This is a genomic window from Burkholderiaceae bacterium DAT-1 (genome assembly GCA_019084025.1).
Taxonomy (GTDB): domain Bacteria; phylum Pseudomonadota; class Gammaproteobacteria; order Burkholderiales; family Chitinimonadaceae; genus DAT-1.
Genome location: JAHRBI010000006.1, coordinates 1 through 57,671, shown reverse-complemented (window position 1 = coordinate 57,671; position 57,671 = coordinate 1). Strand labels below are relative to the sequence as shown.

57 protein-coding genes, 1 tRNA gene and 1 pseudogene (1 of these 59 running past the window's edge) are annotated in these 57,671 nt (G+C 53.8%); 41 read left to right on the top strand and 18 right to left on the bottom strand.

Features of this window, described 5'->3' with window-relative positions; all coding sequences use genetic code 11:
• On the bottom strand, window positions 1–615 hold the 5' end (the start) of the coding sequence (locus KSF73_13480; GenBank protein MBV1776721.1) for an alkaline phosphatase. It extends 834 nt beyond the left edge of the window; only the first 615 of its 1,449 coding nucleotides appear in the window; its start codon is at window positions 613–615; the stop codon falls past the left edge of the window.
• 449 nt (window positions 616–1,064) lie between these two features.
• Between KSF73_13480 and KSF73_13475 the strand changes: the two genes are divergently transcribed.
• The 10 genes and pseudogenes from KSF73_13475 to KSF73_13430 all read left to right on the top strand — a co-directional run bounded on the left by KSF73_13475 (window position 1,065) and on the right by KSF73_13430 (window position 14,928).
• A complete protein-coding gene (locus KSF73_13475; protein MBV1776720.1) occupies window positions 1,065–3,377 on the top strand; it encodes an RNA-binding transcriptional accessory protein in 2,313 nt (770 codons plus the stop codon).
• A 110-nt stretch (window positions 3,378–3,487) separates the two neighbouring features.
• Window positions 3,488–4,024: a DUF4337 domain-containing protein gene (locus tag KSF73_13470; GenBank protein MBV1776719.1), complete on the top strand. Its 537-nt coding sequence runs from the start codon at window positions 3,488–3,490 to the stop codon at window positions 4,022–4,024.
• Window positions 4,025–4,176: 152 nt separating this feature from the next.
• A complete protein-coding gene (locus KSF73_13465) occupies window positions 4,177–6,591 on the top strand; it encodes a DUF1631 domain-containing protein (protein ID MBV1776718.1) in 2,415 nt (804 codons plus the stop codon).
• A gap of 710 nt (window positions 6,592–7,301) precedes the next feature.
• Window positions 7,302–7,430 (top strand): annotated as a pseudogene (locus KSF73_13460) (chemotaxis protein).
• A gap of 549 nt (window positions 7,431–7,979) precedes the next feature.
• Window positions 7,980–10,187 carry a chemotaxis protein CheW gene (locus KSF73_13455; GenBank protein ID MBV1776717.1) on the top strand — a complete coding sequence of 736 codons (2,208 nt, stop codon included), beginning with the start codon at window positions 7,980–7,982 and terminating at the stop codon, window positions 10,185–10,187.
• A 42-nt stretch (window positions 10,188–10,229) separates the two neighbouring features.
• Complete coding sequence (locus KSF73_13450) at window positions 10,230–11,057, top strand: chemotaxis protein CheR (GenBank protein ID MBV1776716.1); 828 nt, start codon at window positions 10,230–10,232, stop codon at window positions 11,055–11,057.
• Window positions 11,050–11,667 carry a chemoreceptor glutamine deamidase CheD gene (cheD, locus tag KSF73_13445; GenBank protein ID MBV1776715.1) on the top strand — a complete coding sequence of 206 codons (618 nt, stop codon included), beginning with the start codon at window positions 11,050–11,052 and terminating at the stop codon, window positions 11,665–11,667. Before KSF73_13450 ends, cheD begins: the two co-directional genes overlap by 8 nt.
• On the top strand, window positions 11,664–12,749 hold the full coding sequence (locus KSF73_13440; protein MBV1776714.1) for a chemotaxis response regulator protein-glutamate methylesterase: 1,086 nt from the start codon (window positions 11,664–11,666) through the stop codon (window positions 12,747–12,749). Before cheD ends, KSF73_13440 begins: the two co-directional genes overlap by 4 nt.
• A 165-nt stretch (window positions 12,750–12,914) precedes the next feature.
• Window positions 12,915–13,223 (top strand): STAS domain-containing protein, encoded by a 309-nt coding sequence (locus KSF73_13435; protein ID MBV1776713.1) that lies wholly within the window; start codon window positions 12,915–12,917, stop codon window positions 13,221–13,223.
• Window positions 13,224–13,233: 10 nt separating this feature from the next.
• Window positions 13,234–14,928, top strand: a complete 1,695-nt coding sequence (locus KSF73_13430) for a SpoIIE family protein phosphatase (protein ID MBV1776712.1) — start codon at window positions 13,234–13,236, stop codon at window positions 14,926–14,928.
• Between the two features lie 124 nt (window positions 14,929–15,052).
• Here the strand turns inward: KSF73_13430 and KSF73_13425 are convergent, their stop codons facing one another.
• Both KSF73_13425 and KSF73_13420 read right to left on the bottom strand, forming a co-directional pair.
• Window positions 15,053–16,186: a response regulator gene (locus KSF73_13425; GenBank protein MBV1776711.1), complete on the bottom strand. Its 1,134-nt coding sequence runs from the start codon at window positions 16,184–16,186 to the stop codon at window positions 15,053–15,055.
• Between the two features lie 119 nt (window positions 16,187–16,305).
• On the bottom strand, window positions 16,306–16,530 hold the full coding sequence (locus KSF73_13420; protein MBV1776710.1) for a hypothetical protein: 225 nt from the start codon (window positions 16,528–16,530) through the stop codon (window positions 16,306–16,308).
• 104 nt (window positions 16,531–16,634) lie between these two features.
• Here KSF73_13420 and KSF73_13415 point away from each other — a divergent pair, with 104 nt between their 5' ends.
• The 4 genes from KSF73_13415 (at window position 16,635) to KSF73_13400 (ending at window position 20,816) form a co-directional block, all read left to right on the top strand.
• Entirely contained in the window at window positions 16,635–18,425 is a 1,791-nt protein-coding gene (locus tag KSF73_13415) for an ABC transporter ATP-binding protein/permease (protein ID MBV1776709.1), read from the top strand.
• Window positions 18,426–18,427: 2 nt separating this feature from the next.
• Window positions 18,428–18,712 carry a hypothetical protein gene (locus KSF73_13410; protein MBV1776708.1) on the top strand — a complete coding sequence of 95 codons (285 nt, stop codon included), beginning with the start codon at window positions 18,428–18,430 and terminating at the stop codon, window positions 18,710–18,712.
• Window positions 18,713–18,783: 71 nt separating this feature from the next.
• Complete coding sequence (gene alkA, locus KSF73_13405) at window positions 18,784–20,295, top strand: DNA-3-methyladenine glycosylase 2 (protein ID MBV1776707.1); 1,512 nt, start codon at window positions 18,784–18,786, stop codon at window positions 20,293–20,295.
• Entirely contained in the window at window positions 20,292–20,816 is a 525-nt protein-coding gene (locus tag KSF73_13400; protein ID MBV1776706.1) for a methylated-DNA--[protein]-cysteine S-methyltransferase, read from the top strand. Before alkA ends, KSF73_13400 begins: the two co-directional genes overlap by 4 nt.
• 8 nt (window positions 20,817–20,824) lie before the next feature.
• On the opposite strand, the gene KSF73_13395 is transcribed toward KSF73_13400, so the two are convergent.
• Entirely contained in the window at window positions 20,825–21,298 is a 474-nt protein-coding gene (locus tag KSF73_13395; protein MBV1776705.1) for an Lrp/AsnC family transcriptional regulator, read from the bottom strand.
• Between the two features lie 189 nt (window positions 21,299–21,487).
• Between KSF73_13395 and KSF73_13390 the strand changes: the two genes are divergently transcribed.
• From KSF73_13390 to KSF73_13375, 4 genes are all read left to right on the top strand, one after another.
• Entirely contained in the window at window positions 21,488–22,105 is a 618-nt protein-coding gene (locus tag KSF73_13390) for a LysE family translocator (protein MBV1776704.1), read from the top strand.
• A gap of 93 nt (window positions 22,106–22,198) precedes the next feature.
• Window positions 22,199–23,272: a prephenate dehydratase gene (pheA, locus tag KSF73_13385; GenBank protein ID MBV1776703.1), complete on the top strand. Its 1,074-nt coding sequence runs from the start codon at window positions 22,199–22,201 to the stop codon at window positions 23,270–23,272.
• Window positions 23,273–23,297: 25 nt separating this feature from the next.
• The gene (locus tag KSF73_13380; GenBank protein MBV1776702.1) at window positions 23,298–23,873 is read left to right on the top strand and encodes a TIGR00730 family Rossman fold protein; all 576 of its coding nucleotides are present in this window, start codon (window positions 23,298–23,300) and stop codon (window positions 23,871–23,873) included.
• Between the two features lie 35 nt (window positions 23,874–23,908).
• Window positions 23,909–24,442, top strand: a complete 534-nt coding sequence (locus KSF73_13375) for a hypothetical protein (protein ID MBV1776701.1) — start codon at window positions 23,909–23,911, stop codon at window positions 24,440–24,442.
• Between the two features lie 13 nt (window positions 24,443–24,455).
• Here the strand turns inward: KSF73_13375 and KSF73_13370 are convergent, their stop codons facing one another.
• On the bottom strand, window positions 24,456–25,634 hold the full coding sequence (locus KSF73_13370) for an HD domain-containing protein (protein ID MBV1776700.1): 1,179 nt from the start codon (window positions 25,632–25,634) through the stop codon (window positions 24,456–24,458).
• Between the two features lie 392 nt (window positions 25,635–26,026).
• On the opposite strand from KSF73_13370, the gene aroF reads away from it, so the two are divergent.
• Entirely contained in the window at window positions 26,027–27,043 is a 1,017-nt protein-coding gene (gene aroF / locus KSF73_13365; protein MBV1776699.1) for a 3-deoxy-7-phosphoheptulonate synthase, read from the top strand.
• 57 nt (window positions 27,044–27,100) lie between these two features.
• Window positions 27,101–27,967 carry a prephenate dehydrogenase/arogenate dehydrogenase family protein gene (locus KSF73_13360; GenBank protein MBV1776698.1) on the top strand — a complete coding sequence of 289 codons (867 nt, stop codon included), beginning with the start codon at window positions 27,101–27,103 and terminating at the stop codon, window positions 27,965–27,967.
• 217 nt (window positions 27,968–28,184) lie between these two features.
• Here KSF73_13360 and KSF73_13355 read toward each other — a convergent pair.
• Window positions 28,185–28,275: transfer RNA gene (locus KSF73_13355), tRNA-Ser, on the bottom strand.
• 79 nt (window positions 28,276–28,354) lie between these two features.
• Entirely contained in the window at window positions 28,355–29,038 is a 684-nt protein-coding gene (locus tag KSF73_13350) for a phosphoadenylyl-sulfate reductase (GenBank protein ID MBV1776697.1), read from the bottom strand.
• 141 nt (window positions 29,039–29,179) lie between these two features.
• Here KSF73_13350 and cysB point away from each other — a divergent pair, with 141 nt between their 5' ends.
• The 4 genes from cysB to uvrB all read left to right on the top strand — a co-directional run bounded on the left by cysB (window position 29,180) and on the right by uvrB (window position 33,588).
• A complete protein-coding gene (cysB, locus tag KSF73_13345) occupies window positions 29,180–30,112 on the top strand; it encodes an HTH-type transcriptional regulator CysB (GenBank protein MBV1776696.1) in 933 nt (310 codons plus the stop codon).
• 99 nt (window positions 30,113–30,211) lie between these two features.
• Window positions 30,212–31,117: a DUF2807 domain-containing protein gene (locus KSF73_13340; GenBank protein ID MBV1776695.1), complete on the top strand. Its 906-nt coding sequence runs from the start codon at window positions 30,212–30,214 to the stop codon at window positions 31,115–31,117.
• A 2-nt stretch (window positions 31,118–31,119) separates the two neighbouring features.
• Entirely contained in the window at window positions 31,120–31,503 is a 384-nt protein-coding gene (locus KSF73_13335; GenBank protein ID MBV1776694.1) for a diguanylate cyclase, read from the top strand.
• 72 nt (window positions 31,504–31,575) lie between these two features.
• A complete protein-coding gene (gene uvrB, locus KSF73_13330) occupies window positions 31,576–33,588 on the top strand; it encodes an excinuclease ABC subunit UvrB (GenBank protein ID MBV1776693.1) in 2,013 nt (670 codons plus the stop codon).
• Between the two features lie 12 nt (window positions 33,589–33,600).
• Here the strand turns inward: uvrB and KSF73_13325 are convergent, their stop codons facing one another.
• Window positions 33,601–35,139, bottom strand: coding sequence for a hypothetical protein (locus KSF73_13325; protein ID MBV1776692.1), 1,539 nt, complete (start codon window positions 35,137–35,139; stop codon window positions 33,601–33,603).
• Window positions 35,140–35,278: 139 nt separating this feature from the next.
• Between KSF73_13325 and KSF73_13320 the strand changes: the two genes are divergently transcribed.
• The 3 genes from KSF73_13320 to KSF73_13310 all read left to right on the top strand — a co-directional run bounded on the left by KSF73_13320 (window position 35,279) and on the right by KSF73_13310 (window position 38,730).
• Entirely contained in the window at window positions 35,279–36,889 is a 1,611-nt protein-coding gene (locus KSF73_13320; protein ID MBV1776691.1) for an ABC-F family ATPase, read from the top strand.
• Between the two features lie 358 nt (window positions 36,890–37,247).
• Window positions 37,248–37,988: a beta-ketoacyl-ACP reductase gene (locus KSF73_13315; protein MBV1776690.1), complete on the top strand. Its 741-nt coding sequence runs from the start codon at window positions 37,248–37,250 to the stop codon at window positions 37,986–37,988.
• A gap of 181 nt (window positions 37,989–38,169) precedes the next feature.
• Window positions 38,170–38,730, top strand: a complete 561-nt coding sequence (locus KSF73_13310; protein MBV1776689.1) for a porin family protein — start codon at window positions 38,170–38,172, stop codon at window positions 38,728–38,730.
• Between the two features lie 208 nt (window positions 38,731–38,938).
• Here the strand turns inward: KSF73_13310 and KSF73_13305 are convergent, their stop codons facing one another.
• Complete coding sequence (locus KSF73_13305; protein ID MBV1776688.1) at window positions 38,939–40,261, bottom strand: type II toxin-antitoxin system HipA family toxin; 1,323 nt, start codon at window positions 40,259–40,261, stop codon at window positions 38,939–38,941.
• Complete coding sequence (locus KSF73_13300) at window positions 40,255–40,596, bottom strand: helix-turn-helix transcriptional regulator (GenBank protein MBV1776687.1); 342 nt, start codon at window positions 40,594–40,596, stop codon at window positions 40,255–40,257. Before KSF73_13300 ends, KSF73_13305 begins: the two co-directional genes overlap by 7 nt.
• Before the next feature lie 320 nt (window positions 40,597–40,916).
• Between KSF73_13300 and modA the strand changes: the two genes are divergently transcribed.
• From modA to KSF73_13230, 14 genes are all read left to right on the top strand, one after another.
• Complete coding sequence (modA, locus tag KSF73_13295; GenBank protein ID MBV1776686.1) at window positions 40,917–41,672, top strand: molybdate ABC transporter substrate-binding protein; 756 nt, start codon at window positions 40,917–40,919, stop codon at window positions 41,670–41,672.
• Window positions 41,673–41,698: 26 nt separating this feature from the next.
• Window positions 41,699–42,358 (top strand): molybdate ABC transporter permease subunit, encoded by a 660-nt coding sequence (gene modB / locus KSF73_13290; protein ID MBV1776685.1) that lies wholly within the window; start codon window positions 41,699–41,701, stop codon window positions 42,356–42,358.
• Between the two features lie 14 nt (window positions 42,359–42,372).
• Window positions 42,373–43,047, top strand: coding sequence for an ATP-binding cassette domain-containing protein (locus KSF73_13285; protein MBV1776684.1), 675 nt, complete (start codon window positions 42,373–42,375; stop codon window positions 43,045–43,047).
• 218 nt (window positions 43,048–43,265) lie between these two features.
• Entirely contained in the window at window positions 43,266–43,619 is a 354-nt protein-coding gene (locus KSF73_13280) for a hypothetical protein (protein MBV1776683.1), read from the top strand.
• Between the two features lie 54 nt (window positions 43,620–43,673).
• Complete coding sequence (locus KSF73_13275) at window positions 43,674–44,684, top strand: sigma-54 dependent transcriptional regulator (protein ID MBV1776682.1); 1,011 nt, start codon at window positions 43,674–43,676, stop codon at window positions 44,682–44,684.
• Between the two features lie 55 nt (window positions 44,685–44,739).
• Complete coding sequence (locus KSF73_13270; GenBank protein ID MBV1776681.1) at window positions 44,740–44,988, top strand: heme-binding protein; 249 nt, start codon at window positions 44,740–44,742, stop codon at window positions 44,986–44,988.
• Window positions 44,989–45,411: 423 nt separating this feature from the next.
• Window positions 45,412–47,382 carry a type VI secretion system contractile sheath large subunit gene (gene tssC / locus KSF73_13265; protein MBV1776680.1) on the top strand — a complete coding sequence of 657 codons (1,971 nt, stop codon included), beginning with the start codon at window positions 45,412–45,414 and terminating at the stop codon, window positions 47,380–47,382.
• A 167-nt stretch (window positions 47,383–47,549) separates the two neighbouring features.
• Window positions 47,550–47,867 carry a type VI secretion system tube protein Hcp gene (locus KSF73_13260; protein MBV1776679.1) on the top strand — a complete coding sequence of 106 codons (318 nt, stop codon included), beginning with the start codon at window positions 47,550–47,552 and terminating at the stop codon, window positions 47,865–47,867.
• Window positions 47,867–48,472 (top strand): hypothetical protein, encoded by a 606-nt coding sequence (locus KSF73_13255; GenBank protein ID MBV1776678.1) that lies wholly within the window; start codon window positions 47,867–47,869, stop codon window positions 48,470–48,472. The genes KSF73_13260 and KSF73_13255 overlap by 1 nt, the downstream gene beginning before the upstream one ends.
• Before the next feature lie 359 nt (window positions 48,473–48,831).
• Entirely contained in the window at window positions 48,832–49,839 is a 1,008-nt protein-coding gene (gene moaA, locus KSF73_13250; GenBank protein MBV1776677.1) for a GTP 3',8-cyclase MoaA, read from the top strand.
• A 5-nt stretch (window positions 49,840–49,844) separates the two neighbouring features.
• A complete protein-coding gene (gene moaD, locus KSF73_13245; GenBank protein ID MBV1776676.1) occupies window positions 49,845–50,102 on the top strand; it encodes a molybdopterin converting factor subunit 1 in 258 nt (85 codons plus the stop codon).
• Window position 50,103: 1 nt separating this feature from the next.
• Window positions 50,104–51,288 carry an NnrS family protein gene (locus KSF73_13240; GenBank protein ID MBV1776675.1) on the top strand — a complete coding sequence of 395 codons (1,185 nt, stop codon included), beginning with the start codon at window positions 50,104–50,106 and terminating at the stop codon, window positions 51,286–51,288.
• Window positions 51,289–51,299: 11 nt separating this feature from the next.
• On the top strand, window positions 51,300–51,983 hold the full coding sequence (locus KSF73_13235) for a Crp/Fnr family transcriptional regulator (GenBank protein ID MBV1776674.1): 684 nt from the start codon (window positions 51,300–51,302) through the stop codon (window positions 51,981–51,983).
• A 93-nt stretch (window positions 51,984–52,076) separates the two neighbouring features.
• A complete protein-coding gene (locus tag KSF73_13230) occupies window positions 52,077–52,475 on the top strand; it encodes a SirB2 family protein (GenBank protein ID MBV1776673.1) in 399 nt (132 codons plus the stop codon).
• A 119-nt stretch (window positions 52,476–52,594) separates the two neighbouring features.
• Here KSF73_13230 and KSF73_13225 read toward each other — a convergent pair whose 3' ends face one another.
• From KSF73_13225 to moaC, 8 genes are all read right to left on the bottom strand, one after another.
• Window positions 52,595–53,281: a hypothetical protein gene (locus KSF73_13225; protein MBV1776672.1), complete on the bottom strand. Its 687-nt coding sequence runs from the start codon at window positions 53,279–53,281 to the stop codon at window positions 52,595–52,597.
• Between the two features lies 1 nt (window position 53,282).
• Complete coding sequence (locus tag KSF73_13220) at window positions 53,283–53,717, bottom strand: GFA family protein (GenBank protein ID MBV1776671.1); 435 nt, start codon at window positions 53,715–53,717, stop codon at window positions 53,283–53,285.
• Window positions 53,718–53,803: 86 nt separating this feature from the next.
• Window positions 53,804–54,211: a DMP19 family protein gene (locus tag KSF73_13215; GenBank protein ID MBV1776670.1), complete on the bottom strand. Its 408-nt coding sequence runs from the start codon at window positions 54,209–54,211 to the stop codon at window positions 53,804–53,806.
• 145 nt (window positions 54,212–54,356) lie between these two features.
• On the bottom strand, window positions 54,357–55,208 hold the full coding sequence (gene bla / locus KSF73_13210) for a subclass B3 metallo-beta-lactamase (protein ID MBV1776669.1): 852 nt from the start codon (window positions 55,206–55,208) through the stop codon (window positions 54,357–54,359).
• A gap of 329 nt (window positions 55,209–55,537) precedes the next feature.
• The gene (locus tag KSF73_13205) at window positions 55,538–55,918 is read right to left on the bottom strand and encodes a hypothetical protein (protein MBV1776668.1); all 381 of its coding nucleotides are present in this window, start codon (window positions 55,916–55,918) and stop codon (window positions 55,538–55,540) included.
• A gap of 379 nt (window positions 55,919–56,297) precedes the next feature.
• Window positions 56,298–56,750: a hypothetical protein gene (locus tag KSF73_13200; protein ID MBV1776667.1), complete on the bottom strand. Its 453-nt coding sequence runs from the start codon at window positions 56,748–56,750 to the stop codon at window positions 56,298–56,300.
• 36 nt (window positions 56,751–56,786) lie between these two features.
• Entirely contained in the window at window positions 56,787–57,215 is a 429-nt protein-coding gene (locus tag KSF73_13195; GenBank protein ID MBV1776666.1) for an ankyrin repeat domain-containing protein, read from the bottom strand.
• Between the two features lie 196 nt (window positions 57,216–57,411).
• Window positions 57,412–57,671 (bottom strand): cyclic pyranopterin monophosphate synthase MoaC (gene moaC, locus KSF73_13190; protein MBV1776665.1); only part of this gene is annotated, 260 nt, incomplete at its 5' end.

Genomic DNA, 57,671 nt, shown 5'->3' with positions numbered 1-57,671 from the left:
CAGTACATCCAGACCATCACCCAGCGCAGTGTTGTAGCCCGCACCACCCGGAACGGCCATTGCGGCGATATCGTTTTCCAGATCGCGATGGCAGATATGCGAGTAAGTTGCTGCCGGGGTCGCATGAGTCACGCGGGTGGTTGTCACGACACCTGTTGACAGACCTTGAGCCTTTGCGATTTCCAGAAGGGTTTGCACCGATTTGCCATTGCCGGTGCCACAGTTATTGCCCAGCTTGTTCTTGTTCGCATCTTCGACCGGATCGATTGCCTTGGTGTCCGCCGACATGGAGATGACTTCGTTGTTCATCTTGATGCCGGTCATGTACGCAGACATGGAGGGTGCGCTATCGGTGACCTGTGCATCGTTGGAGTATGTTTTGATGAATGCGGTTTCAGGCAATGTGTCGATGGTAAGTTCGCCATCTTCGCCACCAGCATAAATGCGCGCTGCTGTCAGCGTGTTAATACCCATGCCATCGCCCAGGAAAAACAGGACGTTGCGGGGAGTAGGCTGAACTGGGGTTTCGGAAGCAGAGTCCGAATTCCCGCAGCCGCCCAGTTGTGTGGCGGCAGCAAGGCAGACAAGTGCGGTATGCCAGGATTTGATGCGCATGATGTTTGTCAGTGCATGAGTGAGAAAGTCGCGAATGTAATGAAGTCATATGGCGGATTTGTTACACATACGCTTGTGCAAAAATAAGCAATCAAAGATAAGCCGATGAATATTATTGGTAAAATGAAAGTTGAAATGTTCCGGTCACAATAAATTCATGAAAATGTATAGAAAATGGGCGGAAGAAGAGACGCTGTTGCGCATTGCCGCGCGACATCGGAAATGATAGGTTTCCTCATAACAGGAAGGATCTGACCTGCTTTACTCGTTCGATCCGAAGTGTGCAGCGCAGTTTACATGTGGGGCATTTCATTCATGCCAATATCATGGCGCTCGACATCTACCTCTGTTGCAGTTCAAAATGCGCGTCTCGTCCTGTTGATCATTTAGCCGTTGTTCGCGCACACCGTGCGCCGTCATTCAGCGCTCAGAATGTTAGAAATCTTGCCATGTTGCCGTCTATTGAAGCCCGTATTGCCGCCGAACTAAACTGCCGACCAGCTCAAGTCGTGTCTACGATTGGTTTGCTTGATGAGGGAGCAACTGTCCCGTTTATTGCGCGCTATCGCAAGGAAGTAACTGGTGGACTGGATGATACGCAGTTGCGCCATCTGGATGAACGTCTGCGGTATCTGCGCGAACTGGAAGAGCGCCGCGTGGCGGTCATTGCGTCGATTGCAGAGCAAGGAAAGCTTGAGCCTGCACTGGAAGCCGAATTGCGCATGGCTGATAACAAGCAGCGACTGGAAGACTTGTACCTGCCATTCAAACCCAAGCGCCGTACTAAAGCACAGATTGCTCGCGAAGCCGGGTTGGCACCGCTTGCTGACTTGCTGCTGGCTGATTCTTCGCGTCATCCGGAGGTGGAAGCAGCGGCTTACGTGGATTCGGAGAAAGGTATTGCAGACACCAAGGCAGCATTGGATGGTGCACGCCATATTCTGATCGAGCAATTTGCCGAAGATGCCAAGCTGATTGGTGATCTGCGCGAGGTGCTATGGAACAAGGCCGAAATTCGCGCAGTGCTTTCTGATGAGACTAAACGCGAGTCTGGTGAAAAGTTTGCAGATTATTTTGATCATTTCGAGTTATTAGCCAAAGCACCGTCGCATCGCGTGTTGGCTATGTTACGCGGCCGGAGCGAAGAAGTATTGAATCTGGCCTTGCGTCTGCCGGAGGATGTTGATTTGCCTGCTGGTCAGCAATCCGCCTGCGAGCGCAGGATTGCGTCACATTTTGGCATCAGGGATGCAGGCCGTCCGGCAGATAAGTGGCTGACTGATACAGTTCGCCTGACCTGGCGTGCCAAGCTGTCATTGAGCCTCGAGAGCGAGCTCATTGGAAAGATTCGTGACGAGGCTGAAGCTGAAGCCATTAAGGTATTTGCCGCGAATTTGAAAGATCTGTTACTGGCCGCTCCTGCCGGGCCGCGTGCAACCTTAGGGCTTGATCCGGGCTTGCGCACCGGCGTGAAAGTCGCAGTGGTTGACGCTACCGGCAAATTACTGGGTACGGACACGATTTATCCTCACGCGCCCCGCAACGACTGGGATGGCAGCATTGATCGTCTGGCCAAAATTTGCGCGACCTGTAAAGTAGAGCTGATCGCAATTGGTAACGGTACCGCCAGCCGTGAAACGGACAAGCTCGCTGCGGAGGTAATGAAGCGCCATCCGGAATTGAAATTGCAGAAGATTGTAGTATCGGAAGCCGGTGCGTCGGTGTACTCGGCCTCTGAGTTAGCGGCAAAGGAATTCCCGGATCTGGATGTGAGTCTGCGAGGTGCGGTGTCGATTGCCCGCCGCCTGCAAGATCCGCTCGCCGAGCTGGTAAAGATTGATCCTAAGGCGATTGGAGTGGGTCAGTATCAGCATGATGTGAATCAGACCGAATTGGCACGTTCGCTGGATGCCGTTGTGGAGGACTGCGTGAATGCAGTGGGGGTTGATGTAAATATGGCGTCTGCCGCGTTGCTCGCGCGTGTTTCCGGCCTGACACCGACGCTTGCCTCCAATATCGTGGCGCATCGCGATGCACATGGCGCCTTCCCCAACCGGGCTGCGCTAAAAAAAGTGCCGCGATTAGGCGATAAGACATTTGAGCAGGCTGCGGGCTTTTTGCGTATCCCGCATGGAGATAATCCGCTTGATGCATCGTCTGTTCACCCAGAAGCGTATCCGGTGGTCGAGAAGATCATCGCAAAGGTAAAGCGTGATGTGAAGTCGCTCATCGGCGATAGCGCATCGATTAAGCAGCTTAATCCCGCCGAGTTTGTGGATGATCAGTTTGGCTTGCCAACTGTGCGCGATATTCTGGCGGAGCTCGACAAGCCGGGACGTGATCCGCGTCCGGAATTCAAGACTGCGACTTTCCAGGATGGTGTCGAGGATGTCAAAGATTTGCTACCGGGAATGGTGCTGGAAGGCGTCGTGACCAATGTGGCTAATTTTGGGGCCTTTGTAGATATTGGGGTTCACCAGGATGGATTGGTACACGTGTCTGCGCTGGCCGATAAATTCGTGAAAGACCCGCGTGATGTCGTGAAGGCCGGGCAGGTGGTCAAGGTGAAAGTGCTGGAAGTCGATGTGAAGCGCAAGCGCATTGCACTGACCATGCGCATGAGCGACCAGCCCGGAGCTGCAACGAGTGCGCCTTCCCGTAATGATACGGGCGGTAATCGCAAGGCATTAAACCGTCAGGAGGCACCTCCTGCAAATAATGCAATGGCGTCGGCGCTTGCAGGGCTCAAGCTTAAGCGCTGATAAAATCAAAGGCTGCGGGCTGCCGTCCAAGTTGGCGCAGCTGGCGGGTAAGTGAAACCCTACCGGCGCGGTGCGCGCCGGTGTGACGCAAGCAGTGGAGATGTGTGGAAATGGCAGAAGATAAAAAAGAACCCTGGGTAAATTACATGGCACTCACCACAGTGATACTGGCTGTGTGTGCGACGTTGTCCACCTTTAAGGGCGGTGGTTTTTCGACTAAAAGCGTGATTAGTCAGGCCAAGGCGTCCGATCAATGGGCTTATTATCAAGCCAAGGCGATTAAGGGTAATCTCTATCAGGTGCAGAAGGAACAGATCGAACTGCAGCTGTCGACCCTGCCGAGTAACACATCAGAAGATACGCGAGAAAAGCTGCAGCACAAGGCGGATGACTACGCCAAGAAAGTAGAGAAGTACGACGGCGAGAAAAAAGAGATCGAGAAAACAGCTCGTGATTTCGAAGATCAGCGTGATGATGCACAAAAGCATGGTGCACCTTTTGGCAAGGCTGTGATTTTCCTGCAAGTGGCGATCCTGATTTCTTCGATTGCAGGTTTGCTGAAGAAGAAGCAATTGTGGTTCGCTGCACTGCCAGTTGGGGGTGTCGGAATGCTGTTCTTTGTGGATGGCTTTTATCTGTTTATGTAAGGCGCGAGTGTCCGTGTAACGGTTCAAAGATTGACAATGGCATAATCGACCATTACGATCGGCTTATATGCTCGACGCGGTGCCAGTCGGGCGCCATAATAGTTAGATCAGTCAGTTGATACTGTCAGCGGTGTCATCAGCGGGTGAAGAGTGTGTCGAATCTTGGGAGCGTGGTGAAATTGGCGAAGCCGACGGCTGAGACCGATCGGAAGAGCAGCTTAAACGCGCTGCCGCTTCCGCACGCCTTTCAGGCGCAAGCTGTTGAGCAGATTTCGGCAGCTTTAAGCGAAGCAATTGCGGCGATTGATGCTGGGTTGCTAGCCTACGCCGACAGCGGTTGTACCCGCGACGAGCAAAATCTTGCGCTGCAGGCACGAGGTGAGCTGCTCGATCATCAGCAGGCCGTTTTGGCTGAAGTGCGGCTCCAGTTGCATGAGGGCTTCAAACAGTTATCGACAGGCTGCTTGAGCCCTGCGCAATCCGGCCCGCTGACCTTTTCCGGCGAGTGGTCGCTGGTGGATGAGGCGGATTACGAACTTGACCTGCTGATCGCTGATATCGGCCGCAGTATCCGATCTGCTGCAGCTGATGCACTGTCACCGCTCACGCCTACCGTTCTAGCGCAATATCTGCATCAGGGATGTCGTGTATTCGATCGCGAATCCGGTGTGCAGTCCTATATTTTGCGGCAGATGGAGCAGCATTTCGCGGATGCAATCCAGTCCCGCTACATCGAGCTGAACGACTTTCTGGTGGAGCGCGGCGTGATGCCAGCGCTGCCTAAAGTGGTTGCCAAGCCGAAAAAGCAGGAAAACTTCGATGGCCGCAATATGCGCAGCGGCACGAGTCAAGCGCATGGCGATGTGCCGATGGTGCCACTGACGGATGCATTAGCCAGCGCATTGGCAGCAATGCCGGGCAACGGCGCAGGCAGCGCGATCGGTGGTCAGTACAATCTGCATAGCTTTATTGCTGGTCATGAACAAGAGTTGCTGAATGCGCTGCAACGCTTGCTGGTGATCAATTCGACCGCTCCGCTGACGGGTGGAGCATCTTTAGCTGCAGGAATCGACCCCCTAACGCCGGTTCGTACCGCTGACGCGTCCCCGCTGGTCACCGCAGGCAATCTGGGTCAGCAATTTCTTGACTCACTGAATGTACTGCAGTCTGGTGAAACTGAGGGTGCGATCGAGACACTGGGCGAGCTCGATGTCGAGTCGCTTCGCAGTGGCCGTGCCAATATTCTGCACCAGATCAAAACCACTGATCTAGGCGCCGCGATGGGGCACTACGATGTCATGACAGTCGACATCGTGGCCATGCTGTTTGATCATGTTTTTGATGATCCGGCTATCCCGTCCGCCATGAAGGCGCTCATTGGCCGTTTGCAGATTCCGGTACTGAAAGTGGCCATGCTCGATACGCGCTTTTTTGCGCGTAAGCAGCATCCCGCCCGCAGGTTGCTGCACGTGCTGTCGCAGGCGGCGCTCGATTGGCGGGTAGAGGATGGCGAAGACAAGCTCTTTAAACAGATCGCTGGCGCGGTAGATCGAATTGTTCACGATTTCGATGAAAACGTTGCCCTGTTTGAATCCGAGCTTGTTGCGCTTGAGGCCTATATGGCCTCCTCGGCTGAATGCGCGGCTGAGGAAAGTGCAGAAAAGGCTCATGATCTAGCCAAGGCCGAGCGGCATGAACTGGCTCAGGCCATGGCGTCGCAACTGATTGAGGAGCGATGCTGCTCTCCTGACCTTAATCCCCTATTGATCGAATTCCTGCGTGAGCAGTGGCACCCGGTACTGGTAAGCGCAGCTGCAAATGATCAGGATGCCGATTCTGAGTGGCGTGCCGTAGTCGGCATCATGGACGACTTGCTGTGGAGTGTTGCGCCCAAGTCGGGCGCAGACTCTCGTGCCAAGCTCGTGAACATGTTGCCCGGATTGCTTCGTTCGTTGGGTGAGCACGTTGATGCAGTTGGAATTGCCCCGGCAAAGCGTGATGCCTTTATTGCGTCACTCGTAAAAATCCATACTGCGGCCATTCGCAATGGCATCAAGCCAAGTGCGCCAGCAGTAGAGGTTGTTGCAGCGCCTGAGCTGACCAGTGCAGCTGAAACGTTGCCCTCCGTGGTCATGGCACCGTTGCCTGAGGTCGAGGTGACAGAGGCAGAAGCTGGCCCATTGGCGGATCTTCCTCCCATTCCCGAGCGTTTACCCGGCTCCAGCCTGACCGAGGCTGCGTTTGACCTCTCTAGTGTGCGCTGGGATGAAGGCATCAGCAAATACCAACGCTACGAAGACGTTGTGGCAAGTCAGCTTCGCAGAGGCGTTTGGGTGATGTTTACGGATGAATCCGGCGAGCAAATGAATGCTCGCCTGACGTGGGTGAGTCCGCGCCGTAGCCGTTTTCTCTTTACCAATCGGCAAGGTAAGAACTCGATCGAATTTACGCTTCAAGCCTTGCTGGAACGCTTCCGCAACGAAACAGCCGCATTTGTTGATGCGGCACCTTCTGTCGAGCGCGCGGTCAACGACATGCTTGAGCGTGTCCAGCTGATGACTGCTTAAAACCCGCACACCTTTCCGCTTTGCCCACCAGCAAAATCACCGCCAGTAGTCTAGTCTGACAGGGGGGGTGTTGCGGCTTTTTGCCGATTACCCATTCCTTTGGTGTATTGATCAAGCATGTGCGGGGATTGCTTGTGCTTAATTTTGCGGATCGCTCACTTAGACGCTGGCTGATTGCTGGGGGGGTAGCCCTCTTTCAGTTTATCATCGTCCTGCTCGGGATGCAGACGATTGGAATGGCTATTGTCCAGGCCACCTTGATCTTTGTACTGGTGCTCCTGATCACCGTCATCACGGCTCAACCCGAAGTCAAAGCGGATTTTGTACGAAGTGTAGAGCCGGTCGATTTCACTGATTTAATTGAAAAAGCCAGTGCCGAGAATAATGCGCAATGCAGAACGCTCCACACGGAAGCAAAAAATGTCATTAACATCGTGGGCGATGCTGGCCGGGATCTGACCAGTGCATTTTGCGATATTACGCGACATGCTCAGGCACAGCAGGATATTGCAAAGTCTATTATGGCTAGTCAGACCTTCCAGATTGACGGGGAAGATATTAGCTTTAGCGAATTCATGCATAAAATTGGCGAGACACTGGATGTGTTTGTCGACAATATTGTGCAAACCAGTTTAATCAGCATTGAATTGGTTAATCAGATTCATGAAGTCAGCGAACATATTAAAGGCGTGTTGCAGTTTCTGGGTGATATTGATGCCATTTCAAAGCAGACTAATTTGCTAGCTTTGAATGCAGCCATTGAAGCTGCACGCGCAGGTGAAACTGGTAGAGGATTTGCTGTGGTTGCGGATGAAGTTCGCAATCTGTCACTTCGCACCAATGACTTCAGTGACAAGATCCGAGATATTATCAGCAAGATTCATGTTCCGATTGAGGCTGCCGAGGAACGAATTTCACGCCTTGCCTCACAGGATATGAGCTATGTCCTCGAGTCAAAGAGCTGGGTGCTGAACTCGATTGCCAATGTGCAAACAATGAATATACAAGTTGATCAGGCGGTGAGTAGATTGAATCAGATTGCATTAAATGTTGAAAACAGTACTAACACCGCCGTGATATCGCTGCAATTCCAGGATATGGTCATTCAACAAATGACGCATGCAGTGAAGCGCTTGGCGGTCTTGGAAAATCTCAATCAATGTATGCGGGATTCAATTGATGCGACACGCGGTAGCATTCGCAGTGGCAACCCCGATACGGTACGTGAACGCTTTGAAAGCGCACTCAATGATGTCATTGAGGTATTGAAAGCGCATGATGAACGCGCACCCGTTAAACAGGAAGATATGAGCACTGGCGGCGTAGAACTGTTTTAAACAGCACGCTGGTTACCACGCTTAAGTGCAAGCTTGATGGAGGAAACATCGATGCAGATTGACATGTCTGAATTCATCCAGACGTTTTTCGAAGAAGCCAGTGAGCATTTGGCCTCGATGGAATCTTTGTTACTGGCGCTGAATCTTGAGTCACCCGAGGCGGAAGATCTAAATGCCATTTTTCGGGCTGCGCACTCAATTAAGGGCGGTGCAGCCACATTTGGGTTTGATGATCTGAAGGATGTGACACACATCCTGGAAAACCAGCTTGATCGGGTGCGCAAAGGCACGCTCGCGCTACGCTCGGATATGGTCGATACCTTTCTGGAGGCGGGGGATGCACTAAAAGCGATGCTTCAAGCCCACCAGCAAGGCGAGGAGGCAGATGCGTCCGTTTCCGGGGATGTCTGCCGGAAACTCCATGCGCTGGAGGCGGATGGCCACGATGCGCCACCTTCTGCTCCACAGTCTGCACGCTGGTGTCTGGCGGTCATTGAAAAGATGGCTGACCAGACAAGGCAGGATATGGTCGTAAATGGGCTGGGTGTGCTCGGCTGGGTCAGGGATGAAACATCACCAGATAGCGACGCCTACCTATTACTTACGCCGGACAGTCGAGAACAAATTATCGAATCGCTCGCTTTCCTGATGGAGAGTGACGCTTTCTCGCTCGAGCGTTTACCGGATGATATCGAGTCTTTTGGCCTATTCGATCCAATTAAACCCGCACTTTCCGTCGATGATGGTTTTGGCATGTTTGATGCTGCTCCCGCAGATGACGGATTTGGATTGTTTGTCGATGAGCCACAAAAGGACGAGGGCTTCGGGCTCTTTGTCGAACTCGCCAAACCGGCAGCGGACGAGGGCTTCGGATTATTCGACACATCTTCCGGAAATGGCGGCACTGATTTAGCTCCCGCAAAAGACGACGGCTTTGGATTGTTCGAACCTTCGCATGGACAGGTGCAGAAGCCACCTGCCGCATCTGCATCGACTCCGGCTCCTGCGCCAATGGTGGAAAGAAGGGCGACCCCCCGTCCTGCAACAGAAGCTGGAAATGCACCTGAATCTAGCTCGATTCGGGTAGCCGTAGAAAAGGTGGATCAGATTATCAATCTGGTGGGCGAGTTGGTGATCACCCAGGCCATGCTGGCTCAGGTGGCCAGCGAGCTGGACCCTGCTCAATTTGAACGTCTCAATAACGGCGTCGCTCTGCTTGAGCGCAATACACGCGAATTGCAGGAATCCGCCATGTCGATTCGGATGATGCCGATTTCCTTTGTATTCAGCCGCTTTCCGCGCGTGGTACGGGATACGGCAGCCAAATTGGGAAAGAAGGTGAGGTTGCTGACCCAGGGTGAGTCCACAGAGCTGGATCGTGGCCTGATCGAGCGTCTTTCGGATCCGCTGACTCATCTGGTTCGTAACAGTCTGGATCACGGCATTGAAGCGGGTGATGTCAGGTTAGCCAAAGGTAAAGACGAGCAGGGAACATTGAGCTTACGCGCCTTCCATCAGGGCGGAAACATTATCATTCAGGTTCAGGATGATGGTGCCGGGCTCAATCGGGACCGTATCCTGGCCAAGGCACGCAGTCAGGGGATGAATGTCAGTGATGATATGGCGGATGGTGAGGTATGGGGGCTCATTTTCGAGCCTGGCTTCTCCACGGCAGAGGTGGTGACCGACGTGTCGGGACGCGGTGTCGGGATGGATGTGGTTAGACGGAACATTCAGGGGATGGGTGGCCGGATTGATATCGAGTCGATCAAAGATATCGGCACCACGATGACGATTCGCTTACCACTGACGCTGGCGATTCTGGATGGCATGGCGGTCAACGTGGATGGTGAGGTCTATGTCATCCCATTAGCGTTTATTGTGGAATCACTGCAACCCCGTACTGAAGACATTAAAACAATTGCGGGTAAGGGTAGGGTGGTGAATGTTCGGGGTGAATATCTGCCCATCATATCCTTGCGAAATAGCTTTAATAGCGAGTCGGAAGAGTTAAACGATTGCAATGCATTGTTTGTCATCGTCGAGTCCGAAATGGGTAAAACAGCGCTTGTTGTAGATGATCTGATGGGTCAGCACCAGATTGTTATCAAGAGTCTGGAGACCAATTTCCGCAAGGTGGCGGGTATTTCCGGTGCAACGGTGATGGGTGATGGCAGGGTTGCGCTGATTGTCGATGTCGAGTCACTGGTGCGGCTGAGATTGCAGTCTGGTCGTGAAAAAGCGGTCAGTCATGTGTAATGCGGGCTGACTAGCCGGATTCATTCGGGATATGTGTCAATTATGATGCAAAGCGAGTTTGATCTGACCGATCGGGCGTTCTCGGAAATACGTCAAAAAATCTATGCGCGAGCCGGCATCAATCTCGACGCTCGAAAAAAGCCTATGGTGTACAGTCGGCTGGCGCGCCGGTTGCGGCAACTGGGATTGGACACCTTTGAAGCCTATCTGGGCTTGCTGGAAGATCCCAACGATGAGGAATGGCAATCCTTTATCAACGCACTGACCACTAATCTCACCTCCTTTTTCCGTGAATCACATCATTTTGAAGCCTTGCATGAATTGGCTGGGCAATGGATGAAGACGCGAAAGAGCGTGCGTGTCTGGTGTAGTGCGGCATCTTCCGGGGAGGAACCGTATTCGATTGCCATGACGCTGGTGGAAGCGCTTGGATATCATCCTGGCATCCATATCCTTGCAAGTGATCTGGACACTCAAATGCTGGCTTTCGGGCAGGCAGGCGTCTATCCCGTGGATCGGCTGGAACGCATGGCGCCGGAGCGAAAACGCAGATTCTTTCTGCGGGGGCGAGGTGCTCAGGAGGGAATGGCGTGCGTACGTCCGGAATTGCGTCAACTGATTGAGTTTCAACAGATTAACTTATTGGATCGGCAATGGGCTTTATCAGGGAAATTTGACGCAATTTTTTGCCGCAATGTCATGATTTATTTTGATAAACAGACTCAGGCAAATTTATTGAAGCGCTTTGCTCCCTATATGCATGGTGATGGGCGTTTGTTTGTCGGGCATTCCGAAAATCTGGCGCATGTATCGGATGTATGGCATCCATGTGGCAGGACGATTTACCGACTGGACGCGCCGTATGCATGAAAGTGCCCTCGCCGGGCCGGTTCGTTATTTTGACTCGCAGGTGCGACAAGAAGCGATCAAAATTATGCCTGGCGATTATCACGTGTCCGATCAGGATATTGTGATCGTGACCATACTGGGATCATGTGTTGCAGCGTGCATTCGTGATCGCCAGTCCGGTGTAGGAGGAATGAATCATTTTATGTTGCCGGGCATGCAGCGTGACCAGCAATCCAATTCAACGACGGCACGGTATGGTTTTCAAGCCATGGACTTTCTGATTTCGGATATCTTAAGACGAGGCGGTCACCTGTCCAGGCTGGAGGCGAAAGTGTTTGGTGGCGGTAAAGTGATTCGAGATCTGTCGAGTGCAAATGTTGGCGAAAAAAATGTTGCCTTTGTACGTGAGTTTTTGGACCGCACCAATATTCCAATCGTTGCGAGCGATGTGCTGGATACCTGCCCCCGAAAAGTATACTTTTTCCCTTTCTCCGGAAAAGTACTGGTTCAACGATTGACAGGGAATGCTCAGGCCATTGAACGACGCGAAAGTGAGTACAGTTCACAGCTACGCGCTGGAAAAACAGTTGGGCTGGTCGACAAGTTATCCCAACGTGGGGAGACGCAATGAATAAGATCAAAGTCGCCATCGTAGATGATTCGGCATTGATCCGGCATCTGTTAAGCGAAATCGTCAATCGGACCGAGGATATGGAGGTGGTGGGCACCGCTGCCGATCCCCATATCGCCCGGGAACTGATTCGAAACACCAATCCCGATGTCGTGACGCTGGACATTGAAATGCCCCACATGGATGGTTTGGCATTTCTAGAGAAGATCATGCGGCTGAGACCGATGCCTGTGATCATGATTTCCACGTTGACAGAGGCCGGATCAGAGGCAGCCATTCGCGCGTTTGAGCTAGGTGCTTTTGATGTCATCGCCAAGCCGAAGGCCGATGTCGTTCGGGGTATTGAGGCTTACGCAGACGATTTGGTCGACAAAATTCGCGCCGCCGCTAAGGTTAAACCAAAGAAACTGATCGCCCCCATTCCTGCGAAGCAGCTATCGGAGGATAGCGCGCAGCAAAAGCGTGCCCGACCCAGACTGGCCTCATCGGATACCATTATTGCAATTGGTTCCTCTACTGGTGGGACGGAAGCCTTACGTACGGTCATGGAGGGAATGCCTGCAGACTCGCCCGCCATTCTGATGACCCAGCACATGCCCGAGGCCTTCACCAAGTCATTTGCCCGGCGGCTGGACGGCATTTCCAGACTCTCTGTCAAGGAAGCGGAGCATGGCGATGTGGTTATTCCCGGACATGGTTACCTGGCGCCCGGCCACTCGCACATGCTGATTGTGCGTAAAAATGGTCAGTATGTCATTCAGCTCAGTGATGCAGAACCTGTCAATCGTCACCGGCCGAGTGTCGATGTCTTGTTCGATTCTGTCGCCAAGTGTGCGGGTAAGCATGCCCTGGGGGTGATCCTGACTGGCATGGGCAAGGATGGTGCGCGAGGCATGCTGGAGATGCATAAGGCAGGTGCATGGACTGTAGCGCAGGATGAGGCATCCTGTGTCGTGTTCGGCATGCCCAGGGAAGCGATTCAGCTGGGAGGCGTAACGGAAGTGGAGCCGCTGACTAAAATTGCGGGTGTGCTGATTAGCCATTTGAAGCAAATCGGCTACGGCGGAAAAGCAATTGCTTGATTGCTACACGGCCAAGATCGGACGCGCGGCAGGTAGATCGGTCGGGACAAACATCTGTATTTGCCTATACTGCGAATGGGTATGATGCAATCGATATCGTACACTGTGTGAGATCAAGGCATGATGTCTTGATTGACGACATCGGCGGTGGGAGGGATTAAGATCATGGCTGTAAATGGAAAATTGATAGACCACTGCGCGGTCATCTCCATACAGGGGCAGTTTAATTTTTCCCTGCATCAGTCGTTTAGGGAAACAACCCAGAAGTTACTGACGACTGCTGGTGTCAATGCCGTGGATGTAAATTTAAATGAAGCCAACTACATCGATAGTTCGGCGCTGGGTATGTTGTTAGTATTGCGGGAAACGGCCAACCGGGCAGGAATCAGCCGTTTGAAAATTTCAGGCGCGAAGGGCTCTGTGCAGAAGGTACTAGCCATCGCCAAATTTGATAAGTTCTTTACGCTGGAATAGTGCGTTTGCCATGACAAAAACATTAACCATTCTTGCGGCAGATGACGTCGATATGAATCGACGCCTGCTGACAAGAATCGTTGAACGGCTCGGTCACACGATCATGCTCGTGGAGAACGGCCAGGAGGCGGTTGATTTTTGCCGGACACAGATCCCGGATCTCATCCTGATGGATGTGATGATGCCGGTGATGGATGGCTTTGAAGCAACCCGGCAGATCAGAACCTTGCTGGGCGAGCGATGGATTCCCATTATTTTCCTAACCGCCAAGGCCGAGCAGGATGACCTGCTCGAAGGGCTGAAAGCGGGCGGTGATGATTATCTAACCAAGCCCATCGACGTCAGCATCCTGACCGCCAAAATCAATGTGATGGCGCGTATTGCTGACCTGCAACAACGCGTTGCGAGTGATGCGGTTAAGTTGGCCGAATACTACCGTAACAACGAGGCTGAGCAGGATCTGGCCAAGCATGTACTGCATAGCCTAACGGATCACTCCGAAACTGAGGGGATGGGCATTACCCAGTGGCTACAGCCTGCAGTCAATTTCAGCGGCGATGTGATTGCCGTCGCTCGGGCGCCTACCGGTGTCGTGCATGTCATGCTGGCAGATAGCACCGGGCATGGATTATCAGCAGCAATCAGTTGTCTGCCCGCCGTGACCTCTTTTTACTCGATGACCGAGAAGGGCTTTGCCATCAGCGCAATCGCCCGGGAAATCAATCAGCATCTGCATCGAAGCCTGCCATTAGGACGGTTTGTGGCTGCGATTATTGCTTCCATTGATCATGCAGAGCGGATTGTATCGGTCTGGAATGGCGGGATTCCTTCGGTGCTGATGGTGAACCGCCAGGGTAAGTTGTTACGCCGCTTTGATTCCAAATCACCTCCGCTTGGCGTGATGGCGAATGACGATTTCGACCCGTCATTGACGCTATATCGCTGGCATGACGATGCCTCGCTGATTATGTGCTCGGACGGACTAACCGAGGCGCGGGCGGCAAATGGTGACGAATTCGGCGAGATGGGTATTCTGAACGCCATTGCAGCGGATCCGGAGGGCGAGCCCTTGGAGACAGTTCGTCGTGCAGTGCTCAGGCATCTTGACGGCGAAGAGTGTCATGATGATCTCTCCATATTGGTCGTGCCCTGCATCGAGCAATCTGCGAGTATCGAGCGTTCTACTAGCGCGCGTGCTGCGCATACCGAACTGGCTAACTGGGAAATTAAGCTTACTTTTGGCCCACGGCAATTGCGTGAAGACAATTGTATGCCGGCCCTTCTTGGCTGGCTCAATCAGATCGGACTGGATGCCAATCAGTTTGGCGAAGTGCTGCTTGTACTCACTGAGCTGTTCAACAATGCCTTGGATCATGGCATATTGAGGCTGCCATCCGAATTGAAGTCTGCAGGCGAGGGCTTTCAGGAATACATGTCGCAACGTCAGGAGCGTTTACAAGCCTTGGAAAGCGGGCTCGTCGAAATTGGAATGGTTTATCAGGTCGATAGCGAGCAAGCGATTTTACGCCTCTGGGTGCGTGATAGTGGTCCCGGGTTTGATCTGGCAAAAGTCGAGCGGAATAATCATGTCGATGATGCCCGGCAGACGCATGGACGTGGCATCCCGCTGGTGCAGCGTTTGTGTAAGTCAGTGCGCTGGATGGAGCATGGCAATTTGGTCGAAGCTGAATATCAGCTGCACTGACCTGCATGCCAATGAACGGCGATGGCAATAGGATGCGATTGCACGTTCGAAAAGTAAAACAGGCGATCTCATGGGTCGCCTGTTTCTTTGAATGATGCTTGATCGGTGTGTGCGATGGTATCGCTTAGTGGATCTGCCGTTGTGAGCCGGCGAGGGTTAATTCATCGGCAAGTAACTGCAATGCATCGGTAATACGCTGATCATCGCCCAGTGAACCTACGGCCTCGCCCATGGCAATCTCGATATTCTTTTGCAGGCGAAGCTCCTGCTCGTCAGTGAGCCCCGCAAGCCCCACGCTATGCTCGATATTGCGTCCCAGATCAAACATGACAGAGCGCAGGTCTGCACGAATTTGCCGGTGTTGATCCTGCAGCTGTCTGACCAAGGTATGGGCACGATGCGCGGCAATATCAATGGCCACCGTGCGTTTTTCCAGCCGGGCTTGCGCAAGCAAGGCCGATGCACGATTTGAAGCTGATTCAACCAAAATCGCAAGGTGATCGCGCAGGCGGCCGCACTTGTCATCATCGTTGGTAGGAAGGTTGGAAATCAGCAATGTGGCATTGGGATAGTTAATGGAAATGCGTTGCTTGAACTGGAAGATACGGGCGTGCGAACGCATATGTTCAATAATCGAAATATCGAGCGGCGAACTCGGGCCGTGGCTACTCCAGTTAATCGTTTCCAGATCATGTCGAATCTGAATATCGCCTTGCAACCCCCATTCAGCTAAACCACTTAAAATGCACTCAGCCATGGCTTGCAGGGATTCTGCGCCACAAATCTTGCGCAATGCCTCAAGTACAACCCCGGTTTCACCCAGATTGGTCAGAAAGGAAAAGGCGATCTGTTCGGCAGATTGTCGCGCCGTTTCGGAGTCGTGGCGTCGCTGCGCCAGATCAAACACAGCTTGCAACTTGGCAACGAGCTCTTCTGAACTTGCACTCTTGACGATGAAATCCTGCCCGCCTGATTCGTACGCACGTAGTCTGGATTCGATGTCATCATGGCCGGACACAAATACGATCGGGACATCGGCCAACTCGGGATGCAGCTTGATATCGCGACAAATATCAATGCCATTGCCATCCGGCATCTCGATATCCAACACGATCATGCCGGGTTTAATGGCTTCCGCAGTCGGAATGATTTCTTGAGCTGACGAAACGGTGCCAACCTCAAAGTGCTCCACCAGCAAGCCGGATAGTCGACGCAGCACGATACGATCATCGTCCGCAATCAGGACGCTTTTGCGCATGGTATTCCTCCTGAAACTGACCAGCTCCCTTGAGAGTAGGCCTTATATCCAGTGTAGAAAGGAAATGCACAAAAAAAAGCTTTTAAACTGTTCGATAGGCTGCTGTCTGACGAGTTGTATCAATCGTCTTGTCGAGAGCTGTCGCTTCCTGAATCGCCCGTGTCAGAAGAGCCGCCCTCGTCAGAATCACCACTGTCCTGCTGGTCGCATACAGTGATATGGGCGGCATCCATGCTGTCATCATCTGATGTATCACTTGCTGGCTGTGCTTTTGGCAAAGTCATCCAGACAATCACAATCAATAATCCACCGGCAAAGAGCGCTTCGAATAATAACCAGAGCATGAAGTGGCTTTCTGTTCTTGATATCTCAGTTATCCTGCGCCTGCCTCTTGCAAACCGAGCAGGTGACACCATCATAATCAGGTTACCGATCCAGAGATATCACCATGAGCGCACCTGTCGCGAGTCCGCCACGCAATGACATGAATACACTGCGTACGCTGCTGCCGTATCTGTTGCAATACAAATGGCGGGTGCTTCTGGCATTGACCTGTCTGGTGTCGGCAAAGTTAGCCAATTTTGGTGTGCCGCTGGTGCTGAAAGGGATCGTGGATCACCTGACACCTTCTGCCAGCCAGCAATTGGGCGTGCAGTTGGCCGTGCCGGTACTACTGATTGCAGCTTACGGCGGGCTACGACTAGCCACCACAGCCTTTGGCGAGCTGCGTGATGCCGTGTTTGCCAAAGTCTCGCAGGGGGCGATTCGTCGTATCGCACTGGAAGTGTTCCAGCATCTGCATCGCCTAAGTTTGCGCTTTCATCTGAACCGGCAAACCGGCGGTGTCACCCGTGATATTGAACGCGGCACACGGGGTATCTCATCACTACTCGGCCTGACGCTTTTCAATATTCTGCCCACACTTGTCGAAATCACATTGGTCACCGGCTATTTGATCTCGCGTTATGACTGGCCGTTTGCTGCAATCACACTGGTGACGATCGCGATCTACATCGTCTTTACCCTGAGCGTGACCGAGTGGCGCACCAAAACCCGCCGCGCCATGAATGAAATGGATTCCAAGGCCAACGTGAAGGCGGTGGACGCGCTGATCAATTTCGAAACGGTGAAATATTTCGGCAACGAACGCTATGAAGCGCAACGCTACGACGAAAGCCTGTCACGCTGGGAAGTAGCGGCGGTCAAAAACGAAATCGGTCTGGCGATTCTCAATACCGGACAATCAGCCATCATCGCGTTTGGGGTGACAGGGCTCGTGTGGCTGGCCGCAAGTGGTGTGGCGCATGGCAAGATGACGCTGGGTGATCTGGTACTGGTGAATGCCTTCCTGATCCAGCTCTATGCACCGCTGAATTTCCTCGGCATGGTGTACCGCGAGATCAAGCAATCGCTCACCGATATGGAGAAGATGTTCTCCCTGCTCAAGCAAACGGAGGAAGTACAGGACAAGCCGGATGCACAGACGCTGGCCACCGACCGTGCCGCCATCCGCTTCAACAATGTGCAGTTTGGCTATGACCCGAGTCGCACCATTCTGCATGGCGTCGATTTTGAAGTGCCGGCCGGGCAGACGGTGGCCGTAGTGGGGAGTTCGGGCGCGGGCAAATCCACGCTGTCGCGCCTGCTGTTCCGCTTCTACGATGTATCTTCAGGTAGTATCGAGATCAATGGCATCGATATCCGCAATCTGAGTCAGGAAAGCCTGCGCGGCCACATCGGCATCGTGCCGCAGGATACCGTGCTGTTTAATGACTCGATTGCCTACAATATTGGCTACGGCAAGCCCGGCTCCAGTCAGGATCAGATCCGCGAGGCTGCGCGCTCGGCGCATATTCTGGAATTCGTGGAAAAGCTGCCGGATGGCTGGGACACAACGGTTGGCGAGCGTGGCCTCAAACTGTCTGGTGGCGAAAAGCAGCGCGTGGCGATTGCCCGCACCATCCTCAAGAATCCGCCGATTCTGGTGTTCGATGAAGCTACGTCGGCGCTGGACTCCCGCACTGAAAAAGCCATTCAGGCCGAACTCGCGCATATCGCACAAAATCGCACCACGCTGATCATTGCCCATCGCCTCTCCACCATCGTCGATGCGCACCAGATTCTGGTGATGGCCGATGGCAGGATCGTCGAGCGCGGAACGCATGAGGAGCTGCTGGCGCGCGATGGTGAATATGCGCGGATGTGGGCGTTGCAGCAGAGTGAGCAGGCGGGGGAATAAAAATGGACTTTTGTGTTTTGCTTTTAGAAATGCGTGAGTACGAACCTTACCTTCTGGAAATGCTGTGCGGCCCCATGGGGAAATGGCAATCAGTACGTGAAATCCTTGATGAAACTGGATTTAACGCTCATGCGATTCCCCCTTCCATTGTTTCAACATGGCTCGAGTCCCCTCAAAATGAGGAAGGATACGCACTCATAATTTTTTACGATATGGATTCGGGTGAGACATTGACAGCTGAATATAATGTTGCCCGGCTGCGAAGGGCTGGGACGTTTGCAGATTGAAAACAGCTTAGCATAAGCAAACTCAAATCCATGTCCGAAAACAGCGAGCATCTTCCCTGCCAGCGTGGATAATGGCGTGCATGATGCTCGATGACGACAACTGCTACGCAGCCCTGATCTCCCGCGATGCCCGCTTTGATGGCCGGTTCTTTACCGGCGTGACCTCGACGGGAATTTACTGCCGCTCCGTGTGTAGTGCCCGCAAACCCAAGCGCGAAAACTGCACCTTCTTTCCGCACGCAGCGGCAGCCGAACAGGCCGGATTTCGTCCTTGCCTGATTTGCCGGCCGGAGCTTGCGCCGGGGCAATCGTTGCTGGAATCATCTTCACGCCTAGCGTGGGCGGCAGCACAACGCATCGAGGCGGGTGCATTGGATATGCTGGGTGTAGAAGGGCTAGCGGCCCGTCTCGGCATCACGGATCGCCATCTTCGGCGGATTTTTGCCGAGGCCTTTGGCGTGACGCCGATTGCCTATGCGCAAACACAGCGTCTGCTGATAGCCAAACGCCTGCTAATGGATACGCAGCTATCCGTCACCCGGATTGCCGAGGCATCAGGCTTTGCCAGTCTGCGTCGCTTCAATGATGCATTTTCAGAACACTATCAGCTGCCTCCGTCTGCGCTGCGCAAAACCCGTTCGACGCCAGCGGGTGAGGGGATCTGCCTGAGTCTGAGCTTCCGGCCACCGTTCGATTGGGCGCATCTGCTGGGATTCCTCGCCAGTCGCTGTATCAAGGGCGTAGAGATCGTTGCAGATGGATGCTATCGGCGCAGTGTGCGGTTGATGCGTGGCGGGCAGGTATTCACCGGCTGGCTGTCGGTGTGCATGAATAACAAAGGCAACGCACTATCGGTAACCTTGTCCGACAGTCTGCTCCCCGTATTGCCCGACGTGCTTGCCCGCTTGCGCCGCTTGTTTGATCTGGCAGCAGATCCTGATGCGATTGCCGCTGTGCTCGGACCGCTGGCGTCGGATGCGCCGGGTGTACGCCTGCCCGGGGCCTTTGATGGCTTCGAGATGACCATGCGGGCGATTTTGGGCCAGCAAGTAACCGTGAAAGCCGCGCATACGCTAGCCGGGCGCTTTGTGCAGGCATTTGGCGAGCCAATTGTGACGCCGTTTGCTGATATTTATACAGTGTTTCCATCGCCGGAGCGAGTGGCCGGGCTGGATACCGCCTTGATCGGTGAGCTGGGTATTGTGCGCCAGCGCGGACAGGCGATGATCGAACTGGCGAAGCGGGTCGCGAGTGATGAGCTTGATCTGGAGCCCGCCGCCGATGTAGACAAAACGCTCACTCAGCTGGAAGCGATTCCCGGCATAGGAAGATGGACGTCACACTATATTGCGATGCGGGCGCTGGCTTGGCCGGACGCCTGGCCGAGTGGCGATGTGGCGCTCATTAAAGCGCTAGGTGCGACCAGCGCGAAATCCGCAGATGTCATGGTCGAACAATGGCGGCCATGGCGGGCATATGCGGTTATCCACTTGTGGCGTTCGCTGGCCAAACTCCCCGCGACAAACTCAATGCCGCAAAGCAATTCCGATCAACATCAGTCAACTACGCGGGATGCATCATGAACCAGCCTTCATCTCATATTGCCTATACCAACTGGGCCTCCCCCTTGGGCAATTTGGTCATTGCGCGCAATGCCGATGGACTTGCCGGCGTGTGGTTCGATGGGCAGGCGCATTTTTCGGGGATTGAAACAAGCTGGCTGCAGGCAGAGGACGATCCACTGCTGCTCAACACCATCACCCAATTGTCCGAATGGTTTGGTGGAACGCGCCGCGCATTTGAATTGCCACTCGCACCCGCTGGCACCGCATTCCAGCAATCGGTCTGGCGCGAAATTGCGCGGGTTGGCTTCGGAGAGACACGATCCTATGGTGAAGTGGCCAATGCGCTCGGAAAGGCAGGCGCATCGCGTGCAGTAGGTGCGGCGACGGGGCGTAATCCACTGACGATTATTGTGCCCTGCCACCGCCTCATGGGGGCGAGCGGGGCGCTCACGGGCTATGCGGGTGGCTTGGCACGGAAGCAGTTTCTGCTCGCATTTGAGTCGGGTCGGGACACCCGCCCGTTTGCGCTTGAATCGTAAGGCGAGCGTTAAATCACCTCGACGGAGGTCGCCCGTTTCAGGCAACGCAAGGCAAACATTGAACGACTGTGGCGGATACCGCCGATGCGATAGAGCTTTTCGCGCAGGAAGCGCTCGTAGCCCGCTGTGCCATCCACGGCGATTTTGGCCACATAATCATACTCGCCCGAGGTAATCCATAGCTCCAGTACCTCCGGCAGCGCGCAGAGCTGTTCTCCGAAGCGCATCAGGGCGTCATCATCGTGGCGCTCCAGCGTGATTTCCAGAATCACCGTATCGGCCACTCCCAGTTTGCGCTGATCCAGTAGCGCCACATAGCCTTCGATAAAACCATCCGCTTCCAGACGTTTCACTCGATTCCAGCACGCAGTACTCGATAGGCTGACCTGTTCTGCCAGTTCGGCATTGGTCAGTCGAGCGTTTTTCTGCAGGGCGCGCAGAATGCGCCGGTCCAGCAAATCGAGGTCGCGTGGTGTGTGCATTTAATGATTTCCTGAAATATGACGATTTGCAGAAAAAAATTCTACAAAACAACAATTGCTGCACTGCATGATAGAATTTTCTTCGCAGCATTGGAAGTTATAATTCCCTTCGTTTTGCAGCGCATGCTTCGCCACAAGCCAAGCAATGCAGGCAGTTGATCAGGTTGTTGCGGTTTGGAGGGATGTCAGATGTCGTTTGAAAATTATTTTGCCTTTCTTGTGGCGGCATCTTTGTTAATTTTCTCTCCCGGTCCGGTTAACGTACTGGCCATGTCCGAGGCGCTTAGTTCGGGTTGGAAGCGCGCCATGTCCTGTGTGTGGGGTGCGGCCGCGGCCATGATTCTGCAACTGATCGTGACCGGTGTCGGACTCAGTTCACTGCTGGCCTTGCTGGGCGGCGGTCTGGATGTGCTGCGCTGGATTGGTGCGGCCTACCTGATTTATCTCGGCTATCAGCAGTACAAGGCGCGTGGACTGGTGCTGGATCAACCTGTGCAGAAAGTACGCCGCCGTACCCTGTGGTGGAAGGGCTTTGCTATTTCCGGGATGAATCCGAAAACCCTGCTGTTTTTCCCCTCATTTTTCCCGCAATTCCTCAATGCAAATGCGGCCTGGAGTATTCATGTTCAGTTCACCGTGCTTGCCGCTACATTTACTGCGCTATTTGTGATTGGCGTGGGAGCGACAGCGATGTTCTCGCATCAGTTCCGCTCGCATCTCGCTGACGTCAAAAAGGCGCGAGGCGTGAACCGTGTGCTGGGTGGCATGCTGGTGATGATGGGTGTCATGCTCGCCGCATCAAAGTAAGCATCAACAGGATTGACGCACAGCAGCAAGCCGCATTAAGCTCAAACGCCTGATCATACTCGGCATGAACGTGCCGATTCTGCGGAGCTTCTAATGTCGGACGAGCAGTTGAAGTCGCATCGCGATGCCATCGATTCACTCGATCAACAGATTCTTGAGCTGTTGAACCAGCGCGCCACCCATGCGCGATCCATTGGTGAGTTGAAGGGCACCGGCGTCATCTATCGACCCGAGCGTGAAGCGCAGGTACTCACCCGGCTCAAAGCCCTGAATCGCGGCCCGCTGCCCGACGAATCCATTGCCAAGCTGTTCCGCGAGGTCATGAGCGCCTGCCTTTCTATCGAACGCCCGCTGATGATCGCGTACCTCGGACCGGAGGGTACCTTCAGTCAAAGTGCCGCCGTCAAACACTTCGGGCATGCTGCCAATACACAAGCCTGTGTCAGCATCGACGAAGCCTTCCGAGTGGTGGAAGCCCGCAGCGCCGATTATGTTGTGGCGCCGGTAGAAAATTCCACTGAGGGTGCAGTTGGCCGCACGCTGGACCTGATGGTGAATACGCCCCTCAAGGTCTGCGGCGAAGTCGTGCTGCGCATTCATCACCATCTACTGCGCCAGTCGCCCACACTGGAAGGCATTCGCCGCGTGTATTCGCATGCGCAATCGCTGGCACAGTGTCACGAATGGCTGAACAAGCATCTGCCTGCTGATGTTGAGCGCGTGTCCGTGTCGTCCAATGCCGAAGCGGCTCGTCTGGCCAGTCTCGACCCGAATTGCGCCGCCATTGCAGGTGATGCCGCTGCCGAGCGCTTCCATCTGGCCAAACTCGCCGATAGCATCGAAGACGAACCAAACAACACGACGCGCTTTCTGGTGCTCGGTTATCACGATACAACGGCATCCGGGCAAGACAAAACCAGCCTGGTCATGTCGGCGCAGAATAAGCCGGGCGCCGTACATTCGCTGGTGTCGCCACTAGCCGAGCATGGCGTGTCCATGACCAAGTTCGAGTCGCGCCCATCGCGCACCGGCCTGTGGGAATATGTGTTCTTTGTGGATATTGAAGGTCATCACGAAGACCCCAAAACTCAGCGCGCACTTGAAGCATTGCGTGAGCAGGCGGCATTTGTGAAGGTGCTGGGTTCCTATCCAGTTGCAGTGATCTAAGCAGTATCGAACAAAAGGGTTTTACATGAGTTTCGCCCCCGGATTTGACTCCGTCTGTGTATTTTGCGCATCCTCCCTTGGTCAGGACGCCCGCTTTCAAGAGGCCGCAGCAGCGACAGGTACCGCACTGGCCCGCCGCGGGATTGAACTGGTCTGGGGAGGTGGTCGCGCCGGATTGATGGGCGTGGTGGCGGATGCCGCACTTGCAGCCGATGGCGATATTTTCGGCGTGATTCCGGAATTCATGGCCGAGCGCGAACTGGCGCACCCGGAAGCCACCGAGATGGTGGTGGTGGAATCCATGCATGCGCGCAAAGCCGTGATGGCGGAACGGGCTGATGCTTTTATTGCCTTGCCGGGCGGGTTTGGCACCTTTGACGAACTCTTCGAAATCATTACCTGGTCGCAATTGCGCCTGCATGCCAAGCCAATCGGTATTCTGAATGTGGCGGGCTATTACGATCATCTGATCGCCATGATGGATCAGTCCGTGAGCGCAGGCTTTGTACAGGCCGCCAGCCGCGATAGCATTGTGGTGGCTGAATCCATTGATGCCTTGCTGGATGCGCTGGCTGCATGGAAAACCGCACATCAGGCATAAATCGCTCGCGCAGCCGCGGTAGGCGCATCCGCCGTATGCTGACTGCACCGCTGATACTGGTTGCGGCGCTGCTGATTTTTCTGGAAGACTTCCTCTGGGACGAGCTGGCGCGCCTACTCGGTGTACTGGCTCGCTTGCCCCTCTGGGCACGCCTGGAACGCTGGATCAAAGGCTTGCCTGCATGGGCTGCACTGCCTTTGTTTCTGGTGCCAATGGTGGTGCTGTTTCCACTGAAAATTGCCGCACTGTGGTTGATGACGAACCACCATGTGGTGCTGGGTTTGCAAATTATCCTGCTTGCTAAAATTGCCGGTACGGCCATTGCTGCGCGCTTGTTTTTGCTGCTGAAGCCAACCTTGCTGACCGTTGCCTGGTTTGCACGAGCCTATGAGTGGGTCACGCGCTGGAAAGCACGTGTCATGGCACGATTGCATCAAATGTACGGCTGGCGACTTGCTGCCGCAATGATGCTCGGCTTGAAGCGGCGCTGGCGCGGCTATGCATCTCGTGCCGGGTTGCTGACCCGTTTAAAGCAGTTGTTACGGAAGCGTGGGACTGATACTGAGTGATCAGCCAGTTCAATCAGGCTGCAGAGCGGGTGGCATGTTTCTCTGGTGGTGTGTACTGATGCGCCGCTTCACTGAATCGCTTGCGAATGGCTTCTCTTTCTTCCTTGGCATTCAGAAGTGCGTCTACACAGTCCGGATCAAGTCTGCCGCCTGCCGCTTCGTCACGCAATAGAGCGACGACGCGCGCTTCTTCCCAGGCGGGTTTGTAGGGGCGTTCGTTCGATAATGCATCATACACATCCGCCACAGCCACAATCCGTGCCTCAATGGGAATGTTGGCCATAAACAAGCCGCGAGGATAACCCGATCCATCTCCGCGCTCATGATGACCTGCCACGATATTGCGCATGATGCGGGATGCGAGATCTTCGTTTAGTCCCATATCTGCCACGATCTGATCAATCATCGTTTCGCCGATGGTGACATGCTGCTTCATGATCGCGTATTCGCTTTCGGTCAGCTTGCCGGGCTTCAGCAGAATGCTGTCCGGAATACCAACCTTGCCAATATCGTGCAAGGACGAAAACAGGTGCAGATATTCAATAAATTCGTCAGAAAGCTGGTGTGAAGATGCAAGCTTCTGTCCCATCAGACGCGCATAGGAAGCAATACGTTCCAGATGCTCACCTGTCTCCATGTCACGTATGCGCGCCAGTCCGGCTGCAATGTGCACTGTGCTGATCAGATTGCGGACTGCGCGTACTTCACTCAGGTATAAGTGTGCGATCAGGTCAGCAAAAACGGTCAGAAATTCAGCTGCGGCGACGTCGAATGCATCGGGTGTTTTGGAATCAAAGAACAGAAAGGCGGCCAGATCTTCACCATTGTAGATCGGTACAGTGAAGCTCGAATGATAGGACTGCTTTTTAAGCCAGTCAGTATGTTCGGTTGGCGAATCAAAGCGATCACCGATATTGCTAATCAGTCGATTTTGCCTCGCTTTTGCTAACTGGGCGAGAGAGGGAACATCTGACAATCGGGCCTGATACCCTATGAGCGCATGATGATCGTGATTGCTGCTCACAAATGTCTTGAGCAGATCGGTCGCTTTATCGTAGATAGCGAGTGCAACGCGATCGACATCCGGGTAGCGCGCGCGAATCACGCCGTGAATGGCAGATAGGCGTTCAGTCAGGCTATTGGCGGATCGGTCGCCGGTGGAAAGCAAGGTTTCACTGGAATCTGGATGCATCTTGAATGCGCTCTGGCAGAGTGGCGTGTGCGGAAACGATTGCTACATCAGTACTATAGGTGTTGGGCTACGCCTCCAGCTAGTCCTGTCGGATGTACGGATGTCTTGTTTTTGCACAAGAATATTCGGCAAACGTGCACAAACGACAAATTTTGGGGTAAGCTGGACTCTGATTTCAACTTTGGTGCACTGCGGGATTTTTCCATGCGTCATTTTGTGGTGTTTTTCGGCTCCTATTATTATCCGCTCACTTCGTGACGCGGGCTGGCCGATTTCACCCATAAGAAATCAAAGAGATACCAAGGCGGGCCCCAAACAGGGCCCGCTTTTTTATTGCCTGTACGACTGTAAATTGCATCACTGCCTCGGGCAGGTGCTGAAAGGAAAGTAAAATGATTATTGTGATGTCACCCGGCGCATCGGATGAACAACTGGACGCTGTTGTACGCCGTATCCGTGATGCAGGACTGGCCGAGCATGTCTCGCGTGGCACGGAGCGCACCATTGTCGGCGCGATTGGCGATGAGCGCGCATTGAGCGAACAAGTGTTCGAACAAATGGAAGGCGTGGAAAAAGCCTTGCATATCGTCAAACCGTACAAGCTCGTGGCGCGTGAAGGTCATCCATCTGGCTCGGTCATCGATATTCGCGGCGTGAAGCTGGGTGGCAAGGAGATTCAGGTGATCGCCGGCCCGTGTTCTGTCGAGACGCAGGCGCAGATGGATCAATCTGCCGCCGGGGTACATGCAGCGGGCTGCAAGATGATGCGGGGTGGCGCGTTCAAGCCGCGTACCAGCCCCTACGCCTTTCAGGGTCTCGGCGAGACTGGTCTGGAGTACTTCCAGCAGTCGGCCAAGGAATACAAGCTGCCCATCGTGACAGAACTAATGGATGTGCGCATGCTGGATACTTTCCTGAAGCACGATGTCGATGTGATCCAGATAGGCGCGCGCAATATGCAGAATTTCGATCTGCTGAAAGAAGTCGGCAAGGTCAACAAGCCGGTGATTCTGAAGCGCGGCTTGTCGGCCACGATTTCAGAATGGCTGATGGCTGCGGAATACATTGCGGCAGGCGGCAATCACAACATCATCCTGTGCGAACGCGGCATCCGTACCTTTGAAACCGCTTACCGCAATGTGCTGGACATCACCGCCATTCCCGTACTCAAGCGTGAAACGCATTTGCCGGTGATTGTTGATCCGAGTCATGCAGGCGGTAAAGCCTGGATGGTGGCTGATCTGGCGCGCGCTGCCATTGCTGCTGGCGCAGATGGCTTGCTGGTCGAAATGCATCCGAATCCCTGCGAGGCATGGTGCGATGCCGATCAGGCGCTGACCCCCGAAGCGCTGAAATCCCTGATGGTAAGTCTGAAAGCCATCGCACAGGCGGTTGGGCGCGATCTCTGAGCCGATCAGGGCAAGGGTGAGCATCAATAGCAGGCAAACCGGAATAGGTGGTACAGGATGCAGGCAGGGGATGGTTTTACACTGGTGGTGATTGGCGTGGGGCTGATCGGAGGCTCGTTTGCGCTGGATCTACGCCGGGCAGGGCGGGTGAGCAAAGTGATCGGGGTAGGCCGTTCCCCGGAAAACCTGCAGCGTGCGATTCAGCTCAAAGTGATTGATGAGGCCGATACACTGGAATCGGCCGTGTCTCGCGCCGATCTGGTGCTGATTGCCACGCCGGTGGGGCAGATGGAAGCAATCATGCGCCGGATCAATGCCTGTCTGCCGCCGCATGCGCTGGTAACTGATGCGGGCAGTACGAAGGTGGATGTATGTGCGCTGTACCATCGGTGCTTACCGGATCATCTGGATCGCTGTGTGCCGGGGCATCCCATTGCCGGATCGGACTTGTCTGGTGCAGCGGCGGCGCGGTTTGCGCTTTTCGAGCAGCGCAAAGTAGTGCTGACGCCATTGCAAGAGACCGCCTCGGGCAGCGTCGAGCGTATCCGTTCGCTCTGGCAGTCTACCGGTGCGCAAGTTGTAGAGATGAGCGCACGCGAGCACGATGATGTATTCGCGACGGTGTCACATTTGCCGCATCTGCTGGCGTTTGCATACATGAACCACGTTCTGAACCGGCCTCATGCCGATCGCTGTCTGCAACTGGCTGCTTCAGGTTTTCGCGATTTCACGCGGATTGCGGGGAGCCATCCGGAAATGTGGCGGGATATCGCGATGGGGAATCGAGAGGCATTGCTGGATGAATTACAATTGTTCAGGGATGAGCTGGATCTGGTGATCCGGCAGCTTGGCGGGCAGGACGGACAGGCTATGCGCGACGGCTTCGCCCGAGCGTCAGAAGTACGGGCGAAGTGGCGGTTGTAAAATATTATTCGCGTAAACAATACGCGAATGCCCCCACTTTTCGTGCCAGCAAGTTTGTTTCTATTTCTAAAGACCTGTGAATCTAGCGCGGCATCTCTGTCTGCCTGCAAATCTTCGCCTCCGGCACCGAAAATATACATTCGGTAGGGGGGCGCTTGATCGCAAAAAAACAAAAAACCCGCAAAGCCAGTAGCCATGCGGGTTTTCATTTGATTCGTGGCGGAAAGGGGGGGATTCGAACCCCCGATAGGCTATTAACCTATACACGCTTTCCAGGCGTGCGACTTAAACCACTCATCCACCTTTCCTATTTCTCAGTTGCGGCGTGCGCTGCTGAGGGCGCGAATATTACATGAATGATTCGCACTATGCAAATGTTATCTGCAATTATTTTTTGATGTGCAGTCCGCACTCTTTGGTTTCGGGGTTTTCCCACCACCAGCGGCCAGCACGGATATCTTCACCAACCGAGATAGCGCGCGTGCAGGGTGCGCAGCCGATGCTGGGGTAGTGACGGTCGTGCAGCGCATTGTAGGGGATGCTGTTGGCGCGGATATATTCCCAGACTTCCTTTTCAGTCCATTCGATCAGCGGGTTGAATTTCTCCAGACCGTTGCCCGCATCCCACTCGCGATTGCCAAGATCGGTACGAGTGGGAGATTGTTGACGGCGCAGACCCGTGAGCCATGCTTTCTTCCCCGCAAGCGCCCGTTTAAGTGGCTCGATCTTGCGCACATCGCAGCATGCCTTGCGTAGTTCGACCGAGTCATAGAATGCATTGATGCCGTGTGTATTCACGAATTGCTCTACGCCGGTGGTATTGGGGTAGAAGAAGGTGATAGGTCGCGCAGGATAGGCATCCTGCACTCTGCCTGCCAGATCGTAGGTCTCGGCGGGCAAGCGCCCGGTATCCAGGCTGAAAATTTCGATGGCTAGGGCATGCTGGTGGATGAGGTGGGTGAGCACCATATCTTCTGCACCAAACGAATTCGCGAATACAGCGGGCTGGAACGAATCAGCAATGGTGTGCAAGAGTGCAACGGTATCTGCAAGTTTTTGTTCGAGGCTCATGGATATTGACCACATTTTTGACAAATTGGCGTCATCCTAGAGGTCTCTGCTAATCACCGGAAAGATTGCTGTGTTAGGATGATATAACCAAATGATCATCAAGCGTGCGCCGGTGTGGTGCACGCTCAGGAAGGCAGCATTATGAAGCTTCAGCAATTGCGTTATCTCGTCGAAGTCGCCAAGCAGGGATTGAATGTCTCGGAAGCCGCCGAGGCTTTACATACCTCCCAGCCGGGCATTTCCAAGCAGATTCGCTTGCTTGAAGATGAGCTGGGTGTGCAAGTGTTTGTTCGTAACGGTAAGCGCGTGGTGGATGTGACTGCACCCGGCAAGGAAATTCTGACGATTTCCGAGCGCATTCTGCGTGAAGCCAAGAATCTCAAGCGTGTGGCAGAAGAGTTTGTTAACGAGGAAGAGGGTAGCCTCACCATTGCCACCACGCATACTCAGGCGCGCTACGCCCTTCCTAAAACCATCAAAGCCTTTTTGGAGCGCTATCCCAAGGTTCGCTTGTCCATCAAGCAAGGGAGCCCCATGCAGATTTGTGAGATGGTGGTAGCAGGCGAAGCGGATATCGCGATCGCCACCGAGGGGATTGATCAGTACGAGCAACTGGCTCAACTCGATTGCTATCAATGGAATCGCAGTATTATCGTCCAGGATCATCATCCGCTACTGGATTTGCGGCGTGCAGTGACACTTGCGGATGTAGCAGAGTGGCCAATCATCACCTATGACTTTGCATTTGCGGGGCGTTCGCGAATCAATCAGGCATTCGAGACCGCCGGTCTTCAGCCCAACGTCGTACTCACGGCCATTGATACCGATGTGATTAAAACGTATGTCAATCTGGGTCTGGGTGTAGGGATTATTGCTAGTATGGCATTCGACCGGTATCGCGACGAAGGTTTGTTTGCGATTGATGCCAGCCATTTGTTCGCCCCGTCAACGACACGTATCGGTGTGCGCCGTGACGCCTATCTGCGCGGTTATACCTATGATTTCATCCAGGGATTCGCTCCGCACTTATCCCGTGAATCTGTCGAGCGCGCCATGGGGCGCATTGAAGACTGACCGTCGGTCTGTTGCAAATATGCGGCACGCTCTAAAGGGCGTGCTTTTTTTAAATGATGGGTATAACATACCAATAAGAATGTTTAATTGGAGGACGTCATGAAACAAGTTCTATTCCTTGGCGCAAGTGTTGCCATGCTCACAGCATGTAGTGTCAAAGTTGAGTCCGATCCCAAAACGGGTGACTTTGAACGGGTGCGCATCAGCGTAGATGGCGGCGTACAGAAATCTGGCAAGCATCTAAGCGAAACCCGCGAAGTCGCGATGTTTGACAAGCTAAACGCAACCGGTTCTGTGGACTGTGAGGTCATCGTTGGTGACACCAAAGACGGCAAGCCACAACTCATTATCGAGGGCGATGAGAATCAGGTTAAGCGCATTAAAACAGACGTCAGTGACGGCACGCTGAATGTATCCCTGAATGGTCAGAATATGCTGGTCATCGGGGCGCATTATCAATCGGACGATACGGTTGTGAAGATCGTTGTGCCTAAACTCCTGGCAGCTTCGCATACGGGATCTGGGAGCCTCAAGGTCGAAGGACTGAAGGGGGATGACTTTGATTACCAAGGTACAGGCTCCGGCGATGCCAAATTGGTCGGCAAGGTTGGCAAACTGTCGGTGCGTATGAATGGATCGGGTGATCTCGATGGCGAAGCCGTGTCACCACAGGCGACAACGGTTGAAATCATGGGTTCTGGCGACGCCCGGTTTGGCCATATGAGTGCAGATAGTCTGTCCGTGTCAATTCACGGATCAGGCAGTGTGACTGCGGATGGATCATCCAAGCAGGTTAGTGCCAAGGTAATGGGTTCCGGTAGCGCGGAAATGCGTGAATTACGTGCAGAGAGTGCTGATCTGGAAGTGTGGGGGTCGGGCGATGTCAGTTTGCGCGTCATCGACAAGCTCGTTGCCAGTACGCACGGTTCCGGCAATATTACTGTGGTCGGCAAGCCATCCAAGTCGCAAACCGATGGCAAGAATATCGAATTCGAAAGCGAATAAGCATGGCTGTTAGCGGGCTTGACCATATCAACCTTCAGGCACCACAGGATGCTTTGCGCACCGCCCGTGATTTTTATGTGGATGTGATTGGGTTGTCGGAAGGGGGGCGACCCGGCTTCCGACGGCCGGGTTACTGGCTTTATGCAGGCGATCATCCGATTCTGCATCTAACTGAAGAAGTGTCCGCGCCAACGGGGACAACGTGCACGACGCAAGATCATGTTGCGTTTGCGTGTGGCGATGCGCATGCAATGAAAGTACGGCTGGAAACAGCTGGCGTGCCTTTCCAATGCAAAGAAGTACCGGGCAAAGGCATCCTGCAGATCTTTTTGCATGATCCGCTTGGTAATGGCGTCGAATTAAATTTCGGTGAAGGGTCATGCTAACAGAGAGATGAAGTGTCACGATTCTGGTGAACGAATGTACAATGGCGCATCACGCTGGTACACGAGTTCACCATGATCGAGACGTTTCCCGGTAGTCCCTATCGCCTGCATCAACCCTTTCCGCCTGCCGGTGATCAGCCCGAAGCGATCCGCCAGTTGCTCGAAGGCCTGGATGATGGTTTACGCTTTCAGACCCTGCTTGGGGTGACTGGCTCAGGCAAAACGTACACCATGGCCAATGTGATTGCCCGCTCGGGTCGTCCGGCCATTGTTATGGCGCCGAATAAAACGCTCGCTGCTCAGCTCTATTCGGAATTCCGCGAGTTCTTTCCGGAAAATGCCGTCGAATATTTCGTCAGCTATTACGATTATTATCAGCCTGAGGCTTACGTACCCAGTCGCGATCTGTTTATCGAGAAAGATTCGCAGATCAACGAGCATATCGAGCAGATGCGGCTATCTGCCACCAAAGCCATGCTGGAACGGCCGGACTGCATTATTGTCGCCACTGTTTCAGCCATCTACGGTATTGGCGATCCGGGCGACTATCACCAGATGATTCTGCATCTGCGCGAAGGTGAAACGTTGAAGCAGGCGGATATCATTTCGCGCCTGGTGACGATGCAATATACCCGCAACGAAATGGATTTCTCGCGTGGCGTATTCCGTGTACGTGGCGATGTGATTGACGTGTTCCCCGCCGAGCATGCCGATCTGGCGGTGCGGATTTCGATGTTTGATGACGAGATCGAGACGCTGCAGTTATTTGACCCGCTCACCGGGCAAACCCGCCAGCGGGTCGGACGGTTTACCATCTTCCCGTCCAGTCATTACGTGACCCCACGTGCCACTGTTCTTGGCGCCATTGAAACGATCAAAACAGAACTGCACGAGCGCTTGGAGTTCTATCACCGCAATCAGAAGCTGGTAGAAGCGCAGCGTCTGGAACAGCGCACCCGTTTTGATCTGGAAATGCTGAATGAAATGGGCTTCTGCAAGGGGATTGAAAACTATTCGCGGCATTTTTCCGGCAAAAAGGCGGGTGAACCGCCGCCAACGCTGATCGATTATCTGCCTGAAAACAGCCTGATGTTTCTCGATGAATCACACGTCCTGATTGGTCAGATTGGCGGAATGTACCGAGGCGACCGTGCGCGCAAGGAGAATCTGGTTGATTACGGTTTCCGTCTGCCATCTGCGCTGGATAACCGCCCGCTGCAATTTGAAGAGTTTGAAGGCATGATGCCGCAAACGGTGTTTGTGACCGCTACACCAGCGGATTACGAGCGCAAGATGCAAGGGCAGGTGGTCGAGCAGGTGGTGCGTCCGACCGGTCTGGTCGATCCGATTGTGGAGGTTCGCCCGGTTGGTACCCAGGTGGATGACCTGATGAGCGAGGTCAAGAAGCGCGTAGCAGTTGGCGAGCGCGTGCTGGCAACCACGCTCACCAAGCGCATGGCTGAGCAGTTGACCGAGTACCTGAACGAACATGGCATCAAGGTGCGCTACCTGCATTCGGATATTGATACGGTCGAACGCGTCGAAATCATCCGTGATCTGCGTCTGGGCGTGTTTGATGTGCTGGTCGGGATCAACTTGCTTCGCGAAGGTCTGGATATTCCGGAAGTGTCCCTTGTGGCGATTCTCGATGCCGATAAAGAGGGTTTCCTGCGGAGCGAACGCAGTCTGATCCAGACGATTGGTCGCGCCGCCCGCCACCTAAACGGCACGGCTATTCTGTATGCTGACCGGATTACGGATTCCATGCGTCGAGCCATGGATGAGACTGAGCGCCGCCGCCACAAACAGCTGGCGTTCAACGAGGCAAACGGCATCGTGCCCAAGGGTGTGCAGAAGCGCATCAAGGACATCATTGATGGCGTCTATCACGAGGATACGAAGTCAGGTAAAGGCGGAGTGGTTCGTGAAGAGCTGGTGGAGATGGATGAAAAAGCGCTGGCCAGGGAACTCAAACGAATCGAGAAGGCCATGCTTGAGGCCGCCAAGAACCTTGAATTTGAGCAGGCCGCACGATTGCGCGATCAATTGCATGCACTCCGAGCCCGTGTATTTGGTGCGGAGTAGGGACTGTCGTGCCTACTCCTGCTTGCCTGTTACTGTGAACGCACTGAGTACAACGCCCGGTAATGACTGGAATGTTTTACCGAGGACGATTTGGTAGCGATGGCTACCAGCTGAGAGAATAAATGCACGTCCCACTGCATGATGTGCGACGGGGAGAATCAGACAGCGCTCCCCATTGGCTTGCGGTGCTTCTTGGCTGAAGAGGGCGGGTAGAGTTAATTCGCCATCCAGCAAGGCAACAAGTGAGGTTTGCGCGCCAAGCTTCTCCACGCCAATGCGAACTTTGCCATCCCTGGACTTTACGATGCGTCGCACAATACCAATAGCAGCGCGGGGGTGTTCCGTATCACGCATGGCCACGATTTCGCCCACGCACAGTCGATCGTCGAAGCGATCGCGATAACTCACGCCGAGACCACTGGTACTTTCGTCTTCGACGTGCCATTCACCTTGCTCGACACCATCGCGCAATGCACCATTAATCGACGTCTGGCCGAGCAGATGGCTGACGTTGAGTAAGCCATACGCTGCAATGGTATGACGACTGGTCAGCGTCCGCTCATGCAGGCGTGTACGCGCTCCCCCATCCCGTGACCAGATGTGCATCAGGTCCTTCAGCATGGCGATCACTTGTGACTTTTCGCCATCAGGCACATTGCCCAGATCCGGCGAATCTTGTCCGTTTTCAAGTACCTGAATCACGGAGCCAAGCTGCGCAATGAGGGGGGATGTATCCAGATAACGATAGGTTGGCCCCACCATATTTCGACGGAACTGGGCGGCGGGTTGGTCTGAATCGATGTTGACAGCAAATGCGTGATGGCGAGGGCGCACCTGCAGATCGATGGATACCAGATCAGACCACGTTTGCAGTGAGCGATCCAGCATCCATACATGATCTGGGAGTCTGCGCTCTGGTTCGGCGAGCCTCAGCAGCAGTGCACGTTTATAGATGCCTGCAAGGGAGTCCTGTCGCGCGTCGCTTGGGTGAAGCTGCAATATTTTATGCTGGAATCCACCAGACTCAGCATTGCCATATAGTCGATTCAAATTGCGCCAGATCGAACGATCCGCTTGGAAATACCGCACAAAAGACCATAGGCCTTGTCGCGCATAATATTCGGCCGTGCGGAGACTCGCGAGCTCTACATGGGGCGCAAAGGCTGGCATCGGCGCAATTTCATGCTGCTTGATGCACAGTTTGTAGGCAACACCGAGTTCCTGATAGAAAGACTGCAATACCGGAAGCACATGGCGCGGGGTCAGTGATTCAATAATTTCTGTGCCGCGATATACCGCTGTAAGTAGTTGCGCAATGGGTTGTGCCTTGTCATCCATCAGGATCACAGTGCGGACACGCTCCTTGAGGCCCACCTTGCCATTGCGATTCAGTTCCGCGATTGCCTGAATAATTTCCGACAGTGCTTGCAAGGACTCGTTGCGTGGCAATTCAGCCAGCATGAGGGTAGCGCTGGACGTGTTGATGCCGAGGTCTTCTTCCTCTCGACCCCGACGTAGAAGCGTATCAATCAGCGATTTGAAATCAATCATTGTGGCGGAATGCCGGTATGACCGTGGCCCTTATGTTAAAATTTAGCTGATTTTGCCTTGATGCGCGTATCTAGTGTCAAGCAATTGCTTGTACAGACTGGTTTGTGCTGTCCGGCCAACACATTTTGGGAGTTTTTCGGTGATCACCACCTCCAATATCACCATGCAATTCGGCGCCAAGCCGCTTTTCGAAAAAGTGTCCGTCAAGTTTGGCGAAGGCAACCGCTACGGTTTGATCGGTGCAAATGGCTCCGGTAAATCAACTTTTATGAAAATCCTGGGCGGCGATCTTGAACCAAGTAACGGCAATGTATCGCTCGATCCGGGCGTCCGTTTGGGTAAGCTGCGTCAAGATCAGTTTGGCTACGAAGATCAGCGTGTGATTGATGTGGTGATGCAGGGTCACCACGAATTGTGGGATGCCATCCGCGAGCGTGATGCGATTTACGCCAATGTGGAAGCTACCGAAGAAGACTATATGCGTGCCGCCGAGCTGGAAGGCAAGGTTGCGGAATATGATGGCTACACTGCCGAAGCACGTGCCGGTTCGCTGCTGCTGGGCGTGGGCATCCCGATCGAACAGCATAACGGCCCGATGAGCGAGGTTGCACCTGGCTGGAAGCTGCGTGTGCTGCTGGCGCAGGCACTGTTCAGCGATCCGGATGTGCTGTTGCTCGATGAGCCAACCAATAATCTGGATATCAACACGATCCGCTGGCTGGAAACGACGCTGAACGAGCGAAATTCCACCATGATCATCATTTCCCATGATCGACACTTCCTGAATCAGGTGTGTACGCACATGGCCGATCTGGATTACAACACCATCCAGCTCTATCCGGGTAACTACGACGATTACATGCTGGCAAGCACGCAAGCACGTGAGCGCCAGCTGGGTGCGAACGCCAAGGCGAAGGAACGCGTGGCCGAATTGCAGGCCTTTGCAGCCCGCTTTGCGGCAAACAAGTCCAAGTCCCGTCAAGCGACGTCGCGTCTGAAGCTGGCCGACAAGATCAAGGAAAACATGGTCGAAGTGAAGCCTTCGAGCCGTCAGAATCCTTATGTCCGCTTTGAGTTCGACGAAAAGAAGAAGCTGCATCGCCAGGCATTTGAAGCAACAGATCTGAATTTTGCCTATGAAGGCAGCACTTCAATCCTGAAGAACTTCAACATGATCTTCGAGGCTGGCCAGAAGCTTGCAGTGATCGGGGGGAACGGTGTCGGTAAGTCCACGCTGATCAAGCTGCTGGTCGGTGAACTTCAGGGACAGCATGGATTGGTGAAATGGGCGGACAAGGCTGAAATCGGCTATTTCGCGCAGGATCACGAAGAAGATTTCGCTCAAGATGAAAACCTGTTTGACTGGATGAAACAGTGGAGTCAGCCGGGCGATGATGATCAAGTTATTCGCGGCATTCTGGGGCGCCTGCTGTTTAGTGGCGATGACGTCAAGAAGTCGGTCAAGGTACTGTCAGGCGGTGAAAAGGGCCGGATGTTGTACGGCAAGTTGCTCCTGCAGCGCACCAATGTGCTGTTGATGGATGAGCCGACCAACCATATGGACATGGAATCCATCGAGTCCCTGAACCTGGCGCTTGAACTGTACAAGGGCACACTGATTTTCGTGTCGCATGATCGTCAGTTTGTAAGCTCGCTTGCCACACAGGTACTTGAACTGAAGGGTGATGGCAGCTACGTGCATTACGTTGGCGGCTATGAAGACTATCTGGCCAGCCAGGGTGTTGAATAAGGCCTTGTTCAAACGCTTGTTTGTGTCATTTTGATGCATGAATCGGGCAGCATGCTCACTCTTGGTGCATGTTGCTTGAGTGTTTGGGCGCGAAGGTTTATAGTCTTTCGATCTGTTACGCAGACCAGCAGTTCTGGCTCAAGGGGAGAGATTGAGCGGAATGCTTGAAGCGGCAGTGCCAGATTCAAAATCCAAAGAAAAAAAGATGGAGTAGACCACGCAGCCACCTAAGGGTGGCTGCGTTTTTTATTGCGATTGCGCTTCCCTATCATCTGGCGGGTGCGTAAAATGATGCAGTGCAATAATTCATATCAGAACACGTCTCTTTCCCGGGTGTCAGGCTTCTCAGGAGTTCATCATGCGTTTAAACGGCAAGGTATCAATCATCACTGGCGCAGCTAGCGGCATTGGTAAGGCAACAGCGTTACGATTCGCGCGCGAAGGCTCCAAAGTAGTGGTGTGCGACCTTAATCCAGCGGGCATCGACGCAGTGGTCAGCGAGATTATCGCAGGTGGTGGTGAGGCCATTGGTATCGTGGTCAATGTAACCGACAAGCAGCACCTGGCCGAGATGGTTGCAACCGTGAAGGCAAAGTGGAGTCGTATTGATGTACTGGTCAACAATGCCGGTATTGTTGCGGATGCACAATTTACCAAAATGACCGACGATCAGTTCGATCGCGTCATCGACATCAACCTCAAGGGCGTCTACAACTGCGCAAAGGCTGTGGTTGATACCATGGTGGAGCAGGGCGAGGGTGTGATCTTGAATGCCTCAAGCGTGGTTGGTTTGTATGGCAACTTTGGCCAGACCAACTACGCCGCAGCCAAGTTTGGCGTCATCGGCTTTACCAAGACCTGGGCCAAAGAACTCGGTAGAAAGGGTATCCGCAGCAATGCCGTTTGCCCCGGATTTGTCGCAACGCCTATCCTCGCATCTATGCCTGAAAAGGTCATTGAGGCCATGCAGGACAAGGTGCCAATGAAACGACTGGCCCAGCCTGAAGAAATCGCCAGCGTTTACACATTCCTGGCCAGTGCAGATGCGAGTTATATCAATGGCGCCGTAATTTCGGTTGATGGTGGGCTCGTGATTTAATTTCGCCCTCCGCTGTGCTTGGCAAAGAAACCCCGCTATTGCGGGGTTTTGTACTTCTGTACATGAAATACCTGTCGGTATGTCATTCAGCTTATGTTCATCTTCGTGTGCTTAAATGCACCTGACCTTGCACACAAACCATCTGTGTCATCCGTCACTTTTAAATACACGAGGAACAATCATGAAAAAGCTACTTTGTATCGCGTCTCTCTTAACTGCCTGCGCATTGCCTGCAATGGCCGACAATCTGTATGTCACTGGTGATTTCGGCCAGACCAAAACATCCATTAGCAATGAAGATGGGAAGTTGCTGGATGGCAAGACTTCGACCGCATGGTCTTTAGGGGCCGGCTACCGCTTTGATCAAAACGTAGCGTTTGAACTTGGCTACCGTGATTGGGGCAAGCAATCGCTCGACGTCAGTGCCATGGGTGAAAGTGCTCATGTGGAAGATAAGGCTCATGCCCTTGTGGGCAGCGTGGTAGGTACCTTGCCACTGACTGATGTATTTTCGCTGCAGGGTCGTCTGGGCTATGCCAATATCAAGGCGAAACTCTCTGCCAATAACTCGCGCGGCCAATCAATGAGCTTTGAAGAAACGTATAACAAAGTACTGTGGGGTGTGGGTGCGCGATATGCAGTGAGCAAGGATGTCGGCATTCGAGCAGAATACAGCCGTACCGGCAAGTTTGATGATACGACACTGTCCGCCTTCACCGTTGGCGTCGATTATTCGTTCTAATTGCCGTTTCGCATCCAAAAATCCAGCCAGACAATATGGCTGGATTTTTTATTACTTCCTATTGATACAGGTTGAGCTTTTCCCGCTACGGCACGCCAAGGATTAGATAACATGGAGTGCGATAGGTGCGCCTAAGCGCCAGGCGGGAGTGACTGAAGTACAGATTAATGGTATTCCGAGGATGCTGGGGGAAGCATGCTGTGCATGGCTACAATCCCAACCTTAAGTTCTCTTCAACTGTTTCGATGAGTGTGGCGGGTACGTCCTGCTCCGTGGCCAGGACGCGCCAAGCAGATATATGCTCGATGGTCTCGTCAATGATGACGTCAATGGCACTACGCGTGAAAATCGGACTGACACCTTCAAATGCGTAAAAATCCTGACGGGTGAAATGATCCCGCTTGCCGTTCAAACTCATGGCGTGCTGCGCCACCCACTGGCTGTCCGGACGATAGCTATAGGCCAGATCGTAGGCCGGGGTTATGCTCCAGCGATGTGTGTCGGGGTGAAGCATGAATGCAAAATTCTTGGTGTGGTCGTCCTGATTTCGCGCGACTACATTGAATACCATCCGGCGAAACAACTGCCATGCATCCTGCCGGCCTGTCCCTAGTCGGCGCATGACAGAAAATGCTTCCTCGTATGAATATTGACCGACTCGTTTATAGCTTGCGTGAGCCAAGCCATTGAGAGTCTGCACGTGTACTTTCCGATTACCCATCCGGTCAAATCGCTGAGTCAGGAAGTGGCGCCGCCGGCCTTCATGAAGCAGACGACAGGGCATCATGGTAATGCCGCATCGTGTGGCCATCAGGTGGTAAACGTACTCCATCGCGCCGTATCCCATCGGGTCGCCGAATGTCTGCTGGCTTCGGGAGTGTTCATGTACGCCGTCGAATTTCATCAGGTAATGCAAAAATCCTTCGGGTGCATCGGTCTGGCCGGAGCGGGCTGTATCGAAGGTCTCATTAAAGGCCAGTACTGCTTTGGGACGTGCGCCCCCTGCGCTGGTGCCAACCGAGAGGAGCGACAGCATGGCGTCGGCATCGTCATTCCCGCCCCGATCAATGTTTACTGCAAAGTGATTGCGGTCATCGAGAACGCGTTGTGCCAAGGCGACCAGCTCGCCAATCATGACATCCTGCGATGCATTCAGCGCTTTCATACGCGTTGCCGGCGAGAATTCCAGTGCACCCATGCCGCGCTTGCCAATGTAGTGCAGACGCTGGATGGGCGTGATGTCGGAGGGTGATTTGCCCTGACGCGACATCCAGGCGTTCAGCACCGCATTACCGAAGTCGTCAGGCAGACAATCTGCGATGAGCCCCGGTAATCCTTTGAATGTGTCGTAGTCCAGCCCCGGAAACTGGAAGTAGCCTGTGCGAAGCGGCATGTGGATGGGAGAAAGCTCGATACCGGACCGCAAAAAAGCACTGTCGTACTCGAAAGCTGACTGACCCGTGTCGGTATCGAAGCTGATGGCGCCCACATCCCGCTCTGCGTAGCGAATTTGCGCAACTTCCATCACCATGTTTCATCTCCACTGGATGGGGCGTCGGGTGGGACAGTTGAGGCACGGCGCGCGCGCTGACGGGTTTTGCCTTGCAATTTGGCCAGCTGGACAGGCGAAACCGGCTGCGGTGGCAGAAAGCGGTCGAGTTGATCCAGTAGATTAAGCACCCGCATGATCGCAATCATGGTTTCGAGCAGCGCTTTGCCACGCTCCGCACCGGTGACGCCGGTTCGTGAGATACCCGCCATTCGGGCGACATCAGCCTGTGTCAGGTTGGCGTTCAGCCGCGCCTGGCGCAGACGAGCACCCATTTCTTGAGCAACGGCGGCATTCGAATGATGAGTGTTGATCATATAGTGCTTTATATGAAAGACGGTAGGATGGAAAAGTAATCTTTTGTATTGTTTAAAGATCATTATAAGGCTAATGATAGAAATATATCAATAAAACGTAGTGAACTGTATGTAAGTCATTAAATTGAATTATTCAACATTTTGATATCTATATAAGTCATTAAAAATAAATATGGTTTTTCCGTGAGCGCATTCCTGAACCTCTTCGGATAGCTCATCTGGTTACTGCATAAGGACTAGTTCGCATGAAGCTGTCTGTTACACGCAGGCACGCGGTATCATGCAGCTTCCTTTGATCAACAGCCTATACGCTAACCGCCATGCGCCTGATGCCCCGCTTTTCGCTGTTCTGCCTCTCGACTATTCTTCTGGCCGGCCACACCATTGCAGGGGATATCACGGTTTCCGCAGCCAGCAGCCTCACCGAAGCCATGAAGGAGGTCGCCCGGACATTCGAACAACGTGAACCTGCCATTCATGTGAAACTGAACTTTGCGGCATCCGGTGTGCTCCTGCAGCAAATCAGCCACGGCGCACCGGTCGATGTGTTTGCCAGCGCCGATATCGAGACGATGGACGAGGCGCAGAAGCAATCGCTGGTCTGTCCCGCCTCCATCAAGCCATTTGCAAGCAATACGCTGGTGCTGGTGCAGCCTATAAGCAGTAAAAACGGGCTCACCCAGTTGGCGCAATTGATCGACCCCGTGATTACCCGTGTTGCCATTGGCAATCCGGGCAGCGTGCCGGTGGGGCATTACGCCGTCGATGCCTTGACTCAGGCAAAGCTCTGGCCCGCACTAAAGGCTAAATCAGTCATGACGCTCAATGTACGTCAGTCGCTAGATTACGTCGCGCGTGGTGAGGCAGATGCAGGCTTTGTATATGCCACTGATGCCCGATCTGCAGCCGATAAGGTGCGTGTGAGTTTCAAGGTCGCCACCATGCGCCCGATTCGCTATCCTGTTGCCCTGACCAGACAAGCTTGCGATGCCAGCGATGCCCGTCGTTTCGAAGACTTTCTCCTGTCCGTTGATGGACAGGCCATTCTTGCCCGCTATGGATTTACGCAGCCCTGAGGACCCTGTGCGTGACTGAGGCATCTGTGCTGACGCCACTATTGCTAACCCTGAAAGTGGCTGGCTGGGCGACGCTGATAGCTAGCGTGTTCGGCACCGGGCTGGCATGGGTATTGGCGCGTACCCGATTTCCGGGGCGTGAATGGCTGGACGCCTGCCTCACGCTGCCCATGGTATTGCCACCCACGGTGCTCGGGTATTACCTACTGGTGGTATTTGGTGCGCATGGCGTGCTGGGCACCCATTTGCAGCGCTGGTTCGGCATTCGGCTGGTGTTCAGCTGGCAGGGCGCCGTGCTGGCTGCAGCGATTGTGGCCTTACCGCTGGTGCTGAAACCTGCACGCGCTGCTTTTGAATCCGTTGACACCCATCTCGAGGATACGGCCAGCAGTCTAGGACTCACCGGCGCCGCGATTTTCTGGCGCATCACACTGCCGTTGGCATGGCCGGGTATTCTTTCCGGTGTGACGCTGGCATTTGCACGCGCACTCGGCGAATTCGGTGCCACGCTGATGGTTGCAGGCAGCATTCCCGGCGAAACCCAGACACTCTCGCTGGCGGTGTATGAGGCGGTGCAGGCGGGCAACGACGTGCTCGCCAATCAACTGGTTATTCTGATTTCTGCGGTCTGTTTGCTTGCGCTGGTGCTGAGCCGCAAGATGGCACATTCCGGAAAGGCCGTTTGATGCGTCCGGACAAGCTGACAATCGATGTATCCATCAGTATTACACTCAAGGCCGGCGGGCGTAGCTTTACCCTGAACGAGCAATTACTCAGTGAATCCGGCAGGCTCACCATCATGGGGCCATCCGGTTGCGGCAAAACAGTGCTGTTACGCTGTATTGCCGGCCTGCTTTGCCCGGATCAAGGGCATGTATGCATTAATGGGCATATGCTGTTTAACGATGCGCAAGGCATCAATCTGCCCGCCAGAATGCGGCGTATCGGTTACGTCCCGCAAGACTATGCACTATTCCCGCATTTAACGGTGCGCCAGAACATTGCATTCGCGGCAAAGTCTGGCTGGCGCAACCCTGCGCGGCAAGTACACACGCCCGAGCTCGATCGCTGGCTGTCGACCTTTGCACTGGAACCGATCGCCGATCATTACCCCGGCCAGATATCCGGTGGACAGCGGCAGCGCACAGCCCTTGCACGTGCACTGATGCGTCAGCCCGACATGTTGCTGCTGGATGAACCCTTTTCCGCGCTCGATCCTTCCCTGCGCAAACATGTTCGCGGTGAACTCAAACCGCATCTACAGACGCTGGCCATGCCGGTAATATTGGTTTCGCACGATGCTGCGGATCTGGCGTTATTGGATGGTGCGGTACATCGGATGGACATGCAGTTGTTTGAAAAAATCTATCAGTAATGACCCACCCGAGCGCGCATTAGTCAACCTGTCAAAAGTAACAGTCTTATATGTCCTAAATCACTGAACTAGCTTGATTATTCAAGCCTCATGCAGATTTTGCTGTGGCGCGGTGATCCGCGAGGCCACTCGTAGTCAGCTGATCCGATTAGGTCACACCCGGGAAAAACCACGTGTCATCCCTTCCATTTCGCTTGGGTTTGCGGCACCGCACACACATGGTCAGCCTAATCAGGTCTGGCGATGAAGGGCGTGTCAAAGTCGTGCAGGGTACGCCTTATGCATCTGACCTGAATCCTCGCGATCAGATCATGGATCAATGGGGAATGGAGCAGGCCTCCCCCAGACGGGATATGGCCGCACCGAATGTCGCGCCTTTGTCCGCTCGGGAGCAAGTTGCGCTTGCCGCACGTCTTGCTCCCGATGTCCAGACCGTGTTGCGGGGCGGATTGGAACCCGTGCCCGAGGACAGGCGAGATAGTGTGCCCGGCATTAAGGCTCGCATGCATCTTGAACCGGAGCGCTTGCCGTATGCGAACGGGTTGCCGCCACTTCACAAGACGCGCCGCTAATCGTTGTTCATATTAAACACGCTGCGCATCCTCGGAGATGACCAGCACAGGGAGATTGCCAGCATGTCGAGGCTGAATTTGATCGGATCATCCCTTGCATTCAGGCAGATGCAGGCTGCTCTGCACCGGTTTGCTGGTGCTGACGCAACTGTGCTGATCAATGGTGAAAGCGGCACGGGCAAAGAGCTTGCTGCGCGATCGATTCACTACCTCAGTGCCAGAAGCGAACATCCCTTTGTGCCTGTCAATTGTGGTGTACTCACTGATTCGCTGATGGAAAGCGAACTGTTCGGTCATGAGCGGGGCGCTTTTACCGATGCCAGCCGCCAGTATGCGGGCTTGATAGGGGAAGCAGATGGCGGCACGCTGTTTCTGGATGAAATTGATTCATTGAGCCCGCGGGCACAGGGGGCGTTGCTGCGTTTTCTGCAGGAAAAAACATATCGCAAGGTTGGGGGAACAGGTCTGCGATCGGCCGATGTGAGAGTGGTGGCCGCTACAAATGCAGATTTGGCCAAGCTGGCTGCCGAAAAGCAATTTCGTCATGATTTGCTGTATCGCCTGAATGTATTGCAGGTAACCGTGCCGCCATTACGCGACAGAGGTCACGATGCGGTGGAACTAGCGCAAACCTTTGTTGCGCGATTATGCGACCAGTATCAGACCGATCCACGGCTGCTTAGCGAGTCTGCCCGGGTTCTCATTTCCCGCTACAGCTGGCCGGGTAATATTCGGAAGCTGGAAAATCTGCTGCTTCGAGACTTTCTGATGTCGGATGGGCCGCTACTTGAATGTGCAGAGCTGGGTGCAATGTGTCATCTCGCAACACATCGTCATGAGGATCAACTTCCGTATAATCAGGCGAAAGCACACGTGCTGCTTGAGTTTGAAAGACGATATGTCAGCGAACTGATTGCCCGAACGGGTGGAAATGTAACGCATGCTGCACGATTGGCCGGTAAAGAGCGAAGTGCTTTTGGTAAACTACTACGCAAGCATGGATTGCGTGGCGATACTCAAGCTGCCCCTCCCGCAGGACATGCCATGCATGAACTGACCAATTAGCATAAAGAAGCAGAATGGACGCCAGCAGTAGGTGGCCGTCCGCAGCCATCACACCATGCAAGATGATCTCCTGACCAATCGCATTGCTGAAATTGCAGATGCCATTCAATCCTATCTGAACCTTCGACCTGGTGCCGCCGATACGCTTGAAGGCATTCATCAATGGTGGATCGACTGGGGTAGGCATGAGGCCTCACCCGCGTTGACGCAACTCGCCCTGGAACGCCTTCTCGCGCGTGGCGTGATGGAACGCTGGCAGCTTGGCGGGCGGGTGCTCTGGCGCCGCTCGCGTCCTAAAGACTGAATCTCCGCATTTTCCCTTTCCTTCCGGCCTGAGTGTTGCGTGCGTATTTGCGCATGCGGCTTGAGCATGTCCATCCATTTGTCTTTAACAAACCGCTACGGGTGCTACTTGACCCGTGACTGAGTCAAAACATACCCAGCCGCGTGATGAGTCTGTGCGCTGCATTGGCAGAAGACGGTCGCCAATCAGGTGAGTCAAATCTAACACACCTCAAAACATTAAAATTGACAATTGCTAATAAAAACAATGACATGGGTAACATCTGAACTTGGCACGTATTTTGAATACAGAAAGCGCGCCGCATGCTATGCACGGATCAACCGACTGCTGCGGCGATCACAGGGAAGAACGGTGGGTAAGCATGATGCTGTCCCGCAGTTCGCGTCGCGGTCGGTGACAAATGCAAACGGGAGTTAACACACCATGCTGGGCAGTATTCAGGAAAAACTGACGCGGGTACGTCCGCCGCGGGTAAAGATTACCTATGACGTTGAAACTGGTGGCGCATTTGAAAAGAAGGAATTGCCATTCATTGTGGGGATTCTTGCTGAACTCACTGGCGACTTCATTGCAGAACCCTTGCCCCCGCTCAAAGATCGCAAGCTGATCGAAATTGATCGGGACAATTTTCAAAAGGTACTGGAGGGCATTTCGCCTCAGTTCAACCTGGCCAGTTGCGAGAATGTGCTACCGGGCGGCGAGGGCAGCCTGACTGGTACGCTGAAGTTTCAGCACATCGACCATTTCCAGCCGGTTAACGTCATCAAACAGGTGAGCGCCATGACCGGTCTATATGACGGGCGGGCACGTCTGCGTTTCCTGCAGTCCAAAGCGGAGATTTCCGATCTGCTGGCGCATTACCTGAATCTGGTCTGCCGGATGGATGACGAGGGGAATGCGGCCAGAAGCGAACTTACCAGCGCATTTGATGCCAAGGCCGACGCCGCAGCATGGGGAGAAGTCGCGCCTGCCGGCAAGCTGGATGAGCTGCTTGGCGACAAGGGGATGGCACTGTCTGGTGACGCGCTCAAGACAGTGATGGGTTTGCTGGGTCAGTTTGCGGTTGATGTCGCCGCAAATTTGAAAGAGGCGCACCAGAAGGGTTTCGGTGCGTTGATCGACAACCGAGTGGCTGAGATTGACAGCATTCTCGGCAAGCAACTGGACCTCATCGTGCACGCCGAAGGGTTCCAGCGCCTGGAAGCAACGTGGCGCGGCCTGCATTATCTCGTGATGCGTTCTGATACCGGCCCGATGTTGAAACTGCGCGTTCTGAATGCTTCGAAGCAGGATCTGCTCGATGATCTAACCAAGGCCGTCGAATTTGACCAGAGCGGTCTGTTCAAGATGATTTACGAAGCTGAATACGGCACCTATGGCGGACAGCCATTCAGCATGCTGATGGGTGACTACGAGTTTGGCAGGCATCCCGACGACACCACCTTATTGTCCAAGATCGCGGAAGTTGCCGCAGCTGGACATGCACCCTTTGTGGCGGCTGCAAATGCGAAGTTATTCGATCTGAATAGCTTCGATGAACTGGCCAAGCCTCGCGATCTGCAAAAGATCTTTGAAAGTGTGGAACTTGCTGCCTGGCATACCTTCCGGGAGAGTGAAGATTCCCGCTATGTCACACTGGCACTGCCTCGCGTGCTGTTACGCCTGCCGTATGACCCGGAAAAGGTGCCGTGTGAAGGCGTGAACTATCAGGAAGATGTCGGCATCAATGACGCCAGCAAATTCTTGTGGGGAAATGCAGCCTTCATTTTGGCTGAACGCATCACCCATGCATTTTCCTTATATGGCTGGACTGCAGCCATACGCGGGGTAGAGGGCGGGGGACTGGTTGAAGGGCTACCGATCTACACCTACAAGAGCGACGATGGCGATGTCGCCATGATCTGCCCGACACAGGTAGCGATTACCGACCGGCGTGAAAAGGAACTCAACGATCTGGGTTTCATGGCTATTTGTCACTGCAAAGGGACAAACAAGGCGGCGTTCTTTGGCGGGCAAAGTACCAATCTACCCAAAAAGTATTTGTCTGATCTGGCCAATGCCAATGCACAGATCTCGGCCATGTTGCCTTATGTGCTCGCCGCCTCCCGGTTTGCCCATTACATCAAGGTCATCATGCGGGAGAAGGTGGGCTCTTTCCTGACACGCAGCAATGTGGAGGCCTATCTGAATAGCTGGATTGGCCAGTATGTGCTGCTGGACGAGAGTGCTGCTCAGGATGTGAAAGCCGCATTTCCGCTCAGTGCAGCCAAAATCGACGTGACCGATGTACCCGGTAAGCCCGGCACCTACAAGGCCACCTTGTTCCTGCGTCCGCATTTCCAGCTTGAGGAACTGACGACGTCCATCCGGCTTGTGGCCGAGCTTCCGGGCTAAGCCGGAGCCGGACATGCATATGCCACGTTGAACCCTCAAGCGAAAGGTAAGCAAAATGGATTTGATTCTCTTGCAACCCGGCGAATAGCTGGGATCAGGGCGGTAGCCTGATTTCTCCGGTGTCAGGCACGCCCTCACAGAACGCGTGGGCCGCCACCGATCCGATTATGAATGGTGCTTCGGGCGGCAATGCCGCTTTTGCGCAAGGCAAGTTTATCGAGCTGGTCTCGCTGCATCAGGGCATGAAGCAGCAGATGACGACCGATGTATCAAACTCGGCGCGCACATCGGGTCGCCCCGTGATTACTGAGTTCACCTGTACCAAGTATGTCGACAAGATGTCGGTAAAGCTGTTTGACCTATGCTTGCGCGCCAACCCGCTGGGTGTCGGGGCTGCTGCACCAACGATGATCTATGTGCTGCGCAATTCGGGTGACACCACAGCGAATATTCTGACGATGGCACCGGAGAAAGGGAGTCCTTAATGTTCGATTGTTTTCTCAGCTGCTTTGGTTTCAAGGGAAGAAATGTCTCGACTCCTCCCTGTAGAGAGTCCGTAACCGCATCCATTGAGCAAAATGTATATTCGCATGTTACCCGGGAGGAAAACGTACCCAAGATTGTTGGCAATGAAGGAATAGGCCTTGATCCGGCCAGAGGCGGGCAGGGTGGCGCTTCAGCTGCGGTAGGAAAGGCGCGATTTGTCAGGAACAGTACAGGATTTATTCATCTCGTACTAGATAAAGAAGGCGTAAAGAATCGGCCATCCGAGTTTTATACCTCAGTATTTCATGAAAGAGGGATTGAATCGAGGGTGTTGAATGTAACCGTTCCGCAATTGAGTGAAATGAGGCACGACCCAGATGACCGGCAGGGAGGACGTTACAAAACGCAACAGGCGATTCCACAAAGTCATATTGTTCCTATTCCATTAACGACAGCATTCAGGCCGGTTGGTGAAATTGGTGCCGATTATGCGCCTCATGATTTTGTTAAGCACGCTACTCGAGACATTCCCAATCGAACCGTGCAACAGCGAACCGAAGATATTCGTCGAGCGGTACATAAAAGTGACAAAACAATATTTTAACCGTTGGCCTTTTTGGGCTTGGTCATCTCCAAAGTTGCTCGATTCCCCTTACCGCCGGGCATGAAACACGTCAGGCTACTGCCTTGTTCAATGTTCGGTTTTCCTGGCGCAGGCTTACCAACTCATCAGAGTGGAAGCCTCGCCAATTCGTTGACCACGTAATTAATCGCTTTCGTCGGAGCGTTTTCATTCCCTCTGAAATGGCTTCCCGATCTCAGGCGCGAGGCTGATGGGATTCGGTTTACGACACCTTCGAGCGGCGTGGATTGATGCATCCTGGCTAGGACTAGTTCTTCAGCTGTATATAGTTTGGCACCTCATGCTTGGATAATGACGCCAGATACCGGAGTCTGGCAGTCATGCATCCTACTTTTCCTCCATCTTCTGCTTCTGGCCTGATCGACCCATTCGGGCGGCGGATTCACTATTTGCGTGTATCGGTCACCGATCGCTGCGATCTGCGCTGTACCTATTGCCTGCCGAAGGGCTTCAAGGATTACGATGCGCCTGCCAACTGGTTGCGGCCGGATGAAATGGTCCGGCTGGTGTCGTTGTTTGTGCAGCTGGGCGTGGATAAGGTGAGGCTAACGGGCGGAGAACCCTTGTTGCGAAGGGGCATCGAACAGATTTCTGCGGGCATTGCCGATTTGCCGGGTTTACGTGATCTGTCGCTGTCTACCAATGGCACGATGCTGGCGGCGCATGCTGCGGGATTAAAGGCCGCTGGCGTGAACCGCCTGAATGTCAGTCTCGATACCGTAGATCGCGCCTGCTTTGCCCGTGTAACCGGGCGGGATTGTCTGGACAAAGTATTGCGCGGGCTGGATGCCGCGCGCGATGCGGGCTTCGCGCCCATCAAACTCAATATGGTGGTGATGCCCGATGTAAATCTGGGTGAGGTAGAGCAGGTCCTGCAATACGCACTTGATCACGGATTTATCCTAAGGCTGATCGAACCCATGCCCATGGGCGAAACCGGACAGCGTACCCGCAGTGTGAATCTGACCGAGCTGTGTAGCGATCTGGCGGATCAATTTGGCCTGATTCCCGAGATCAAAGGCAAACAAGGGGGGCCGGCCCGTTACTGGCAGAGTACGGATGGCCGGATGAGCCTCGGGGTGATTACCCCCATGTCACAGCATTTCTGCGAGACCTGCAATCGTGTGCGTTTAGGCGTAGATGGGTGTCTCTATCTATGTCTGGGACAAAATGATCAGGTCCCACTGGGTGACATGATGCGGCAGGGTGCCAGTGATGCGGACCTGCTGAACGCCATTCGCTCAGGCATCGCGGCCAAGCCCGAGCGCCACCATTTCAACGAATCTCCGACCCGCATCGTGCGGTTCATGTCGCAAACCGGGGGGTAAATACCATGAATATTCAATTGCTTGTGTTCGCCAAATTTCGGGATGTGCTGGGGATGGATACTGCGGATTTTACGCTGCCATTCGAGCAAGGCACCGTCGGCGACCTGATTGCATGGCTGTGCCAGCAGGGGCCGCAATGGCAGTCTGTACTAGGTGGTCGGCAGGTGTATCGGGTAGCGGTGAATCAGATTCTGGCCACACCGGATACTTTATTGAGTGAGCGGGCCGAAGTGGCGATTTTCCCGCCGGTGACTGGAGGCTGATGTGCTGAAGCCTTTGCAACCCGGCATGCTGCAACGCCTGTGGATGATGCCGCACAGACTCGGATTTTTACTCGGCGCACTGTCGCTGGTATTGCTCGCGCTCTGGTGGAGTGGTGTCCTGATCAGTTCATCTGTGCCGGTGCTGCCCGCCGTATTTGCTCACGGTGTGATGATGCCGCTGGGCAGCTTTCCGCTTTTTATGCTGGGCTTTCTGTTTACCGCCGGACCGCGCTGGCTGGGGATCAATCATGCGCCGGCACATGCAGGCATGATGCTCGGCTTCTTTTTGGGTGTGGTACTGGTGATCGCCGGCTTGCATGTGTCGCTGCCGGCCGTGCTGGCCGGATTGCTGATGATGGTACTGGCGTGGGCCTGGGCACTGTTGGCGTGGATTCGCTGCATACTCGCCAGCCAATTGGCAGATAAAGGCCATGCCTGGCGGATTGCCGTGGCGATGGGGGTTGGATTACTGGCTATGATGAGCGCAGCCGTGTGGGCAAAGACGGGTGATGCTGAAATCTGGATGGCGACACGGACATTGGCGCTTTGGGGTTTTCTGCTACCGGTGTTCATCACGGTTTCTCACCGGATGATTCCCTTCTTTACCCAGTCTGCACTGGCGCTGCCGGTTTTGCCGTGGCGGCCGATGGGCTTGCTGGATGCGTGGCTGGCCGGATGTGTGGCACATAGTGTTGCGACGCTGGCCGGATGGCAAGTAGCGGCAGCACTGGCGGATGTTGCCATGGTGCTGGGATTCGGTCTGGCGACGGTACGCTGGGGCCTGATGCGCAGCATGAAGGTTCGCTTGCTGGCCATGCTGCACCTCTCCTTTGCCTGGCTGGTACCGGCCTGTCTGCTGCAGGCGGCGGCCAGTATGGGCTGGTGTGCAGCTTCGGCACCGGCTCATGCACTTGCAACTGGCCTGTTTGTGACGATGCTGGTCGGGTTTGTGACACGCGTCACTTACGGGCATGGCGGCCGACCATTGCAGGCTGATTCGCTGACATGGTGGATTTACTGCGGTCTGCATCTGGCGGCACTGATACGGGTAGGACTCGCGCTTTTAGCTGTGCCGGGTATTGCCCTGCAGCTGGTATTGCTGGCATGGGCTGGCTTACTGGTGGCCTGGGCGGCGCGCATGATTCCGATTTATCTCCGGCCCCGGCTGGATGGCAAGGCCGGCTGATCGGGGCGCCCATGGAACGATTGTCTGATATCGAAGCGCTCTTGTCCCAGCAAGCAATGTTCCGTTCACTGGAGTCCGAGCAGCTCAACCTGCTGGCGCAGCGCTGCCGCAAAATACGTGTCCCGAAAAACAAGTACGTTTTCCGGAAGGGCGAAGTAGCAGAAGGAATTTATGTCGTGGCGGTGGGCCAGATCATGCTCACGATTCCCTCATCCAGTCAGCATCAGGAAAAAGTCATTGAGTTTTTTGGTGCGGGACAGACTTTCGGCGAAGCCATGATGCTTCTGGATCGCCCCTTTATGGTGGATGCGATGGCGCTGGAAGATGCGATGCTGCTGCTCATCGAAAAGCAGGCCATCATTTCCACTCTGGATACGGACCCGATGTTTGCACGGCGGATGCTGGCTGGGCTCTCGGTTCGACTGCATGCGCTGATGCAGGATATTGCATCCGTGAATTTGCAGAATTCGATACAGCGCGTGGCGGCCTATTTGCTTTCTCAGCCACGTGAAGGGAATAAAACCTCATTTACCTGCAATAAGAATCTGATTGCATCCAAGCTGGGAATTACGCCGGAAACATTCTCGCGTGTATTGAATCAGCTTACGCAGAAAAAACTGATAAGCGTAGAAGGTAAAGATGTGCTGATTCATGATATCGATGCCATTCAGCAGGTTGTTTTTTCGCTTGATTAATCAGGGCAGGTATTTGAGTATGCGCTCGAATTGTAGCGTGATACTATGCAATCACCTTGATGCCGGATAAGTGTTTTGAAAGGTGTTTAACCCGTGGTAGTTGAATATCTCGCGGTGCTCCATTTTCATAGAGCGTGTGCAGGGATCAGTATCAGCCTGTTTCTGTTGCGGGTGGTGCTGACGTTGTCAGGGATTCAATGGCGTACGAGCCGCCTGCTGCGTTTTGCCCCTCATCTTGTTGACTCCATGCTGCTGGGAGCAGCCATCTATCTGGCTTGTACAAGCCATCAGTATCCTTTTCAGTCCGACTGGCTGACCGCCAAGCTCTGTGCCTTGCTGCTGTATATCCTGCTGGGTAAGCAAGCCCTGAAAGCGGAACAATCCCGATCACGCGCCATGCTCTTCAGTCTGGGGGCGCTGATGTCTGTTGCGTATATTGTGTCTGTTGCGCTCACTCGTTCACCCATTCCATTGGCTTTCGCCACAAGGTAGCTTGGCTAGAGTGATGCATGCACTTTCAGATACCTGCACGTAATTGATTGAACACACTCGACTAGAATGCCGATACCGAGACTCATCGAGGAACGAGTCTGGTACCGGGCAAAGCATGATTATTTTAAGTTTGCCTGACGAATTTCCGCTGCAAGACGTGAAGCCGTTTTTCTTGTCCAATCTAAATCATTGGCTCCACCTGCAACATTGCAATACAGAATCTTTCCTTTAATGAGTAAAGCAACGGCCGTTGCGGTTGTCTGCATAGTGGAATTCGTTCCGTCAGGCAATGAACCTTTAATGGTTGATATTTCTGAATAGCCAAATTCATCCGCGGTGTTTATGTGCGGGGGCAAACTTATGTTGTCTGTCTGTTGCATGTTGATGTCAAGGGATGTCTTATTTTTAAGATTTCCATTAAATCGCTCGATTTCTTTTGCTTGCAGATCATTTACTTGGCGTGATGCGATCAGCTTGCGCATTTGAACTTTGACGAGTTCAAATGTCGCCGCGTCTATACTCCTCCCTTCGAACTTTCGTCGAGTCTGAATGTTGATGTTCCGATCAAGATTGGGTATTTCACCTCCAAGTGCAGCGGCTTCTTCCTCGCGTGGAATGAAAAATGCCAATACGTGGTTATCCCCCTGAGCTGCTTCCACGAGGGGCCAAACTTTTTCCATTTTTGGGGAGGCTTCGATATATCCTTCGGGCGCGGGTAGATTGATTTTTGCACCACCTAGGTCAACTGTAGATGCAGAAACCGTGATGGCGAACAGTAATAAGGTAGAGGCGATGATTTTTTTCATATTAGTCGTTACCTTGATTTAAGTGTTGAGAAGTTTGAAACCCATCTTGCGATGGAGTATCTTGGTTTACCGGCACTTCGTCAAAAAACTGCCAGGTATCCGCGCCATCAAATTTGCGCACTCGTACCGTGGCAACCATCGCCGGATCAAAGTTGCCCAGATGAACGCCATGGCGGCTGCCGGGCACTGGTTCAATTGGTTCCCAATGCGTCACACATCCGCAGGTCCGGCAACGGATCGTTCGCAGCGTTTTGTCGCCTTGTATGTATTCGACCGTATGCTCGGGATGCCCCTCGATCTTGACCGTGCCAAATGCAAAATACGCCCACGGCCCGCCAATGCGGCGGCACAGCGAGCAGTTGCAGGATGTGGCCTCGGTGGGCGTGGACGGGAGCGTGAGCCTGATCGCGCCGCAGTGGCAGGAACCGTCGTGCATGGGGGGGCTTTCGAATGATGGGGGGAATGTGTTAGAAGTCTGGTGAAGTACACTGTTTAAGCAGTTTGAACTGAAACTTCAAATTATTAACTCGGCAGCCCCAAATGCTTTGTAAGAAGAGTCGCGATGTCGTCGGGATACGCTTGGAACTTACGAGTCAGAAGATCCCATGCATCTTCATTGGCGTTCGTTATGCGTCTTAGCATGGCTTGCCGGACTTCGCGGCAGACTGGAGGATGGGCTTCGTCAAAAATTGCGTTTGCGTGATCAACAATCGAAGCCATTTTGTGGGCGCCAATCTTCTTGAGTGCTGCGGGTGCAAACCATGCTTGGTTGCCCGAACTATTGAAATAGTACTGATCGAACCCGCCGTTATTTACATCAGCTTCCAACCCCCAAATAGCAATTAGAATCTGATCGCTTTCCGATAATGTTGAAAAGTTCTCGCCGGTGAATCGAGAACAGGCGTTTTCGAAGGCTTCATTAAGGTTCACGCTACATCCAAATTGAATAGAAGACCGAACAGATAAATATGGGTTTCAATCTAATAACTTAGGATCATACCCCACAAACCAGCATCCCAATTCAATTCTGCCTGTACCGTTTCCATCTCACAAGCGACCTCGACTGTAGTCAGGGTCAGTGTCCCGCCACTACATCCGCCTCACTACGTTGCGTCGCCAATTGCTTCGCAAAATCCTCACGCGCATCCTTGGCGTAATCTCGGCACATCGCAGGATCAATCAGCGCATCAGCATCGCCCGCATCACGCTTGGCCATACGCTCCCAGAAATCGACCATGTTCGCATGCGGTGCGAGGGCGATGTCGCACGGCAATGCCTCGACCACGCCAAAGCTGAATGCGTAGTCTTTGAGGATGTTGGGGGTCTTTGGATTGGCGATCAGCTTATAGCCGGGTGCCGACAGACTGCCGACATCAACCATATTCAGGCACCGCGACTGCTCACATGATTGCCAGGTCCAGCTGGTATTGCCCTGAGTGTGACCGGGGGTCCAATGTGCGGTGATCACCAACTCGCCCAATTGCAGGCGTTCGCCATCCGCCACCTGCCGCGTCACCTGCACGGGTGGGAACGGAAATCGCTCGCCGAGATGCGGATCGTTGTGACCACCGTCTGCCAGCGGCTGGGTGTCTGCAGCGCCCGCGATGACTTGCGCGCCTGTATCACGTGCAAGCTGTGCGATGCCGCCTGCATGATCGCAATGCGCATGCGTATTGAGAATCCATTTCACGTCGTGCAGATCAATGCCGAGGCTCTTGAGGTTGGTTTCGATTAGGTCGGCGTTTTCGCGTATACCGCCATCAATCAGAACATGGCCTGTCGGCGCGGTGATCAGAAACACCCCGAGTCCACGCGATCCGACATGCCATGTATTTCCGTAGATCCGGAATGGCTTCACCGGGACGATCCACGAGGGATCATTGACGCAGGAGGTGTCAGTGGCATCATGTGCGATTGCATTCGACATGAGCAAAACAGACGCGAGAAGTACAGTGAAAAGCAAACGCATGGACTGCTTTCTTGAATGGAAAAGCAGGAGTGTACTTTTCAATCAGGTCGGGCAGGGGGATGGGGGCGGGGAGAGGTGTAACTTGACGCTACTGGCTGCGTGAGTGGCATCGTGTTGCAGTAGCGTAGGGCACAATAACCGAAGGGCATTGCGCGAATACTACCAATGAATGCGGCGCAATGCGCGATGCTTATTGCGCCCTACGTTGCTGCGCGGCTTCATCGCGCAGCGTCTGCTCGACTGCAGGGTTAGGCAAAAGTTCATTGGGGGAAATTTGCACTGCACCGCTAGTTAATTTCTTCAAATTGAATTGAAAGCGCATTTCTTCCACAATCCACCTTGATTCTCTCTACCTCAAAATCGAGGAACTCACCAAGCTCCCAAATTTTCTTTCCCTCAATTCGCTGCTTCTCCAGCTTGGAGAGTTGAAACCGCTCACACCCCTTCAGAATGTTTTTCAGCTTGATATAGCTCTTAGCTTTTTCGTCTTCACTAGGAACGACATAGGCACCCCGGAATACTTTGTGCGTGCTCCGGAATTGTTCTGGGATTGGGTAAACGCAGTGGACTGCAAACGCGTGACCACATGATAGACACTTGCAAATCTCCATTGACGTGCGTTCCGCAGGGTATTGAATCTTATCTCCGCCGCAAACTGGACAGGTCATGCTGTTTGCCCAACATTAAATATAACGACCCATCGGTCAGTCATAACATTATTATAAGAGCGTCGGATTATACCCTTCAAACCCGCGCCGCGCCTTAATCTTGCCAAAGCTGCGTCAGTATATCAGTAGACTTATCCGTAAAGTCCCGAATGACTGCAATGAAGGGCATCCATTTGCCATTCACTCACCCCCGCCGAAATTCCCCACTCCGCCCCCCGGACTTTTCCTCCAGCTGCACAGATGACATCACCATGCCCTTATCCACGGCTTTCGGTGGTGTAGGGCGCAATAACCGAAGGGGATTGCGCCAATACTACCAATGAATGCGGCGCAATGCGCGATGCTTATTGCGCCCTACGTTGCTGAAGGTTATGCGAAATTAGTGCCATGGGCGCATCAGCGTGATGAGAGACAAACCACCGTCATTGAACTCGTAATGCGTCCAGATCTCGTCATCTTCAAGTCGGAGCCAAGCGCCGTTCGCCGATTCCGAAAAACGCTGGCCGGATGAAATCGCAAGAGCTTTTATCTCCTCGAAGGTATCTGGGACGAAGCAACCAATGCTTCCCGATTCTATTTTCGAGAAACCACTACGCTCACGTATATAACACCAAATAGTTTCAAGAACTTGGCGTTCATCGAAGCGAAGTTCAAAGCCTTCGGTGTGTGTGGCAGAAGAGTAATAATCGGCCGTGCCCTCGCGTAAGCGATCGAAGTGGTAGACCACGTCCATATCAAAACGCTCAAGCAGGTCCGTGACCTCATCCGACTTCAAATTTAGCTCGAAAAAATCTTTGAGCTTGGTGCCATTTAGATAACTAGATAGGTTCATGCTTGTGCATAACGTTTGAGCTCAGGCCGCGGCCCGTCAGGGACGTCGCGCCTGCAGCGAATTGTTAGATCCATCTACCACTTTTCTTTCCAAGTACTCCAAGACGTCCGCTCGCTTATACCGCCGAGCATAGTCGATTGCCGATTGGCCTCGGTTGTCAGTTGCAAGAATGTCCGCACCACGTTCTACCAAGACCTTCACAATTTCAATGTGGCCACGCTTGGCCGCCTTCCACAACGGACGTATCCACGGCCGAGGACTTACGCCTTCCAAACTCGCGCCGCGATCGATAAGTGCTTCTACGGTATGAAGTTGATTGGATTCTGCCGCAGCGATTAAGGCCATGCTATTTAGGTCAATATCCCAATCAGGATCAGCCAGCCTCATGCGGTCTATATGCGCCATGAGAGACTCAATGTCACCTACCTCGGCATATCGATACATTTCTGTCAGTGAGATATTCATTACGGCGGTTCGCTGATGGATCTAACATTAAATATAACGACCCATCGGTCAGTCATAAAATTATTATAAGAGCGTCGAATTATACCCTTCAAACCCGCGCCACGCCTTGACCTTGCCAGAGCTGCGTCAGTATATCAGTAGACTTAGCTGTTGAATCCCGCATGACTGCAATGAAGAGCATCCATTTGCCACCCACTCACCCCCGCCTAAAATCCCCACTCCGCCCGCCGGATTTCTCCTCCAGTTGCACGGCCGACATCACCATGCCCTTATCCACGGCTTTCAGCATGTCGTAAATCGTCAGCAGGGTGACGGTGACGGCGGTGAGTGCTTCCATTTCCACGCCGGTCGCGCCGATGGTTTCAACGGTGGCCCATGCGCGTACACCGGCTTCATCCACGTCGAACTCAATCGATACGTGGCTCAGGGCCAGCGGGTGGCAGAGCGGGATCAGGT

Excerpts from the sequence above, each read along its gene's own strand:
- cysB (MBV1776696.1), top strand. The coding sequence starts at position 29,180 with ATGAAGCTTCAGCAATTGCGTTATCTCGTCGAAGTCGCCAAGCAGGGA.
- KSF73_13390 (MBV1776704.1), top strand. The coding sequence starts at position 21,488 with ATGTCGTTTGAAAATTATTTTGCCTTTCTTGTGGCGGCATCTTTGTTA.
- KSF73_13340 (MBV1776695.1), top strand. The coding sequence starts at position 30,212 with ATGAAACAAGTTCTATTCCTTGGCGCAAGTGTTGCCATGCTCACAGCA.
- KSF73_13415 (MBV1776709.1), top strand. The coding sequence starts at position 16,635 with ATGAGCGCACCTGTCGCGAGTCCGCCACGCAATGACATGAATACACTG.
- moaA (MBV1776677.1), top strand. The coding sequence starts at position 48,832 with ATGCATCCTACTTTTCCTCCATCTTCTGCTTCTGGCCTGATCGACCCA.
- bla (MBV1776669.1), bottom strand. The coding sequence starts at position 55,208 with ATGTCGAATGCAATCGCACATGATGCCACTGACACCTCCTGCGTCAAT.
- KSF73_13205 (MBV1776668.1), bottom strand. The coding sequence starts at position 55,918 with ATGACCTGTCCAGTTTGCGGCGGAGATAAGATTCAATACCCTGCGGAA.
- KSF73_13400 (MBV1776706.1), top strand. The coding sequence starts at position 20,292 with ATGAACCAGCCTTCATCTCATATTGCCTATACCAACTGGGCCTCCCCC.
- KSF73_13435 (MBV1776713.1), top strand. The coding sequence starts at position 12,915 with ATGGCTGTAAATGGAAAATTGATAGACCACTGCGCGGTCATCTCCATA.
- KSF73_13255 (MBV1776678.1), top strand. The coding sequence starts at position 47,867 with ATGTTCGATTGTTTTCTCAGCTGCTTTGGTTTCAAGGGAAGAAATGTC.
- pheA (MBV1776703.1), top strand. The coding sequence starts at position 22,199 with ATGTCGGACGAGCAGTTGAAGTCGCATCGCGATGCCATCGATTCACTC.
- KSF73_13430 (MBV1776712.1), top strand. The coding sequence starts at position 13,234 with ATGACAAAAACATTAACCATTCTTGCGGCAGATGACGTCGATATGAAT.
- alkA (MBV1776707.1), top strand. The coding sequence starts at position 18,784 with ATGGCGTGCATGATGCTCGATGACGACAACTGCTACGCAGCCCTGATC.
- KSF73_13315 (MBV1776690.1), top strand. The coding sequence starts at position 37,248 with ATGCGTTTAAACGGCAAGGTATCAATCATCACTGGCGCAGCTAGCGGC.
- cheD (MBV1776715.1), top strand. The coding sequence starts at position 11,050 with ATGCATGAAAGTGCCCTCGCCGGGCCGGTTCGTTATTTTGACTCGCAG.
- KSF73_13395 (MBV1776705.1), bottom strand. The coding sequence starts at position 21,298 with ATGCACACACCACGCGACCTCGATTTGCTGGACCGGCGCATTCTGCGC.
- KSF73_13450 (MBV1776716.1), top strand. The coding sequence starts at position 10,230 with ATGATGCAAAGCGAGTTTGATCTGACCGATCGGGCGTTCTCGGAAATA.
- KSF73_13225 (MBV1776672.1), bottom strand. The coding sequence starts at position 53,281 with ATGAAAAAAATCATCGCCTCTACCTTATTACTGTTCGCCATCACGGTT.
- modA (MBV1776686.1), top strand. The coding sequence starts at position 40,917 with ATGCGCCTGATGCCCCGCTTTTCGCTGTTCTGCCTCTCGACTATTCTT.
- uvrB (MBV1776693.1), top strand. The coding sequence starts at position 31,576 with ATGATCGAGACGTTTCCCGGTAGTCCCTATCGCCTGCATCAACCCTTT.
- KSF73_13325 (MBV1776692.1), bottom strand. The coding sequence starts at position 35,139 with ATGATTGATTTCAAATCGCTGATTGATACGCTTCTACGTCGGGGTCGA.
- KSF73_13270 (MBV1776681.1), top strand. The coding sequence starts at position 44,740 with ATGCAAGATGATCTCCTGACCAATCGCATTGCTGAAATTGCAGATGCC.
- KSF73_13410 (MBV1776708.1), top strand. The coding sequence starts at position 18,428 with ATGGACTTTTGTGTTTTGCTTTTAGAAATGCGTGAGTACGAACCTTAC.
- moaD (MBV1776676.1), top strand. The coding sequence starts at position 49,845 with ATGAATATTCAATTGCTTGTGTTCGCCAAATTTCGGGATGTGCTGGGG.
- KSF73_13200 (MBV1776667.1), bottom strand. The coding sequence starts at position 56,750 with ATGAACCTATCTAGTTATCTAAATGGCACCAAGCTCAAAGATTTTTTC.
- KSF73_13470 (MBV1776719.1), top strand. The coding sequence starts at position 3,488 with ATGGCAGAAGATAAAAAAGAACCCTGGGTAAATTACATGGCACTCACC.
- KSF73_13380 (MBV1776702.1), top strand. The coding sequence starts at position 23,298 with ATGAGTTTCGCCCCCGGATTTGACTCCGTCTGTGTATTTTGCGCATCC.
- KSF73_13350 (MBV1776697.1), bottom strand. The coding sequence starts at position 29,038 with ATGAGCCTCGAACAAAAACTTGCAGATACCGTTGCACTCTTGCACACC.
- KSF73_13305 (MBV1776688.1), bottom strand. The coding sequence starts at position 40,261 with ATGGTGATGGAAGTTGCGCAAATTCGCTACGCAGAGCGGGATGTGGGC.
- KSF73_13375 (MBV1776701.1), top strand. The coding sequence starts at position 23,909 with ATGCTGACTGCACCGCTGATACTGGTTGCGGCGCTGCTGATTTTTCTG.
- tssC (MBV1776680.1), top strand. The coding sequence starts at position 45,412 with ATGCTGGGCAGTATTCAGGAAAAACTGACGCGGGTACGTCCGCCGCGG.
- KSF73_13300 (MBV1776687.1), bottom strand. The coding sequence starts at position 40,596 with ATGATCAACACTCATCATTCGAATGCCGCCGTTGCTCAAGAAATGGGT.
- KSF73_13335 (MBV1776694.1), top strand. The coding sequence starts at position 31,120 with ATGGCTGTTAGCGGGCTTGACCATATCAACCTTCAGGCACCACAGGAT.
- aroF (MBV1776699.1), top strand. The coding sequence starts at position 26,027 with ATGATTATTGTGATGTCACCCGGCGCATCGGATGAACAACTGGACGCT.
- KSF73_13370 (MBV1776700.1), bottom strand. The coding sequence starts at position 25,634 with ATGCATCCAGATTCCAGTGAAACCTTGCTTTCCACCGGCGACCGATCC.
- KSF73_13475 (MBV1776720.1), top strand. The coding sequence starts at position 1,065 with ATGTTGCCGTCTATTGAAGCCCGTATTGCCGCCGAACTAAACTGCCGA.
- KSF73_13310 (MBV1776689.1), top strand. The coding sequence starts at position 38,170 with ATGAAAAAGCTACTTTGTATCGCGTCTCTCTTAACTGCCTGCGCATTG.
- KSF73_13360 (MBV1776698.1), top strand. The coding sequence starts at position 27,101 with ATGCAGGCAGGGGATGGTTTTACACTGGTGGTGATTGGCGTGGGGCTG.
- KSF73_13195 (MBV1776666.1), bottom strand. The coding sequence starts at position 57,215 with ATGAATATCTCACTGACAGAAATGTATCGATATGCCGAGGTAGGTGAC.
- KSF73_13455 (MBV1776717.1), top strand. The coding sequence starts at position 7,980 with ATGCAGATTGACATGTCTGAATTCATCCAGACGTTTTTCGAAGAAGCC.
- KSF73_13280 (MBV1776683.1), top strand. The coding sequence starts at position 43,266 with ATGGTCAGCCTAATCAGGTCTGGCGATGAAGGGCGTGTCAAAGTCGTG.
- KSF73_13420 (MBV1776710.1), bottom strand. The coding sequence starts at position 16,530 with ATGCTCTGGTTATTATTCGAAGCGCTCTTTGCCGGTGGATTATTGATT.
- KSF73_13220 (MBV1776671.1), bottom strand. The coding sequence starts at position 53,717 with ATGCACGACGGTTCCTGCCACTGCGGCGCGATCAGGCTCACGCTCCCG.
- KSF73_13425 (MBV1776711.1), bottom strand. The coding sequence starts at position 16,186 with ATGCGCAAAAGCGTCCTGATTGCGGACGATGATCGTATCGTGCTGCGT.
- KSF73_13440 (MBV1776714.1), top strand. The coding sequence starts at position 11,664 with ATGAATAAGATCAAAGTCGCCATCGTAGATGATTCGGCATTGATCCGG.
- KSF73_13235 (MBV1776674.1), top strand. The coding sequence starts at position 51,300 with ATGGAACGATTGTCTGATATCGAAGCGCTCTTGTCCCAGCAAGCAATG.
- KSF73_13260 (MBV1776679.1), top strand. The coding sequence starts at position 47,550 with ATGAATGGTGCTTCGGGCGGCAATGCCGCTTTTGCGCAAGGCAAGTTT.